General features: G+C 56.5%; 48 protein-coding genes and 1 tRNA gene (1 of these 49 only partly in view). 34 read left to right on the top strand and 15 right to left on the bottom strand.

Annotated elements, in window-relative coordinates:
- Nucleotides 1-227: 227 nt before the first annotated feature.
- From Q1K76_RS07115 to Q1K76_RS07100, 4 genes are all read right to left on the bottom strand, one after another.
- Nucleotides 228-1,769 (bottom strand): hypothetical protein, encoded by a 1,542-nt coding sequence (locus Q1K76_RS07115; protein WP_300132135.1) that lies wholly within the window; start codon nt 1,767-1,769, stop codon nt 228-230.
- A 251-nt stretch (nt 1,770-2,020) separates the two neighbouring features.
- Nucleotides 2,021-2,093, bottom strand: a tRNA-Lys gene (locus Q1K76_RS07110).
- A gap of 107 nt (nt 2,094-2,200) precedes the next feature.
- Complete coding sequence (locus Q1K76_RS07105; RefSeq protein WP_087409043.1) at nt 2,201-3,022, bottom strand: MBL fold metallo-hydrolase; 822 nt, start codon at nt 3,020-3,022, stop codon at nt 2,201-2,203.
- Nucleotides 3,023-3,143: 121 nt separating this feature from the next.
- Entirely contained in the window at nt 3,144-3,851 is a 708-nt protein-coding gene (locus tag Q1K76_RS07100) for an SAM-dependent methyltransferase (RefSeq protein ID WP_300132133.1), read from the bottom strand.
- Between the two features lie 81 nt (nt 3,852-3,932).
- Between Q1K76_RS07100 and Q1K76_RS07095 the strand changes: the two genes are divergently transcribed.
- A complete protein-coding gene (locus tag Q1K76_RS07095; RefSeq protein WP_300132130.1) occupies nt 3,933-5,354 on the top strand; it encodes an rRNA cytosine-C5-methyltransferase in 1,422 nt (473 codons plus the stop codon).
- Between the two features lie 99 nt (nt 5,355-5,453).
- On the opposite strand, the gene Q1K76_RS07090 is transcribed toward Q1K76_RS07095, so the two are convergent.
- Both Q1K76_RS07090 and Q1K76_RS07085 read right to left on the bottom strand, forming a co-directional pair.
- A complete protein-coding gene (locus tag Q1K76_RS07090) occupies nt 5,454-6,020 on the bottom strand; it encodes a hypothetical protein (RefSeq protein WP_298662866.1) in 567 nt (188 codons plus the stop codon).
- Between the two features lie 7 nt (nt 6,021-6,027).
- Nucleotides 6,028-8,532: a C10 family peptidase gene (locus tag Q1K76_RS07085; protein WP_300132128.1), complete on the bottom strand. Its 2,505-nt coding sequence runs from the start codon at nt 8,530-8,532 to the stop codon at nt 6,028-6,030.
- 582 nt (nt 8,533-9,114) lie between these two features.
- Between Q1K76_RS07085 and Q1K76_RS07080 the strand changes: the two genes are divergently transcribed.
- Both Q1K76_RS07080 and Q1K76_RS07075 read left to right on the top strand, forming a co-directional pair.
- Nucleotides 9,115-11,256, top strand: coding sequence for an alpha amylase C-terminal domain-containing protein (locus Q1K76_RS07080; protein ID WP_300132125.1), 2,142 nt, complete (start codon nt 9,115-9,117; stop codon nt 11,254-11,256).
- A gap of 294 nt (nt 11,257-11,550) precedes the next feature.
- Nucleotides 11,551-13,800 carry an inorganic phosphate transporter gene (locus Q1K76_RS07075; protein ID WP_300132123.1) on the top strand — a complete coding sequence of 750 codons (2,250 nt, stop codon included), beginning with the start codon at nt 11,551-11,553 and terminating at the stop codon, nt 13,798-13,800.
- A gap of 208 nt (nt 13,801-14,008) precedes the next feature.
- On the opposite strand, the gene Q1K76_RS07070 is transcribed toward Q1K76_RS07075, so the two are convergent.
- The 4 genes from Q1K76_RS07070 to Q1K76_RS07055 form a co-directional block, all read right to left on the bottom strand.
- Nucleotides 14,009-14,479 (bottom strand): gliding motility lipoprotein GldH, encoded by a 471-nt coding sequence (locus Q1K76_RS07070; protein ID WP_087409048.1) that lies wholly within the window; start codon nt 14,477-14,479, stop codon nt 14,009-14,011.
- Nucleotides 14,480-14,493: 14 nt separating this feature from the next.
- Nucleotides 14,494-15,918: a regulatory iron-sulfur-containing complex subunit RicT gene (ricT, locus tag Q1K76_RS07065; RefSeq protein ID WP_258326750.1), complete on the bottom strand. Its 1,425-nt coding sequence runs from the start codon at nt 15,916-15,918 to the stop codon at nt 14,494-14,496.
- Nucleotides 15,919-16,042: 124 nt separating this feature from the next.
- Nucleotides 16,043-17,584 carry a ribonuclease Y gene (rny, locus tag Q1K76_RS07060; protein ID WP_087409050.1) on the bottom strand — a complete coding sequence of 514 codons (1,542 nt, stop codon included), beginning with the start codon at nt 17,582-17,584 and terminating at the stop codon, nt 16,043-16,045.
- Between the two features lie 96 nt (nt 17,585-17,680).
- On the bottom strand, nt 17,681-17,989 hold the full coding sequence (locus Q1K76_RS07055) for a cell division protein ZapA (RefSeq protein WP_087409051.1): 309 nt from the start codon (nt 17,987-17,989) through the stop codon (nt 17,681-17,683).
- A gap of 583 nt (nt 17,990-18,572) precedes the next feature.
- Here Q1K76_RS07055 and dinB point away from each other — a divergent pair.
- The 16 genes from dinB to Q1K76_RS06975 all read left to right on the top strand — a co-directional run bounded on the left by dinB (nt 18,573) and on the right by Q1K76_RS06975 (nt 35,032).
- Nucleotides 18,573-19,634 (top strand): DNA polymerase IV, encoded by a 1,062-nt coding sequence (gene dinB, locus Q1K76_RS07050; RefSeq protein ID WP_300132120.1) that lies wholly within the window; start codon nt 18,573-18,575, stop codon nt 19,632-19,634.
- Nucleotides 19,635-19,854: 220 nt separating this feature from the next.
- Entirely contained in the window at nt 19,855-20,505 is a 651-nt protein-coding gene (locus tag Q1K76_RS07045; protein ID WP_087409053.1) for a 50S ribosomal protein L25, read from the top strand.
- A 21-nt stretch (nt 20,506-20,526) separates the two neighbouring features.
- Nucleotides 20,527-21,090: an aminoacyl-tRNA hydrolase gene (gene pth / locus Q1K76_RS07040; RefSeq protein ID WP_087409054.1), complete on the top strand. Its 564-nt coding sequence runs from the start codon at nt 20,527-20,529 to the stop codon at nt 21,088-21,090.
- A 5-nt stretch (nt 21,091-21,095) separates the two neighbouring features.
- Nucleotides 21,096-21,536, top strand: coding sequence for an RNA-binding S4 domain-containing protein (locus Q1K76_RS07035; protein ID WP_087409055.1), 441 nt, complete (start codon nt 21,096-21,098; stop codon nt 21,534-21,536).
- Between the two features lie 94 nt (nt 21,537-21,630).
- On the top strand, nt 21,631-22,035 hold the full coding sequence (locus Q1K76_RS07030) for a DUF6769 family protein (RefSeq protein ID WP_087409056.1): 405 nt from the start codon (nt 21,631-21,633) through the stop codon (nt 22,033-22,035).
- A gap of 125 nt (nt 22,036-22,160) precedes the next feature.
- Nucleotides 22,161-23,351, top strand: coding sequence for an efflux RND transporter periplasmic adaptor subunit (locus Q1K76_RS07025; protein ID WP_300132116.1), 1,191 nt, complete (start codon nt 22,161-22,163; stop codon nt 23,349-23,351).
- A 12-nt stretch (nt 23,352-23,363) separates the two neighbouring features.
- Nucleotides 23,364-26,450 (top strand): efflux RND transporter permease subunit, encoded by a 3,087-nt coding sequence (locus Q1K76_RS07020; RefSeq protein WP_300132113.1) that lies wholly within the window; start codon nt 23,364-23,366, stop codon nt 26,448-26,450.
- Entirely contained in the window at nt 26,447-27,628 is a 1,182-nt protein-coding gene (locus Q1K76_RS07015) for a TolC family protein (protein WP_300132110.1), read from the top strand. Before Q1K76_RS07020 ends, Q1K76_RS07015 begins: the two co-directional genes overlap by 4 nt.
- A 254-nt stretch (nt 27,629-27,882) precedes the next feature.
- Nucleotides 27,883-28,089, top strand: coding sequence for a DUF6132 family protein (locus Q1K76_RS07010; protein WP_162611679.1), 207 nt, complete (start codon nt 27,883-27,885; stop codon nt 28,087-28,089).
- Entirely contained in the window at nt 28,082-28,552 is a 471-nt protein-coding gene (gene trxA, locus Q1K76_RS07005) for a thioredoxin (protein ID WP_298662881.1), read from the top strand. Before Q1K76_RS07010 ends, trxA begins: the two co-directional genes overlap by 8 nt.
- Nucleotides 28,553-28,722: 170 nt before the next feature.
- The gene (locus tag Q1K76_RS07000) at nt 28,723-29,853 is read left to right on the top strand and encodes a hypothetical protein (RefSeq protein ID WP_300132106.1); all 1,131 of its coding nucleotides are present in this window, start codon (nt 28,723-28,725) and stop codon (nt 29,851-29,853) included.
- 65 nt (nt 29,854-29,918) lie between these two features.
- Nucleotides 29,919-30,197, top strand: coding sequence for a T9SS type A sorting domain-containing protein (locus Q1K76_RS06995; RefSeq protein WP_300132102.1), 279 nt, complete (start codon nt 29,919-29,921; stop codon nt 30,195-30,197).
- Between the two features lie 203 nt (nt 30,198-30,400).
- A complete protein-coding gene (locus tag Q1K76_RS06990; protein WP_087409062.1) occupies nt 30,401-30,586 on the top strand; it encodes a 4Fe-4S binding protein in 186 nt (61 codons plus the stop codon).
- A gap of 4 nt (nt 30,587-30,590) precedes the next feature.
- Entirely contained in the window at nt 30,591-30,938 is a 348-nt protein-coding gene (locus tag Q1K76_RS06985) for a winged helix DNA-binding protein (protein ID WP_087409063.1), read from the top strand.
- Between the two features lie 252 nt (nt 30,939-31,190).
- Nucleotides 31,191-34,004 (top strand): TonB-dependent receptor, encoded by a 2,814-nt coding sequence (locus tag Q1K76_RS06980; RefSeq protein WP_300132099.1) that lies wholly within the window; start codon nt 31,191-31,193, stop codon nt 34,002-34,004.
- Nucleotides 34,005-34,042: 38 nt separating this feature from the next.
- On the top strand, nt 34,043-35,032 hold the full coding sequence (locus Q1K76_RS06975; protein ID WP_298662885.1) for a metallophosphoesterase: 990 nt from the start codon (nt 34,043-34,045) through the stop codon (nt 35,030-35,032).
- 125 nt (nt 35,033-35,157) lie between these two features.
- Here the strand turns inward: Q1K76_RS06975 and Q1K76_RS06970 are convergent, their stop codons facing one another.
- A complete protein-coding gene (locus Q1K76_RS06970) occupies nt 35,158-35,733 on the bottom strand; it encodes an RsmD family RNA methyltransferase (protein WP_300132097.1) in 576 nt (191 codons plus the stop codon).
- A 232-nt stretch (nt 35,734-35,965) separates the two neighbouring features.
- On the opposite strand from Q1K76_RS06970, the gene Q1K76_RS06965 reads away from it, so the two are divergent.
- Entirely contained in the window at nt 35,966-37,030 is a 1,065-nt protein-coding gene (locus Q1K76_RS06965) for an AraC family transcriptional regulator (RefSeq protein ID WP_087409066.1), read from the top strand.
- 9 nt (nt 37,031-37,039) lie between these two features.
- Here Q1K76_RS06965 and Q1K76_RS06960 read toward each other — a convergent pair whose 3' ends face one another.
- Nucleotides 37,040-37,852, bottom strand: a complete 813-nt coding sequence (locus Q1K76_RS06960; RefSeq protein WP_300132095.1) for a DUF3822 family protein — start codon at nt 37,850-37,852, stop codon at nt 37,040-37,042.
- A 164-nt stretch (nt 37,853-38,016) separates the two neighbouring features.
- On the opposite strand from Q1K76_RS06960, the gene Q1K76_RS06955 reads away from it, so the two are divergent.
- Complete coding sequence (locus Q1K76_RS06955; RefSeq protein WP_087409068.1) at nt 38,017-39,441, top strand: AAA family ATPase; 1,425 nt, start codon at nt 38,017-38,019, stop codon at nt 39,439-39,441.
- On the opposite strand, the gene cls is transcribed toward Q1K76_RS06955, so the two are convergent.
- Nucleotides 39,436-40,878: a cardiolipin synthase gene (gene cls / locus Q1K76_RS06950; RefSeq protein ID WP_087409069.1), complete on the bottom strand. Its 1,443-nt coding sequence runs from the start codon at nt 40,876-40,878 to the stop codon at nt 39,436-39,438. The genes Q1K76_RS06955 and cls overlap by 6 nt on opposite strands.
- A gap of 130 nt (nt 40,879-41,008) precedes the next feature.
- On the opposite strand from cls, the gene Q1K76_RS06945 reads away from it, so the two are divergent.
- The 5 genes from Q1K76_RS06945 to Q1K76_RS06925 all read left to right on the top strand — a co-directional run bounded on the left by Q1K76_RS06945 (nt 41,009) and on the right by Q1K76_RS06925 (nt 47,581).
- On the top strand, nt 41,009-42,496 hold the full coding sequence (locus Q1K76_RS06945) for a hypothetical protein (RefSeq protein ID WP_158096868.1): 1,488 nt from the start codon (nt 41,009-41,011) through the stop codon (nt 42,494-42,496).
- Nucleotides 42,493-43,758: a GDSL-type esterase/lipase family protein gene (locus Q1K76_RS06940; protein ID WP_158096869.1), complete on the top strand. Its 1,266-nt coding sequence runs from the start codon at nt 42,493-42,495 to the stop codon at nt 43,756-43,758. The genes Q1K76_RS06945 and Q1K76_RS06940 overlap by 4 nt, the downstream gene beginning before the upstream one ends.
- Nucleotides 43,733-45,265 (top strand): MBOAT family protein, encoded by a 1,533-nt coding sequence (locus Q1K76_RS06935; protein WP_300132089.1) that lies wholly within the window; start codon nt 43,733-43,735, stop codon nt 45,263-45,265. Before Q1K76_RS06940 ends, Q1K76_RS06935 begins: the two co-directional genes overlap by 26 nt.
- Nucleotides 45,266-45,477: 212 nt before the next feature.
- The gene (gene galE, locus Q1K76_RS06930) at nt 45,478-46,512 is read left to right on the top strand and encodes a UDP-glucose 4-epimerase GalE (RefSeq protein ID WP_087409070.1); all 1,035 of its coding nucleotides are present in this window, start codon (nt 45,478-45,480) and stop codon (nt 46,510-46,512) included.
- Between the two features lie 214 nt (nt 46,513-46,726).
- The gene (locus tag Q1K76_RS06925) at nt 46,727-47,581 is read left to right on the top strand and encodes an MBL fold metallo-hydrolase (protein WP_300132084.1); all 855 of its coding nucleotides are present in this window, start codon (nt 46,727-46,729) and stop codon (nt 47,579-47,581) included.
- Nucleotides 47,582-47,653: 72 nt separating this feature from the next.
- Here the strand turns inward: Q1K76_RS06925 and Q1K76_RS06920 are convergent, their stop codons facing one another.
- Both Q1K76_RS06920 and Q1K76_RS06915 read right to left on the bottom strand, forming a co-directional pair.
- The gene (locus tag Q1K76_RS06920; protein ID WP_258326767.1) at nt 47,654-48,166 is read right to left on the bottom strand and encodes a ParB/RepB/Spo0J family partition protein; all 513 of its coding nucleotides are present in this window, start codon (nt 48,164-48,166) and stop codon (nt 47,654-47,656) included.
- Nucleotides 48,167-48,169: 3 nt separating this feature from the next.
- Nucleotides 48,170-49,402 (bottom strand): DUF3440 domain-containing protein, encoded by a 1,233-nt coding sequence (locus tag Q1K76_RS06915; RefSeq protein ID WP_300132080.1) that lies wholly within the window; start codon nt 49,400-49,402, stop codon nt 48,170-48,172.
- A gap of 154 nt (nt 49,403-49,556) precedes the next feature.
- Between Q1K76_RS06915 and rbr the strand changes: the two genes are divergently transcribed.
- The 8 genes from rbr to Q1K76_RS06875 form a co-directional block, all read left to right on the top strand.
- Complete coding sequence (gene rbr / locus Q1K76_RS06910) at nt 49,557-50,132, top strand: rubrerythrin (protein ID WP_087409072.1); 576 nt, start codon at nt 49,557-49,559, stop codon at nt 50,130-50,132.
- 81 nt (nt 50,133-50,213) lie between these two features.
- Nucleotides 50,214-50,864, top strand: coding sequence for a flavin reductase (locus tag Q1K76_RS06905; protein ID WP_298662894.1), 651 nt, complete (start codon nt 50,214-50,216; stop codon nt 50,862-50,864).
- 147 nt (nt 50,865-51,011) lie between these two features.
- The gene (locus tag Q1K76_RS06900; protein WP_087409073.1) at nt 51,012-51,323 is read left to right on the top strand and encodes a DUF4491 family protein; all 312 of its coding nucleotides are present in this window, start codon (nt 51,012-51,014) and stop codon (nt 51,321-51,323) included.
- A gap of 82 nt (nt 51,324-51,405) precedes the next feature.
- Nucleotides 51,406-51,741, top strand: coding sequence for a T9SS type A sorting domain-containing protein (locus Q1K76_RS06895; RefSeq protein ID WP_087409074.1), 336 nt, complete (start codon nt 51,406-51,408; stop codon nt 51,739-51,741).
- Nucleotides 51,742-51,870: 129 nt separating this feature from the next.
- Nucleotides 51,871-52,950: a branched-chain amino acid aminotransferase gene (locus Q1K76_RS06890; protein ID WP_255376520.1), complete on the top strand. Its 1,080-nt coding sequence runs from the start codon at nt 51,871-51,873 to the stop codon at nt 52,948-52,950.
- Nucleotides 52,951-53,025: 75 nt separating this feature from the next.
- A complete protein-coding gene (locus Q1K76_RS06885; protein WP_087409076.1) occupies nt 53,026-53,562 on the top strand; it encodes an HD domain-containing protein in 537 nt (178 codons plus the stop codon).
- 115 nt (nt 53,563-53,677) lie between these two features.
- Nucleotides 53,678-56,488: a putative LPS assembly protein LptD gene (locus Q1K76_RS06880; protein ID WP_300132075.1), complete on the top strand. Its 2,811-nt coding sequence runs from the start codon at nt 53,678-53,680 to the stop codon at nt 56,486-56,488.
- A 66-nt stretch (nt 56,489-56,554) separates the two neighbouring features.
- On the top strand, nt 56,555-57,671 hold the 5' portion of the coding sequence (locus Q1K76_RS06875) for an HD domain-containing protein (RefSeq protein WP_087409077.1). Its footprint extends 329 nt past the window's final position; the window shows 1,117 of its 1,446 coding nt (coding positions 1-1,117); its start codon is at nt 56,555-56,557; its stop codon lies off the right edge, out of view.

The raw sequence follows: 57,671 nt of genomic DNA, 5'->3' as shown, positions 1-57,671 counted from the left end.
CCCTCATACTTAAAATACTATCGTATTCACTTCCATAAAAAACAGCTGGTTGCCTCTGATAACGACTGACTGTTTCACATAGAATTCATATCTTGCTAACATCGAATCAACAACAACCAATTGAATCAATTCATATCATTAGACTACTCAACAACCTCACAAACTCGAATTCCCAAAAACAACATATAAGTCCGCACTTGTAAGCAATCGGCTTGCAGGTGTTTTTTTTATTTCCGGCTATCCCGGTCGCGATAGGTCACCTCCTTCCCCACCAGCCGCTTGCCCTTGAACCGTACCGACCGGTTGCAGCACGTGCAACGGTAGTAGGAGTAGTAGTGCTCGACAACCGAGGTCTCGCGCGTCACAAACTCGTCGACCGTATCGGAGATGACCAGCTTGTCGCCCTGCCGCTCGACCTTGCGCGAGAGCAGCCGGCTGTCGTCGTACTCATCGACCGTAACGACCCGTTTCAAATCGCCCCGCCCCAGGAACTTCAACCCCTTGACCGTATGGCAGTAGGGACAACGGCCATTGACATCGGCACTCCAGAACATCGCCGAGAGAATCAAGGCTACGTAAACGAAAAACATGTTGACCGACACCATCGAGAAATAGAAGAGGTAGAGGTGATAGGCCACCAGAATGCACAACACGCCCACCACCTTGAGCCACCGGTTGGAGAGCGGGCGCAGATAGATGACCGTGTGACGCAGCCCCCACGACACCACGAAGGCCAACAGCAGCAACAACGCGGCATCGGCCAACCCCACGACACCACGCGCGGCCCACAGTGGCAGCAGCCGACTCCCCACTCCTTCGCCCAGCGGATAGGCGGCATAATAACCGGCCCGCACATAGTTGGGGTTGTAGCGAATGTGCGAATTGATCAGGTGCGAGAAGAAGGGCAACGACCGGGTCGACTGCCCCGAGATATGGTAATCGGCCAACGTATCATTTTCGAAGACGAGCATCAGTGTCCGATACAGCAGCGAGTCGTTCTGCAACACATCGACACTGGGCAGGAAGGCATACTTGCGGCTCCCCTTCACCACCACGCTCTGCGCCGGTTCGTACAACGCCTCGATAGCTGCCAGACTGTCACCCTTCAGCCGGTCCAGGTCCCGGTCGAAGACCGCCAGCCGGTCGACAATGAGATACTCCTTGTCGGGACTGCGCCAGGTATAGACGGGCATCTGCCCGCGAATGGGCCAGTAGAGAGGCTCGAAAGCCAGCTTCTCGCCGCTGTCGAGCACATAGAGGTAGGGATAGTCGCTCCGTTTCGTCTCCGACTTCATGGGATTCTCGGCCAACCGCTCCACCCGCACGACCCGGCGAGGCTCCAGCCGACCGTCGGCCTCGACCTTCACCTCCAGCCCGGTAGCCGTCTCGGGCACCACAGCCAGCCCCCGCGTTCCGTCGCGCAACTCTATCTGATACTCGGCCCACGGCTTGTAACTGAGCAGCACCCGCTCGTCGGGCAGGTCGTAGCAGATAGCCAACACCCGCACCGGCGTACCGGCCGGCAAACGCCGCACCTGCTCCTGGCCGTCAGCATCCACAACCCGCAAGTCGGTGCTCCAGCGCAAGGTCACCTCGTGCGACCGCTCCCGCACCTGCCCGACCTTCATCGACGAGTAGTCGATCAGGTTCCACAACCCGAAGTTGCACCACGGCAAAATGCAAATCAAAATCAAATAGATGACAAACGCACGCACCATGCGATAGACATCGGTGGCCTTATCTTGTGCCAGGTAATAGCTTCTGTCCATATATCCCCTTTTATCAACCGGTATTAAAAAGAGCCCTATCACCCCAAGCAGGGATGCTGTCGGGGAAGAGGTTCAGCCTCTTCGCTCTGAACAAAAATAGACATTTTTTCTATTTTTACAAATTCCGGCTTAGAGGCGTGGTCGACAAAACGCCCAAGATTTTCCACTGCCGCTCCCCTTTTCCGCGGAGAGCCCCGAGCGCAAAAGGCATAAAAAAAGCGCCTGCATCGTGATGCAAGCGCCGTTGTCTGTGACCCCGGAGGGGCTCGAACCCTCGACCCAATGATTAAGAGTCATTTGCTCTACCAACTGAGCTACGGAGTCATTCCATAAGGAACGGGTGCAAAGGTAAGGCTTTTCGAGAAACCTGCAAAGGATTCTTCAAAAAATTTTTCGGCAATGTGCAAAATTCGTAAAAAAAAGAGCAGCATCTACTCCTGCCCGTCGGGCTCCTCGAAGGTATAGAGCGCCGAGGGGTGGTTGCGGGTAAGCGCCACCAGCTCCACATCCTTGCCTACGCGGATACCCTCCTCGTACAGCCGGTTCTCGATGGTCTTGTAAGCCAGCTCGGGATGGTTGTTGTCGCCGCTGAGGTGGCACAGGAAAATGTTGCGCAACGCCGGGGTATAGATACGGGCCAGATAGTCGGCCGTGCGGGCATTGTCCATGTGGCCGTTGTCGGCCAGGATGCGCCGCTTGAGGTGAGGCGGATAGGTGCCGTGTTGCAGCATGGCCTCGTCGTAGTTCGACTCGATGACCAGGTAGTTGGCCTGACGCAGATACTTGTCGGCCGTCGGGGTGATGGTACCCAGGTCGGTAGCAAAGGCAAAATGCAGATTGCCGTACGTAACAAGGAAGCCCACGTTGTCGCTCCCGTCGTGGGGCACCTCGAAGGCGGTGATGGTGAAGTCTCTGATTTTGAAGGGGACCTCCTTGATAATGGCGCGGTGCGCGCTGTATACCTTGTCGACCATGCAGTAGTTGCGGTTCATGCCGTTCTTGATGGTCTCGGTGGTATAGATGGGGATTCCGAATTTCTCGCCCAAGGTTCCGGCCGCCTTGATGTGGTCGGCGTGGTCGTGGGTGATGCACAAGGCCACGATTTTTTCAAACGGTATGCCATACTCCCTCAAAACCTTCTTGATGGTGCGTACACCTTTGCCGGCATCGATCAGTATGCCATAATCTTCCGTTCCCAAATAATAACAGTTGCCACTGCTTCCGCTGGCCAAGCTCAGAAATTGCAAGCTCATATCCTTTTTTCTCCTTGGGGTACAAAGATAGTTTTTTAGCCGCACAATAGAAAATTATCGGCCACAAAGATATTGCCGCGATTCCGACAATTTTTTCCCGAAGCCCGGCAGGCACTCCGCCCTATTTGTAGAGCAGGAAGATGGCCGGGGTCTTCTGGTAGTTGTACGAGGTCTTGGCCCACTCGCTCAGCGAGAGGGTGCGGATGTTCTCGTCGGGGCAGGTGATGTTGGCCGCCACACACAGACGGGTGTGCGGGCGACAGGTGCGCACGAGGTCCTCGATCATCTTGTGGTTGCGGTAGGGAGTCTCGATGAATATCTGGGTCTGGTCTTCGGCATAGACCCGCTGCTCGAGCTGCTTGATGCGCTTGGTCCGCTCGCCGGCCTCGATGGGCAGATAGCCCTGGAAGGCAAAGCTCTGGCCGTTGAAGCCCGAGGCCATGAGCGACATCAGTATCGACGACGGGCCCACCAACGGCACCACCGGCAGATGCTCGCGCTGGGCAATCGCCGCCACATCGGCTCCCGGGTCGGCCACGGCCGGACACCCCGCTTCGGAAATAACCCCCACGGGCTGGCCCTGACGCAACGGATTGAGGTAGCTGCTCACCTCGGTGGCCGGGGTGTGGCGGTTCAACTCGTAGAAGGTGAGGGCATCGATGCAAATATCGGGGTTCGACTTCTTGAGAAAACGACGGGCCGAACGCACATTCTCCACGACGAAATGGCTGATTCCGGTTATCACTTCGCGGTTATAGGCGGGCAGTACCCGGTCGATGGGAGTATCGCCCAGCGGTACGGGTATGAGGTATAAAGCGGCTTTGAGCATAACGACTTTTTTGAGGGCTACAAAATCTATCGGCAAAAATACCTATCTTTGTCGAATCGTGAAAATTTCCTCGACCCGATTATGACAGAACTGCCCTCTTCGTTTATCGACCGCACCCGCCGCCTGCTGGGCGACGACTACCCCCGCTTTGAACAGGCGCTCGCTACCGAGTCGCCGGTGAGCATCCGGCTCAACCCGGCCAAATGCTGGCCGGGCAGACCGTTGGGCGAAGCGGTACCCTGGTCGCAAGAGGGCTACTATCTGCCCGAACGGCCGGCCTTCACCTTCGACCCCTGCTTCCATGCCGGGGCCTACTATGTGCAGGAGGCAGCCTCGATGTTCCTGCATCGGGTCATCGACCAGTACATACACACCCCGGTGCGCTACCTCGACCTTTGCGCCGCACCCGGCGGAAAATCGACCGATGCCATCGCCTCGCTCCCGGCCGGCAGTCTGGTGGTGAGCAACGAGGTGGTGCCCAACCGCACCTATATCCTGGCCGAGAACCTGACGAAATGGGGCTCTCCCTTCTCGGTGGTGACCCGCAACGAGGCGGCCGACTTTGCCCGTCTCGAGAGCTACTTCGACGTGGTGGCTACCGATGTGCCCTGCTCGGGCGAGGGGATGTTTCGCAAAGACCCCGACGCCATTGCCGAGTGGTCGCCTGCCGGGGTGGACCGCTGCGCCGAACGCCAACAGCAAATCCTCACCAACGTGTGGCCGGCCCTCAAGCCGGGCGGAGTGCTCATTTACAGCACCTGCACCTACAACCTCGAGGAGAACGAAGAGATGGTGCTCTACCTGATGAAAGAGCTGGGAGCCACCCCGCTCACGGTCGATACCGACCCGGCCTGGGGCATCGCTCCGGCTCTCGTACCGGGAGTGACGGCCTACCGCTTCATGCCGCATCTCACACGGGGCGAAGGGCTCTTCATGGCGGTGTTGCGGAAACCCGGCGAACCCGACGACTCGCACTCCCGGCTGCTCGACGAACCGGCCGGCAAACGCAACAAGAAGGGGAAGAAGACCACCCCGGCGACTCCCGTGCCCGACGAATGGTGCCAACGGCTGGCTCGTCCCGACGATTTCGACTTTGTGTCGCGCGGCGACAGTTTCCTGGCCATCCCCCGCGAATACCGGGCCGACTACCAGTTGCTCGACCGGCACCTCACCCTGCTGCAGGCCGGTGTCACTCTGGCTACCGTCAAGGGTCGCGACTACATTCCTCACCCCTCGCTGGCTCTCTCGACGGCTCTCGACCCCGAAAAGACACCCCGCTTCGAAGCCGACCTCGCTACGGCCCTGGCCTACCTGCGCCGCGAGAGCATCGTGCTGCCACCCGACCAGCCGCGCGGATACCTCATCGTCGCCTACCGTGGTTTCCCCCTCGGGTGGGTCAAGAATCTGGGCAACCGGGCCAACAACCTCTATCCGCAGGAGTGGCGCATCCGCAGCGGCTATACTCCCGACCTCCTGCCCGACCTGCCTGTCGAACACGTATAAGCGCGAGTATTCGTCACGACTACCCAATGCCCCCCGAAACGGAAACGAGGGTACGGCCTTCGCCATACCCTCGCCTTGTACCTGTTCACGATTCACCCGCTACAACTTGGGAGCCGACACCCGGCTCATATCCCGGGGCAACTCCACCTTGCGGCAGCCGGGGAAACCATCTTTTATCAAGGCATTGAGCTCTGCCACCTCATCGGCATAGCTACCCCGCTTGCCACACACGTAGAGTTCGGTGAGCGGGTAGCGCTCCAGAATACGAGCCTCGAGCTGCTGCACGGTAGGCGTCTGCTCCAGAGCACTGTACTCCTCATAGGTATAGTCGAGGAAAGCCACGTGCTCGTTGATACCGCGGTTGTCGAGCCAATAGCCGTCGGCCAGTGCGGTGGGCTTGGCCAGGCGGCCCTGATAATAGAGATCGGAGGGAGCCGGATAGGCCACGATATGCTCGTGCCGGGCATCGAGTGTCACCGGCACATGGTCGCTGAAGTCGCGTGTCGTCTTATACACGATAGCCGACGGGAGAGCCTGGGCAGGCTTCGCCCCCGTGAGCACCTGCCCCGAGGAGGTCTTTTCGGGAGCCTGGGCAACCGGTTTGGAACTTTTGCATCCTGCACTGAGAATCAACATGGCCGAACAAAGAAAAATAATCGGTTTCATAAGGTTTCTATTTCTTGATAAATTGGGTTGTCTTCACTTCTTGAGCCGTGCGTACCCGCAACAGATAGGTGCCGGCCTGCAAATCGGCCACGGGCACCTGCAGCTCTTCGCCCGGTGCGGGCGTCAGGCGCAGCAGTTCGCGACCCGAGAGGTCGTAGACCGCCAGGTCGATTACCTCGCCAGCCTGGCGTACATGGAGCGTCTCCTGTACCGGATTGGGATAGACCGCCAGGTCTCCGGCTGCCCCGTCGACCTCATCCAAGCCGGTAGGCGTACTCAGGGTAAAATAGACAAAACTGTTTTCATACGGTGTAAACTGTATCCAGTCACTGCCATTATAATAATAGAGCACAGCCACATAAGAACCATCGTCCAGCGTGAGAGCTGCGTCGATGTTCACGTCGACCTCCTCGTCGGCATCGATAATCAGCTGCTGGTAACCTATATACGATATATAGGTGTCTCCCGACTCGGAGAAAATAAAGGCGACTATATCGTTGGCGAAGTAGGCTCCCCGATTGGCGACGCGGGCACTCATGCGAACATCGGCCCGATTCACGGAGCCACCGTCACCTTCCAGCGTCAACGGCGAAACCAGTTGCAAATCGGGGGTTCCCTCGGCAGGAGTTTCGTAGACCGTAACCCGTCGGGGCTCACCCAAAACCGACACATACGAAAAGGCTCCGTTGGCACTGTTCCCTTCATCGTAACAGAGATAGAGATTATACTCCCCGGGTGCTGTGGTTATATACTCCGACACCTCAAAGGTCTGCGTCTCGCCGGGAGCCATGGAGACAGGATTGAAAGTACCCCACTGTGCTACACTACCGTCGGTCGCCGACTCCAATACCAAAACCAAACTCGACACATATTCGCAGCCTCGGTTGGTTACCGTGTAGGTGAACCGGCCATTTCGATTCTGATAGAGATTACCCGAGAGTTCCAAGGCATCCAACTGCAAGTCGACATCAAACCCGGCCGCATCGGCAAACGTCACCCGACCGCCGCTCACCGTCACTTGCAGATAGTTGGATGTGCCTGCAGGAGCGCGCATGACGTGATAGTCGGACGAACCCTCAGCCTGATAGACCAGATGAAGCCGATAGCTGCCATCGGGCACCGTGCCGGGTATCGTTTGTTCGCCAAACGAAAGTGAATACCAACCATAGGAACGCTCGAGACGCGTAGTCATCAACTCCAGCGGGCAAACCACGTGGCCCGAATCGTCGCACAGTGCGGGCCCGATATTCCCTTCGAAGGTATTGCAACCCAGATTCCAAAGGCCATTGACCCACACCTCGAACGATTCGTTGCGCCCGATTTCCGTGCGGGAGGCCATCAGAGTCGTATCCATGCAGAGCTGATACAAGCCGTCATCGGGCAGAGTTTCCGATTGTATGCCGGTAATGATTGCCTGTCCCCAGTTGAATCCGCCGTTGCTGCCACCGGTACCCTGAGCCGTCGGAGTCAGATTGGAAAGCGTGAAATAACCGTTCGACATACCGCTCCAACCCCAGTTGATATGGAACAGACCGTTGGTATCGTAGCCATCGCACACAAAAGCATGGCCACCCTGCGCACTGGAACCGCTGTAATAAACGGGGCGCTTTTCGTCCAACTCGTGGCGGATGATGGAATCCCATTCGGTCTTGGTATAGTAAATTCGGTTCAGTAGTTTCATATTCTTGTTGTAGCCGAAATAGGTAGCCAGCGCCTCGGGTACATCGTCCGAGAAGGCACCGCTCTCGTAACCGTAGTCCATACCCACCGAGATTCCGCAATGATACATCAGGGCGGCCACGGCATTTCGCTCCTCGTCGGTACTCTCGCTGGTATAGATGGGCGTCATATGGTCCCAATCGTAATAGGTATTCTCGATATTCTCTTCGTCAATCACCAAACCCTGGCTTCGCGTGGTATACCCCGGTATCGTTCCGGTTCCCTTCTCGGGCCACTGGTGGTACCCCATAATCTGAGCCATGGCCGTAGCCACACAGCCCACCACAGACCTGCCGCCATCGCTCATCACCGGGCATTGCAGATTGTAGGGATCGCCCTGGTCCCACAGGATACTGCCCAACAACGGAGCCACCGACTTGCCCGTGGCCTGTGTGGAGCGCTCTACCTTTTTCGCGGGGAGGGCGACGGCCTCGGGTGCAGCAGCAAGCACCTCGAGCTCGGTTGCATAGGAGTTCAACAAGTACCGGAAGTTGTCGGGCAGGCTGTCAATGTCGAACGGACCAGCATCGGAATACCCCAGAATCTCGGGAGCCCGGTCGTCGGCCGACACGATGACAAAACCCTCCCCCCGGTTAAAGACATAGAACAACGGCTGCGAATCCCCGCTGCGGGTATAGGCGAGCTGCGTCGAGGTCCCCATCGTCTTTTTAAGATTGCCGGCACTGCCTGCAAATTCGCTGGCTATCTGTTGTGCCTGCTGCACGGTGCGCGGTCGGGCATACAGCGATGCAGCCAACGACACACACAAAGCCACTATAAAAAATGGTTTCACTCGATTGTTTTTCATTTTAGACATCTCTACTACTGTTTCTGTAATATGGCTCGCCATATCCCTTTCTTATGGCGACTATAATATTATATGTGTGGTGCAAAAATAGTGAAAGGTGAGCGGAGAATAAAATATCGAAACTTGTTTCAGATATTTTTTATCCCGAACCGCATCCTATCTTATCCAAAGATAGTGAAAGGTGAGTGCAGAAGCAAACGGGAAAACTTGTTTTTCAAGTTTGACTATGCCGAACCGCATCCTATCTTATCTAAAGATTGTGAAAGGTGAGCGAAGAATAAAATATCGAAACTTGTTTCAGTATTTTTTATCCCGAACCGCATTCTATCTCCCAGGGAAAAATCGGGCAAAAACTTTTTCACATTCCCTTCACAATGTTTCCGCTCCAAAAGTTTCATATATCGGTTTTTTTATTACTTTTGCATGTAGGAATAGGACGAAAGTCGACTGGGATTCAGGTACGGAAATTCCTCTCTACCAAGCCCGGCAATCGGCCTGTTTCAACCGGCAGGGAGGCGCCATCAATGCGCTCCTGCAGTCATGTCGTTCTTCCTTAAAAACAGCCCTATGAAAACTCTGAAACTGATAAAAAACGATCCTTGGCTGGCCCCTTATAAACAGGCAATCGAAGGCCGTCATAACCGTGCCTTAGAAAAAATGGCCGAACTGACCAACGGCAGCGGCAACCTCTCGGAATTTGCCGACGGATACCTCTACTTCGGCCTTCACAAAGAAAAAGGTCATTGGGTATTCCGCGAATGGGCTCCCAACGCCAACGCCATCTACCTGATTGGTACCTTCTCGGACTGGAAAGAACAACCTCAATACAAACTGCTGGCTATCGGGAACGGCGTGTGGGAAATCAAGCTTCCCCTCAAGACACTGCATCACCTCGACCTCTACAAGCTGTCGGTCCACTGGAACGGCGGGCAGGGCGAACGCATACCCGCCTGGGCTACCCGCGTGGTGCAAGACCCCGAGACCTATATCTTCTCGGCTCAGATCTGGGACCCCAGACAGCCCTTTACCTTCACCAAGACCAACTTCAAACCCAAGACTTCGCCCCTGCTCATCTACGAATGCCACATCGGTATGGCCCAGCAGGAGGAGAAGGTGGGCACCTATAACGAATTTCGCGAGAAGATTCTGCCTCGCATCGATGCCGACGGCTACAACGCCATACAGATTATGGCCATACAGGAGCACCCCTATTACGGCTCGTTCGGCTACCACGTGTCGAGCTTCTTTGCCCCCTCGTCGCGATTCGGTACCCCCGACGACCTGAAGACCCTCATCGACGACGCTCACCGGCGCGGCATCGCCGTCATCATGGACATCGTGCACTCGCACGCCGTGAAGAACGAGGTCGAGGGTCTGGGCCGCTTCGACGGCTCCTACGACCAATATTTCTACGGCGACAACCGGCGGGAGCACCCGGCGTGGGACTCGCTCTGCTTCGACTACGGCAAGAACGAAGTGATTCACTTCCTGCTCTCCAACTGCAAATACTGGCTCGACGAGTTCCACTTCGACGGGTTCCGCTTCGACGGCGTCACCTCGATGCTCTACTACAACCACGGGCTGGGGCAGGCCTTCTGCTCGTACGACGACTACTACAACGGCGGGCAGGACGACAACGCCATCGTCTACCTCACTCTGGCCAACGAACTCATCCACCAGGTAAACCCGCGCGCCATCACCATTGCCGAAGAGATGAGCGGCATGCCGGGCCTGGCAGCCAAATTCAAGGACGGTGGCATCGGCTTCGACTACCGCATGGCCATGGGTATCCCCGACTTCTGGATAAAGACCATCAAGGAGAAGAAGGACGAGGACTGGAAACCTACCGCCATATTCTGGGAACTGACCAACCGGCGGGCCGACGAAAAGACCATCAACTATGCCGAGAGCCACGACCAGGCTCTCGTGGGCGACAAGACCATCATATTCCGCCTCATCGACGACGTGATGTACTGGCACATGAGCAAGGGCGACACCAACTTTGTCGTAGACCGGGGCATGGCCCTGCACAAGATGATACGGCTCGTTACCCTCTCGACCATCAACGGCGGGTACCTCAACTTCATGGGCAACGAGTTCGGTCACCCCGAGTGGATCGATTTCCCCCGCCAGGGCAACGGCTGGTCCTACAAATATGCCCGCCGCCAGTGGGACCTCGTTGACCGCGAAGACCTCAAGTACCAGTACCTCGGAGCCTTCGACCAGGCCATGATTCATCTGGTAAGCCAGAAGAAGAAGTTCGAGCAGACCCCCATCGTCAAACTGTGCGAAAACGATGGCGACCAGGTGCTCGCCTTCATGCGCGACGACCTGCTCTTCGTCTTCAACTTCCACCCCTGCAAGTCGTTCAACGGCTACGGCATTCTGGCCCCCGCCGGCGAATACAACACCCTGCTCAGCAGCGACGATACCGAATTCGGTGGATATGGACTCGTAGACAAGAGCGTTCCCCACTTTACACGGCGCGACCCGCTCTTCGAAAAAGAGAAGAAGGAGTGGCTGCTGCTCTACCTGCCGGCCCGTTCGGCTCAAATTCTTCGCTGGAAGAGACCCGAAGAGATAGGCAACACCCCCGAAGCGACCGAAAAAAGCTCGACCCGGAAAACCGCCCAAACTGTCCAAAAACCGAAGACGGAAAGAAAAGCGACTGCCCGCTCGACCAAAACCACAAAAGCGAAAAAGCAATAATCGGTAGAACAACCGAACACCATCCAATCGAGGGCTTCCCACACGGGGATGCCCTCGACTTGCATATACCTCACCCGGAAGAACGCTCCACCGCCCCCTCGCTCCCCACAACTCATCACCCCACCCGACCGACCAAGGCTTCTTGCCTCTCTAAGAAAACGGGAAAAGGCTACACCTCACCCCGTTGCACCTTACATTTCGCCGAAACGAAATAAGATAGATATACGTTTGTAACGATTCTGTAACATGAAAATCGTTCCTTTGCGATGCCAAAAAACATGCAAATTGGAGATTATGGAAACATTCTATCTGATTATCGTCATCTTTATTTTCTTCATCGCCGTCTTTGACCTGTCGGTCGGCGTGAGCAACGATGCCGTCAACTTCCTCAACTCGGCCATCGGGTCGAAAGCCGCTTCGTTCAAAATGATTATGGCCATAGCTGCCGTAGGTATTTTTGTGGGAGCCTCCATGTCGAACGGCATGATGGATATTGCCCGACACGGCATATACCAGCCACAGTACTTCTACCTGAACGAAATCATGTGTATATCGCTGGCGGTCATGCTCACCGATGTGGTGCTGCTCGATGTCTTCAACACCATGGGTCTACCCACCTCGACCACGGTTTCGATGGTATTCGAGTTGCTGGGCGGTACCTTTGCGCTGGCCATCATCAAAACGATAAACAGCAACGGACTGCTGCAGATGGGCGACCTCATCAACACCGACAAGGCGCTGCAAGTGATTGTCGCCATATTCGTGTCGGTGGCCATCGCCTTCTTCTTCGGTGTTATCGTACAGTATATTGCCCGACTGATTTTCAAGTTCAACTATCGGCGGCAACTTAAATATTTCGGTGCGCTGTTCGGCGGTTTTGCAGCCACGACGATTATCTATTTCATCCTTTTCAAAGGGTTGAAAGAGTCGACCCTGATGACCGCCGATACCCGGCAATGGATTCACGAAAACACCACGATGCTGCTGGGCTGCTGCTTCGTGGCCACTACGGTGCTGATGCAGATACTCACATGGTGCCGCGTGAATGTGCTGAAAGTGGTTGTGCTGCTGGGTACCTTTGCCCTGGCTCTGGCCTTCGCCGGCAACGACCTGGTGAACTTCATCGGTGTGCCTCTGGCCGGCTTCTCGGCCTACACCGACTATGTGGCCAATGGCGGCGGCGCAGCCCCCGACCAATACCTGATGACCACGCTGCTCGACTCGGCCAAGACACCGCCGGTATTCCTCATCGGTTCGGGTATCATCATGGTTATCGCCCTGTTCACCTCGAAAAAGGCACAGAACGTCATCAAGACTTCGGTCGACCTCTCGCGTCAGGAGACCGGCGAAGAGAACTTCGGTACCTCGCCTATCGCCCGTAAACTGGTGCGCATGACCACCAACACCTCGTCGTACATCATCAACAGCATACCGCCCAAAGCCCGGGCCTGGCTCAACAGCCGGTTCGACAAGGACGAAGTGATACTCGAGCACGGCGCCGCCTTCGACCTGGTGCGGGCCTCGGTCAACCTGGTGCTGGCCAGTCTGCTCATCGCCCTGGGTACTTCGCTGAAATTGCCCCTCTCGACCACCTACGTTACCTTCATGGTGGCCATGGGTACCTCGCTCGCCGACCGGGCCTGGGGACGCGACAGCGCCGTATACCGCATTACGGGTGTCATCTCGGTAGTGGGCGGATGGTTCATCACGGCTGGTGCAGCCTTCCTCATCTGCTTCATCGTTACGATGATTGTCTACTACGGTGGTACCATCGCCATCATCCTGCTGAGCGCCCTCGCCGCCTACATGCTTATCCACAGCCAAATCACCTATAACAAGAAACTGAAACAAGAGAAAAAGAGCTCGCTAGCCCAACAGCTGGTGGCCAACAAAGACAAGGAAGAGGCGCTGGTGCTGCTGCGCCAGTTCAGCCGCGAAGAGTACACCAAAGTGCTGGAGTGGAGCGCCGACCTCTACAACCGGGTAACTACGGGATTTCTGCACGAGAGCTACCGCACCTTGCGTAAGGCCATGGGCGACATCGAGACCGAGCGCAGCTACTTCAAACAGGTGAAACGGTTGGGGACCATAGGCGTATCGCACCTGAACGATCAGGTTGGTCTGGAAAAGGGTCTCTACTACTTCCAGGGCAACGACTTCTCCTACGACATTATCCACGCCATCAAGCGCATGTGTGAGCCGTGTCTGGAGCACACCGACAACAACTTCAACCCGCTCGACAAGAGCCAGAAGGAGAACTTCGGTGCCATTGCTCCCGAGATTGTCGGCTTCCTGGAGAAGAGTCGGGAGCTTGTCGAAGAGAACAACTCAAGCCAGTACTCCACACTCTACAACCGGGGCAACCAGCTCATCAACCAGCTGGGTGTGCTCAAGCGGGAGGAGATTCGCAACATGCGTGAACAGGTGTCTTACATCAAGGTGGGCATCGTCTACCTCACCGTCATCCAAGAGTCGCAGAACGTGGTGGCCTACACCATCAACCTGCTGAAGATGAACCAAAAATTCCAGGAAGAGAATCAATAATATACAAGTCTCAATTTGCATCTTTTAATTTTTGAGAACTCGGGCCGCCTCTTGCGAGAGCAAAGGGCGGCCTATCCCTTTTTGAATCCGGTTCAAAAAGAGTATGCCACTACATGCGAGAGAGGTGTGCCTGCCGGAGAACCGGTCGACACACCTCTCTGGTGGTATTTGTACAACCTCGTGGTGACGAGGCTGTTCGAGTTTACAATCAGGGTTTATGCGGGGCAATGCGGATACCTATGTCGGAGATGCCGCGGATGCGGTCGTCGCGCATGGCCTGCTGGATAGTCACTACCTGGTCGCGACCGAAACGGAAACGATTGTCGAGCAACAGCTCCTGCTGGTAGTACGAGCCCCAGCCACCACCCGACCAGCGACCGAACTCATCGGCCAGTTCGCAGTTGACGGTATCGGTCTTCTGCCGGCCGTCGGCCCCGGTATAGGAAACGAAGAGCCACAGGTTGCGGTAGGCATAGTCGCCATTATGGCGCAGCGTGAGGAAGAGGTCGTAACGCCCCGTCGAGTCGGGCGACTCGGGGGTGAACCGCTGTACGTCGCGTTTGAACCAACCGTTCTTGGGCAGCGTATTGAACTCGTTGTAGACATCGTTCTGTCCACACGAAAGCAAGCTCGCCAGCCACAGCGCGGCACATCCTATATACAACCCGTTTCGTTTCATCGTTTGCCTCGGTCTTACTCTTTTTTCTCTTCGCGCTTTTCGGGAGCGGCCGGTTTGGGTGCCGGCCGCTTGGGCGCCCCTTGCTGTTTGGGTGCTCCCTGTTGCTTGGGTGCGGCATTCTCGCCCCCCTCTTTACGGGGTTGCTGGCCGTTGGGCTGCTGAGCGTTGGACTCTTTGCCTCCGCCCCCCTTCTTGCCGTTGCGCGGAGGCTTGTTCTGCCCGCGGTTGCCGCCGTTGTTATTACCGTTGCCCGACTTGTTGCGCGGCTCACCGCCACCCTGCTGACGACGTCCGTTGTTGTTGCCGCCGCCATTGTTGCCGTTGTTTCCGCCGCCGTTGCCTTTTTTCTTCTTCTTGGCCTTGTCGAAGCGGGTAAGGCTGTCCTGTCCTACCACATCTTCGAAGTCGCGGCGTTCGGGAGCACGAGCTCCGGCCTCGGCCTCGAGGGTATCGGGTTTGATGCCCCGCTTGTTGAGGGCGATGATTTCGAACACCCGCTCGGCACTCACGGTCACCAGATTGGCCGCCATCGACTTGTCGGTCGAGTAGGACATCTCGCGTTTGAAAATATCGGTCTTGAAATGGTAGTAGGTGTTGAGTTTCGTCTCGAGCGGAATCTCGCGCGAGGGGAGCCGCTTCTGCGCCTCTACGTAGGCATCGGCCTCGTAATTGAGGCAGCACTTCAGTTTGGCACACTGCCCGGCCAGTTTCTGCGGATTGAGGGCAATGTCCTGATAGCGGGCGGCACTGGTGGCTACCGACACGAAATTGGTCATCCAGCCCGAGCAGCACAACTGACGGCCGCAGGGACCCAGACCGCCAATGCGTCCGGCCTCCTGACGGGCACCGATCTGCTTCATCTCGATACGCACCCTGAAGACCTCGGCCAGCACCTTGATGAGCTGGCGGAAGTCGACCCGTTCGTCGGCGATGTAGTAGAAGATGGCCTTGTTGCCATCGCCCTGATACTCGACGTCGCCGATTTTCATGTCGAGGTGCAGGTCCTCGGCAATCTTGCGGGCCCTGATCATGGTGTCGTGCTCCTTGGCCTTGGCCTCTTCGAACTTCTCGAGGTCGTTGGGCTTGGCCTTGCGGTAGACCCGCTTGAGCTCGGGATTGTCGATCTTGACGTTGTTCTTCTTCATCTGCAGCAACACCAGCCGGCCGGTAAGGGTCACCTCGCCGATGTCGTGCCCCGGCGAAGCCTCGACGGCTACCAGATCGCCCGGCACGAGCCGGATGTGAGTCGTGTTGCGGTAGTACCCTTTGCGGGTATTCTTGAACCGCACCTCGACCAGGTCGGTGTCGTCGTGCGACTCGGGAATGTCGGCCAGCCAGTCGTAGACCTCGAGCTTCGCCCCCTTGCGGCGGCAGTTGGCCGAGGTAAGCTGCGGCTTCTCCGACGGGTTTGTAGTATGATTGTCGTTTGTATGGTCCATGTTGGGTAAATCGTTAACACCGACAAGGCCCCAGACCGTACTCGAAACAGCGGTTCGGGTAACGCCCTACGGCCTCGTCGTTGGTTGATAAATGGGGGAATGGAGCGGTATGGCGTCGCCCGGCTTATTTGGCGAAGCTTACGGCCCGCGTCTCGCGGATGACGGTAATCTTCACCTGTCCGGGATAGGTCATCTCGTCCTGAATACGTTTGGCGATTTCGGTCGACAGATTTTCGGTTTCGGCATCGTCGATCTTGTCGGCACCCACAATCACGCGCAACTCGCGGCCGGCCTGTATGGCGTAGGTCTTCAATACGCCGGGATACGAGAGGGCCAGTTGCTCAAGGTCGTTCAACCGCTTGATGTAGGCCTCGACGATTTCGCGACGGGCGCCGGGACGTGCACCCGAAATGGCATCGCACACCTGTACGATGGGAGCCAGCAGGCTGGTCATTTCGGTCTCGTCGTGGTGAGCGCCGATGGCGTTGCAGATATCGGGTTTCTCCTTGTACTTCTCGGCCAGTTTCATACCCAGCAGGGCGTGCGGCAATTCGGGCTCCTCGTCGGGCACCTTGCCTATATCGTGCAGCAGACCGGCGCGACGGGCTTTCTTGGGATTGAGACCCAGCTCCGAAGCCATGACGGCACAGAGGTTGGCCGTCTCGCGCGAGTGTTGCAGCAGGTTCTGACCGTAAGACGAGCGGTATTTCATCTTGCCCACCAGGCGGATAAGCTCGGGGTGCAGACCGTGTATACCCAGGTCGATGGCGGTACGTTTACCGGTCTCGATTATCTCCTCTTCAATCTGTTTGCGCACCTTGGCTACCACCTCTTCGATACGGGCAGGGTGGATGCGGCCGTCGGTTACCAGCTGGTGCAGGGCCAGACGGGCAATCTCGCGACGCACGGGGTCGAAGGCCGAGAGCACGATGGCCTCGGGGGTATCGTCGACGATAATCTCGACCCCGGTAGCAGCCTCGAGGGCACGGATGTTGCGGCCTTCGCGACCGATGATGCGGCCTTTGATTTCGTCCGATTCGATATGGAATACCGTTACCGAGTTTTCGATAGCGGTTTCGGTGGCTACCCGTTGGATACTTTGTATCACGATGCGCTTGGCCTCTTTGTTGGCGGTCATCTTGGCATCGTCCATGATGTCGTTGATATACGAGGCAGCCTGCGTTTTGGCCTCCTCCTTGAGCGACTCGACGAGACGCTCCTTAGCCTCTTCGGCCGAGATACCCGAGAGGTGCTCCAGACGCTCTACTTCCGACTTGTGGAGTTTCTCGAGCTCCTGTTTCCTCTTCTCTACCAGTTCGAGCTGGCTGTCGAGGTTGGCACGCACGGCCTCGGTCTCGCTTTTCTTGCGTTGCAACTCCTGTTGTTGCTGCGAGAGCTGCATTTCGCGTTGCTTGAGTTTCGACTCGGCCGACTGTATCTTGGCATTGCGGGCATTGGCCTGCTTCTCCATTTCGGCCTTCATGTGGATAAACTTCTCTTTCACCTCGAGCAGTTTGTTTTTCTTGATGACCTCGGCCTCTTTCTCGGCCTCTTCGAGGATGGTCTTGGAGCGAGCCGCCAACAGGTAGCGGTTCACCAGAAATACAACGAGACCGCCTATCACGAGACCGCCTACGCTTGCGGAGATTAGTAGTATGTAATTCATCGTTTCTAAATTATAATTATAAAAAAAGCACTACCAGCCGCCCACCTCCGGAGCTGCTGCAGTGCAGGAATTATCTCTCTTTTCGATACCGCTATTCTATACGGTATGCTCGTTTAATATCTGTTCCGCCTCGACTTCGAGTCTCTTCAAATCGGCCAGCAGGTTCTTGCGATCTTGTACCATCTCGCAGTAGAGTCGAGCTATCTCGACGGCGACCATCGCCATTACCGATTCCGAATCCATCAGTCCGTCTTTGTACTTGTCCCGGTAAAAAGCCCATCGCTTGTTGAACAAGTCGGCGGCATCTCTCCAATATTTTTCGTCCGCACCGTAATCGACCCGCAAGGCTAACGGGTTTTTCAGGTCGGCAATTCTCAGAGTTATCTTTAATTTATCATCGTTCATAGCATCCTATTCGTTCAAGAGTGAGATGCACTTATCGATTTCCCGCACCAACCTGGCAAATCTGGCCTTTGTTTCGGCGACACTCGACCCCTCTTGTGCCGTAATCGATCGCGAGAGTTTCAGATTGTTATACCTCTTCTCCAGCTCGTCGTATCGTTGCTGCAATGCCTGCATATCTTGCCCGCATTGCGCCAAGCGGTCTTTGAGTGACCCGTTCTCCTCTTCGAGAGACTTACATAAATCGCTAATAGCGTGAAACTTAGCGATAAGCGATTCTATTATATCTTTCGAATTTCCGGCCATTATCTCACCAAATTCTATACAAATATAGATAATTCCCGACAAAAGCGGCAAAAACAGGGGGAATATTTCTTATTTTCTCAAAATTATCACAATTTTTAAGTTTATTTGACAAGCCATCTCTTCTGATATTTCTTGCGAAAAATTTTCGGACCCGCGTATCGACTTGCCTCTGCTCTCGCCTTTTGCCATCTTTTCAGAAGACAGGAGGCGGCTCGGCATGGTCAAATTTGAAAACAAGTTTTCATTTGCCTCTGCTCTCGCCTTTCACTATCTTTGCATTATGCGGAAAATCATACACATCGACATGGATGCCTTCTATGCCTCGGTCGAGCAGCGCGACAACCCGGTCTATCGGGGCAAGCCTATCGCCGTGGGGCATAGCGGCCCGCGGGGCGTAGTGGCTACGGCCAGCTACGAGGCTCGTCCTTATGGCGTGCACTCGGCTCTCTCGTCGGCTCAGGCCCGGAGGCTCTGCCCTCAGCTTATCTTCGTGGAACCGCGGCACGAGGTCTACAAGGCGGTGTCGATGCAGATACGCAGCATCTTTGCCGACTATACCGACCTGATTGAGCCGCTGTCGCTCGACGAAGCTTTTCTCGACGTGTCGCACGAGCGGTCGGCTACGCTGGTAGCCCGCGAAATCAAACGCCGCATTCTGGCCGAGACGCAGCTCACGGCATCGGCCGGGGTGTCGGTCAACAAGATGCTGGCCAAAATCGCCTCGGACTACCGCAAGCCCAACGGGCTCTTTACCATCGCTCCTGCTCAAATCGAGGCGTTTGTCGCCACCCTGCCCATCGAACGGTTCTTCGGTATCGGTGAAGTGACGGCCCAGAAGATGCACGCGCTGGGTATCCTCACCGGGGCCGACCTGCGGCAGTGGGACCGCGCCTCGCTCATGCGCCAGTTTGGCAAGGCGGGACTTCTCTACTACGGCTATGCCCGCGGCATCGACGACCGCGAGGTGGTGCCCAACCGCATACGCAAATCGATCAGCGCCGAGACCACCTTTATCGAAGATACCGACGACCGCGCCCGGCTGGCGGCCGACCTGGGCGAGGTGTGCGACGAGGTATGGGGACGGCTTCAACGCCACCGTTTCAAGGGGAAGACGGTGGTGCTGAAACTCAAATTCGACAATTTCAAACAGATCACCCGCTCGAAGACGCTACCGACCCCGGTCGACTCGTTGGCCACACTCTACCGCGTGGCGCAGGAGCTGCTCACGGCCTGCGACTTCGGGGGACACAAAATCAGACTTATCGGCGCAGGCGTAGGCAACTCGCTCGAGGCAGGTCTTGACGGCGTACAACTGCGGCTCCCTTTCGACGACCTGCCTTAACCGCCACCCCGAGACCGTCACCACACCACCGACTGCCCCCGCGCAATGGCCACGATGGCCCACGACAACCGCCACATAAGCACAGTGAATTATCAACTAAGCTATTGTACATTAGAAAATAATATCGTATCTTTGCCCCGCTTTTTGAAAATTCCGTGTGATGGGAAATTAAGGAGCAAGAGAAATCACTTAATTTTGAGTAACACAAAACAACAAAACAATGAAAACATTTCAACTGAATGGTACGGCCCGTACCGATCTGGGCAAGAAAGCTGTAAAAGGCCTGCGTAAACAAAACCTGATTCCTGCCGTTCTCAACGGTGGCGAACTGGTAGACCTGCCTTACACCGGCACCCTGAAACCCTGCGAAAAACTGGTAGAACTCACGGGTGGTAAAAAAGGTATTATCGTTACCGATTTCACTGTAACCAAAGACGCTGTTCGCAAACTGGTTTACACTCCCGATATCTTTGCCGTAGAACTGAACATCGACGGTGAGAAGAAAATGGCCATCTTGAAAGACCTGCAATTCCACCCCGTAACCGACGCTATTCTGCACATGGACTTCCTCGAAGTTACCGACAAGAAACCGGTGGTTATGGAAGTTCCCGTTCAACTCGAAGGTCACTCCGAAGGTGTACGTGCCGGTGGTAAACTGAGCCTCTCGATGAGAAAACTCAAAGTGAAAGCCATCTACACCAACATCCCCGAACGTCTGGTTATCAACATCGACAACCTGGGTCTGGGCAAGACGCTGCAAGTAGGCGAGCTCCACTTCGAGGGTCTGGAACTGATGAACGCCAAGAATGCTGTGGTTTGCGCCGTTAACCTGACGCGTGCCGCTCGTGGTGCTCAAGCTAAACAAGACTAATCAAACACCATCTTTTTGTAGATGAAATATCTGATTGTAGGGCTGGGGAATATCGGTTACGAATACGAGAATACCCGGCATAACATAGGATTCAGAGTATTGGACGCCTTGGCTAAGGCGTCCAATCTCGTTTTTACCGACGGCCGTTACGGAGCTACCTGCGAGCTGCGCATCAAGGGACGTACCCTCGTGCTGCTCAAGCCCTCGACCTATATGAACCTGAGCGGGAACGCCGTGCGCTACTGGTTGCAGAAGGAGAATATCCCCGTAGAAAATCTGCTCGTCGTGGTCGACGATTTGGCTCTCCCCTTCGGCACCTTGCGGCTGAAACCCAAAGGCAGCGATGCCGGTCACAACGGACTGAAGCACATTTGCGAGACATTGGGCACGCAGGTCTATTCGAGGTTGCGGTTCGGCATCGGCAACGACTTTCCGCGTGGCGGGCAGATCGATTTCGTGCTGGGGGCCTTCCCCCCGGAACAAGAGGCACAACTGCCCGAGAAGCTGGAACGGGCCGGCGAAATTATCAAGAGTTTCTGTCTGGCCGGTGTACAGCAGACCATGAACCAGTATAACAACAAGTAGCAACTATGGCAAAAGAAGAGGTACGAATCGACAAGTTCATGTGGGCCACCCGCATCTTCAAAACCCGCACCATCGCTACCGAGGCCTGCAAAAAGGGCCGGGTGATGGTCGACGGCGTAGGGGTGAAGCCCTCGCGCACGGTCAAGGTGGGCGACACGATACAGGTGCGCAAGCCGCCCGTGACCTACTCGTTCAAGATTCTGGCTCTGGCCGAGAACCGCATGGGGGCCAAACTGGTGCCGGGCTACCTCGAGAATGTCACCCCACCCGAGCAATACGAACTGCTCGACATGGTGCGCATCAGCGGCTTTGTCAACCGGCAGAAGGGGCTGGGACGCCCCACGAAACGCGACGGCCGACAGATGGCACAGTTCCTCGAGTCGCAGTATGCCGACGACGGATTCGATTTTGACTTCGATTTCGACGACGACCTGGACGAGGAATAATATTAAATAAATTTAAAACTCGATTGAAACTGCAGGGGTAATATCCCGTTCCCGGGGATTGTGCCTTACCTTTGCCGTTGCAAATCTATCTTTTATGTGGGCTAAGAAGCTGAAAATAGTATGTCTGTTGCTGGCCGGTTGCCTGGGAGTGCTCTCTACGACACTTCCGCATCATCACCACGCCAACGGCATGATATGCCTCGAGTTCAACCTGCTCGGCAGCGACGACTCCCACGCCAAAAGCGCCGAAGAAGAGACCGACGATTGCACCGGCTGCAACTGGTTTGCCTACAAGATACCGGTCGATCTGGCATCGTTGCATCAGCACCTAACCCTTCGGTTTGCCCCGGTCAAGATATTGCTGGGTACCTGGGCCGTATTGGCCGACTGGGTCGTCGACATCCCCGACGAGTCGCCCACGTATGGCATCTATGTCGAACGGCTGCATACGGCCGTCTTTCTCCAGACCCTCGCTCTGAGGGCCCCTCCCGTAGCATAGGTATATAGTTTTGAAATCGTGTTGTCTCGCAAAGCATCATGCACTGCCGAGCCATGCGTACGTGCGGCCACCGACATGGCCGTAACGATTGAAACATCTGTTTATTCAATATTAAAGCAATACCTATGAAACGAAACATATTATTGACAATCACAATCTTATCGTATATTCTGTGGAGCTGCTCGGGCTCGTCGCACACCGATGGCGAAGCCCACGAACACAGCGACCACATCGAAGAGCACGACCATGAGCACAGCGAGCACGAAGGTCACGACCACGAAGCCGAAGGCCATGGCGACGAAATCATCCTGAAAAAAGCCGAGGCCGAAGCCATCGGCCTGACCACCAAAACCATAAAGCCCGAGAAGTTTCACAGCGTGATTCCCTGCTCGGGTACTCTCTCGGCCGCCCAGGGCGACGAGATGACGGTCGTAGCCCCCGTGTCGGGCGTGGTCTCGCTGGCCGGACGGCATATCACCGACGGCAGTCAAGTATCGAAAGGGAGCGTGCTGCTGCGCCTCTCGGCCCAAAAGCTGGCCGCAGGCGACCCGGCACAACGCGCCCATATCGACTACGAGACGGCTCGCAAGGCCTACGACCGGGCCAGCGAACTGGTGAAAGACCAGATTATCTCGCGCCAGGAGTACGAACGGATAGCCAAGGATTACGAGACCGCCCGGCTGGCCTACGAGGCTATCGGCGGAAACGGGACGGGCAGTGCCGTGCAGGCTCCCATGAGCGGCTACCTGAAAAACATTCTGGTGAACGACGGCGACTTCGTGGAGATGGGACAACCGCTGATGACCCTCTCGCAAAACCGCCGGTTGCAGTTGCGGGCCGAGGTGCCGCAACGCTACTACAAGGCACTGCCTACCATCGCATCGGCCCACTTCAAGACCTCGTATGACGACCAGGTATACAGCCTCGACCAACTGAACGGCAAGCTGCTGAGCTACGGCCGCGGCTCCCTGGCCGGCGGTGCCTACGTGCCGGTGGTCTTCGAACTCGACAACCGGGGCGATGTAGTGCCCGGTGCCTGTGTCGAGGTCTATCTGCTCTCTACGCCGGTCGACAATGCCCTGGTGGTACCCGTCTCGGCCCTCACCGAGGAGCAGGGACTCTACTTCGTCTACCTGCGTCTCGACGAAGAGGGATATAAGAAGCAAGAGGTCACGCTGGGCGATACCGACGGGGCCAACGTGCGCATCCTCTCGGGTCTGCACGAGGGCGACCGGGTGGTTACCCGCGGTGTCTATCAGGTGAAACTGGCCGCACACAGCGGTGTCATTCCCGAAGGTCATTCCCACAACCACTAATCCGCCGCAGCCATGTTGAACAAGATTATCCGATATTCGCTGAACAATCGGCTGCTCGTGCTGGTTGCTTCGATACTGTTGATGTTTGCAGGCATCTATACGTCGCTCAAGATGGATGTCGACGTATTCCCCGACCTGAACGCCCCCACCGTCGTGGTGATGACCGAGGCTCCGGGCATGGCCCCCGAAGAGGTGGAGCGCCTGGTTACCTTCCCGGTAGAGACGGCCCTCAACGGTGCCACCGACGTGCGTCGGGTGCGCTCGTCGTCGACCACCGGCTTCTCGGTCGTGTGGGTCGAGTTTGACTGGAGTACCGATATTTATCGGGCCCGCCAGATAACCTCCGAAAAACTGGCCGTCGTGGGCGAGAGCCTGCCCCAGGGGGTAGGTACCCCTACGCTGGGCCCGCAGTCGTCCATTCTGGGCGAGATGATGATTATCGGCCTCACGGCCGACTCGACCTCGATGCGCGACTTGCGCACGCTGGCCGACTGGACCATTCGTCCCCGCCTCCTCTCCATCGGTGGGGTGGCACAGGTTACCGTCATCGGCGGCGAGATGAAGGAGTACCAGATTCTGCTCGACCTGCCCCGCATGAAACAATACGGGGTTTCGCTCGACGAGGTGCTGACCGCTGCCCGCCAGATGAACCGCAATGCCAACGGCGGCATCCTCTATGAATATGGCAACGAATACATCATACGCGGTGCCGTGGCTACGACCGATGTCGACGCCATTGCCAAGGGTGTGGTGAAACGCGTCGACGGTGTCCCCATCCTGATGGGCGACATCGCCGAGGTGAAGATTGGCGACAAGGCGCCCAAGCTGGGGTGCGCTTCGGTCGAGGCTCATCCGGCCGTGCTGCTCACCGTCACCAAGCAGCCCAACACCAGCACGCTCGACTTGACCGACAAGCTGCTGGAGTCGGTCGACGAGCTGAAAAAGAACATGCCGGCCGACGTGACCGTATCGACCGACATCTTCCGCCAGTCGCACTTCATCGAGAGCTCTATCGACAACGTGAAGAAGTCGCTCTACGAAGGGGCCTTCTTCGTGGTCATCGTGCTCTTCTTCTTCCTGATGAACGTGCGCACCACCATCATCTCGCTGGTTGCCCTGCCGTTCTCGCTGCTCTTCTCGATATTGGCCCTGCACTTCATGGGCTTCACCATCAACACCATGAGTCTGGGCGGTATGGCCATCTCCATCGGGTCGCTGGTCGACGATGCCATTGTCGACGTGGAAAATGTCTACAAGCACCTGCGCGAAAACCGCAAGCTGCCGCCCGGCGAGCGCAAGCGGGTTATCGACGTGGTATTCGAGGCTTCGCGCGAGGTGCGTATGCCTATCCTCAACTCGACGCTCATCATTATCGTCACCTTCATCCCCCTCTTCTTCCTCACCGGTATGGAGGGGCGCATGCTGGTACCGCTGGGTATCGCCTTCATCGTGGCGCTGTTTGCCTCGACCATCGTGGCCCTCACCCTCACGCCGGTACTCTGCAGCTACCTGTTGGGTAAGGGTGGCGACGACAAGATGAGCCGCGAACCCATCGTGGCCCGCACCCTCAAGAAGTATTACCAGCGGGCCCTCGAGTGGTCGCTGCGCCACCGCCGCGAGGTACTGGGCGGCACCATCGTGCTCTTTGTAGCGGCACTGATTACCTTCTTTACCCTGGGCCGCAGCTTCCTGCCGTCGTTCAACGAAGGGTCGTTCACCATCAACGTGAGCACCCTGCCGGGCATCTCGCTCGAGGAGTCGGACAACATCGGCCGCCGGGCCGAGCAACTGCTGCTCGAGGTGCCCGAAATCAAGACCGTGGCCCGCAAGACGGGACGTGCCGAGCTCGACGAGCACGCGCTGGGTGTGAACACCTCGGAAATCGAAGCCCCCTTCGAACTGAAAGACCGCTCGCATGCCGAGGTGGTAGCCGATGTGCGCAAGAAACTCTCGATTCTGCCCGGTGTCAACATCGAAATCGGGCAGCCCATCTCGCACCGCATCGACGCCATGCTCTCGGGTACACAAGCCCGCATCGCCATCAAGCTCTTCGGCGACGACCTCAACCGCATGTTCATGTTGGGCAACCAGATCAAGAAAAACATCTCGACCATTGATGGCGTGGTAGACCTGAATGTCGAGCAGCAAATCGAACGGCCGCAACTGAAGATTACGCCGCGGCGCGAGATGCTGGCCCGCTACGGGGTAACGCTGTCCGAGTTCTCGGAGTTTATCGACGTGGCCCTGGCCGGCGAGGTAGTCTCGCAGGTCTACGAGGGTAGCCGTACCTTCGACCTCACGGTCAAGGTGAAAGACGACGAACGGGCCACCGCCTCCCGCATCGGCGACCTGATGATCGACACGCAGATGGGCAAAGTGCCGTTGAGCACGCTGGCCGAGATTGAGTCGGCTACCGGTCCCAACACCATCAACCGCGAGAATGTGAAACGTAAAATCGTCATCTCGGCCAACGTGAGCGACCGCGACCTGCGCAGCGTAGTCGACGACATCCGGGAACGCATCGACGAGACCATCACCCTGCCCGAGGGTTACTTCATCGAGTATGGCGGACAGTTCGAGAGCGAAGCCGCCGCCTCGCGCACCCTCTCGATTGTGTCGCTCTTCTCGCTGCTGGTGGTATTCCTGCTGTTGTACAACCAGTTCCGCAGCGCGTCGCAGTCGGCCGTCATCCTGCTCAACCTGCCGCTGGCCCTCATCGGCGGCGTCTTTATCCTGCGCTTCACCACGGGCGAAATCAGTATCCCCGCCATCATCGGCTTCATCTCGCTCTTCGGTATCGCCACCCGCAACGGCATGCTGCTCGTGTCGCACTACAACACCATGCTGGCCGAGGGGCATACGCTGCACGATACCGTATTGCACGGCTCGCTCGACCGGTTGAACCCTATCCTGATGACGGCGCTCACCTCGGCCCTGGCCCTTATCCCGCTGGCTCTGGGCGGCGACCTGCCGGGCAACGAGATACAGAGCCCGATGGCCAAAGTGATTCTGGGCGGATTGATTACTTCGACCTTCCTCAACGCCTTTGTGGTGCCGGTCGTTTATTGGATTATGAACCGTAAAAAAGAAAACCGATGAGAAAAACGCTTTTCCTGCTCTGCGCACTCGCCGTTGCGGGTGCGGGAGCTCAAAATAAGATGGCCGATATTCTGTCGAGTATCGAGACCAACAATCCCCAGCTGAAGGCCGGGGCCCAGATGGTGCTGAGCCAGAAGGCCGAGGTGTCGTCGCAAAACTCGCTCGCCGACCCCACCTTCGAACTGGAGCACCTGTGGGGTGCCCAGAATGCCGGCGACCGCAAATACGACATCACCGTGTCGCAGGCATTCGATTTCCCCTCGCTCTACGTGCAGCGCAACCAGATGGGCAACCTCAAGCGCAGCCTCTACGACGGGCAGCAGGCACTGTTGCGGCAGCAGGTGCTGTTGCAGGCCAAGGAGTTGTGCCTGCGCATCGTCTATCTGAACCGCTGCATTCAGTTGGGCGAGGAGCGGCAGGCGGCTGCCGACCGGCTGGCCGCCCTCTATCGCGAACGACTCGCGACGGGCGATGCCGCCATACTCGACGTGAACAAAATCGAAATCGAACAGCTCAACGTCACCACCGCCAACACGCGGCTGCGCAACGACCGTTCGGCCTGTCTGGCCCAACTGCGGGCGCTGAACGGCGGCGAACCCTTCGAAGAGGGCCTCGAGACGTTGGCCGACTACCCGCAGGCAGCGATGCCCGCCTCGTTCGACGACCTGAAAGCCCAGGCCCTGCAGGCCGACCCCGAGCTGCAGCTGCTGCGCCAGGAGAGCCTCATCGCCGACAAGTCGGTGGCCCTCAACCGGGCCGGGTGGCTGCCCAAGTTTGAGTTGGGCTACCGCCATGCCTATGAGTTGGGCGAGCGGTTCAACGGTCTTTCGGTAGGTATCTCCATCCCCCTCTTTGCCAATCGCAAGAAGGTGAAGATGGCCAAGGCCCAGGCTCTGGCCGGGAGCTTTGCCGTGAACAATCGCGAGCAACAGGCATTGGCCGAGCTGCAGACCGCCTACGACGAAGCCGTATCGTTGCAACGCGACCACGCCCGCTACGACCTGCTGATGCGCCAGAACAACCTGGGGCTGCTGCAAAAGGCCCTCACGGCCGGACAAATATCGATGGTCGAATATCTGGTAGATGCGACCCAGCTCTACGAGGCGTTTGACAACCGGCTCTCGCTCGAGTATGAATACCAGTTGCGGTTGGCCCGCATGTACAAATTCGAATTGTAAGATTACCGCTAAAACCTTGTAACAGAATCCTTCGCGCCTCACCCGGTGCGGAGGATTTTTTTATTCGACAGTCTCCCAGATACCCTCCCTGCAGATGTCCCGGAATAGCCGAGAGTGTTAAAAGATATTATATCCATAAATATTTTCCATAGGAATATTGTTTATATGGAAAACAATATACATCTTTGCAAAGTAATTTCTAATGGAATATTTTTCTTATGAAAACAAATATAGAGATAAAGGACAAAAAGCAAGTGATGAAGAGCTGGATGAAGCGATACGGATTGTTGGCTCTGGGCTTGATATTGGGAGCCGTAGGCGGATACCTTTACTGGCGGTATGTAGGTTGCGCCAGCGGCACCTGCCCCATCACGGCATCGCCCTGGACCAGCACGGTGTGGGGAGCAGCCATAGGCGGATTATTGATGAGTTCATTTAAAAAAGAGAAAAGCTATGAATAAACGACTGATGATTTGGGCGGTGAGTCTGGTTGCGCTTCTGCTGGCCGCCTGTGAAACCCAAGCGACGAACAATGATAAAAATAATAAAAAGGAGAACAAGATGAAAACGATTGAATTGACCAAAGCCGATTTCTTGAAAAAAGTGATGGATTATGAAACCAATCCCAATGAGTGGAAATACCTGGGCGACAAGCCGGCCATCATCGACTTCTACGCCTCGTGGTGCGGCCCCTGCAAAATGGTAGCACCCATACTCGAGGAACTGGCCGAAGAGTACGACGGACAAATCTATATCTATAAGGTGAATACCGAAGAGGAACAGGAGCTGGCCGGTCTGTTCGGGATACGAAGCATCCCCTCGATACTCTTTATCCCCATGGGCGAGCAGCCGCAGATGACTACGGGAGCCATGCCCAAAAGTTCGTTCAAGGAGGCTATCGACAAGGTATTGCTGAAGAAATAACCCCATGAAGCCACGTTCTCCCGAACGGGGACTGCGAGAGAGGTGTCGCTTTTTCATCTCCACGGCTTCTACCGTTGCCGTGGAGATGAATATCGTTTGCTGCGACGGGACAGATACAAGAAAAAAATCGGCGGCCCTGGTATCGGATGGATTTACCCTATGATAACTAATTGAATCAGATCGACCAGCAACCGGCCGTAACCGAGACGATTGCCGAAACCATCGGTGCAGGTGAGTCGTATATCTATACCTTCGAGACCAAGGCCGACCTTTCGGAATCGGGTTCGTATACCATCAAGGCCTGGAGCAATCTGGAGAACGACGATATTGCCGACAACGATACCAGCACGGTGAGCGTGCGTCACTTCGGTCCGGCCAAAGTACCCTACTTCAACGGTTTTGAAGATGCATACAGCCGCGAAGCCATCAAATACTTCGACCTGAACTTCGACGAAGCCGACGGCGGTAACGGTTGCTGGGCAATCGAGGCCAACTCGTGGTTCTCTTCGTTCTCCCGTACCGGCGACTATGCCATGATATATTGGTACAGCAGCAACAACGTGGGCGACGACTGGTTCATCTTGGAGCCCATTCAACTGAAAGCCGGTTACTACAGTCTCAAGTTCTGGTACTCTTCCTTCTCTTACGACGAGAAATTTGCCGTATACTATGGTACCGAGGCTACGCCCGAAGCCATGACCACGAAGGTGGTAGAGTATGCCCCCTTCAATACCGACGAATATATGGAGTCGGCCAGTGTAGTCCACATCGAGGAGGACGGGGTTTACTACTTTGGCTTCCATGCCTTCAGCGATGCTAACAAGAATGTGATTTGCATCGACGACATTTCGCTCGAAGAGATCGACAGGCTCGGCAACGACCTGGCTGTGACCAACCTCACCTCGCCGGTCAACGAATATGTATCGTCGCAACAGTCGCAAGACATCTCCTTCTCGATAGTCAACAATTCGGTCAACACGATTACCAATGCCTCGGTCGAAGTTGCCGTCGACGGTACGGTTGTCGAGACCTTCGACATCGAGAGCATCGAACCTCAGGAGACTAAAAACTACGTATGCGAGCAAGCCCTGGCCAGCCTCTCGTCCGGCGGTCACACGCTGACGATTACCATCGAGAACGAGGGCGACGAGAATCTCGAAAACAATACTCTCGAAGTCGAGTTCACCGTAGTGAAGAACCCGGTCATGTACTACGACTTCGAAACGGGAACCGTTCCCGAAGAGCTGACGTTGAGAGCCGAAGACGGTGCCACGGTCACAATCCCAGCACCCGCGGTGTAGACCTGGGCGCCTATAAGGGACAGAACATCTACGTAGCCATCCGTCTGACGACGACCGACGGCTACATGCTCTCGATCGACAACATCGGGTTCTATGGCGATATAGTCAAAGGCGGTTCGTCCGTAGAGTCGGTTGCAGCCGACGGCCGCTTGTGGGTAAGTGCCGGTCAGGTAGTATGCTCGGCCGAGCAGGTAGACCGCATCGTGGTCTTCGATGCCAGCGGACGTCAGGTAGCCGGTTGTGAAAATCAATCGACCCTCGATGTCGACCACTTGTCGAGCGGCGTTTATCTGGTTCGGGCCATGGCCGACGGACAAGTGCTGCAAACCAAGTTTATCAAATAACGCAGAACCTATCGGCGAGGGGGAGTCTCCCGCACGGGGAGATTCCCCCTTCGTTTTGCCCGCAGGCAAAAGCGACTCCCGGTCTTGTTCTGCATTGGAAAAGAAAATGTAATTTTGTAAACCGATACAAAAGTCGTATCGACCGGGGCAGAGAGGCCCACAGCAGGTTCGACTTTTGTGTAAAGAAAGGAGGAAAAAAAGATATGCCAATCGTAGTAGACAAAGACCGTTGTCCGCAGAACCATCGCTGCCCGCTCATCGACCTTTGCCCCCGGCAGGCCATCAGCCAGGTGGGGTTCGGGTTGCCGCAAATCGATGCAGACAAGTGTATAGAGTGCGGCAAGTGTGTGCGTTCGTGTTTCAAACAGGCCATGTATGAAATCAAGTAAGCGTATGGAATCGTTTTGCAAGATACGCGATGTATACCGGGCCATCACCGAGTTTGAAGCCCGGTTTGAAAAGCGCTACGGCCTCGGGCTCAACGAGGGCTCCCTGCTGTGTGCCTTGAGCGATTGCCCCAAACTGTCGTCGGGCGATATTGCCAGACAGTTGAACCTCTCCCAGTCGAACGCCTCGAAGGTGATTCGCTCGGCCGAGAAAAAGGGGCTCATTCAGCGCAGCCTGGGCGATGACGACAAGCGGCAGATGTACTTCTCGCTTTCGCCCGAGGGAGCCGATTGCCTCGCCCGGTTGCAATGTTGCGACATCCAGGTGCCCGAGCTTCTGCAGAAATTGTTGTAACCGAAAAATGTATCCGGCGGGCAGGCCGCCCGTCGTGACCGATAGTATCCCCAGACCCGATTGTTTTCGGGCCTGGGGATTTTTTTGTCCCCCCGGCTCATACCCTTCTCTCGTTTAGCCAACCTCACTGATAATAAACGAGTTGTAGCATCAATGTATAACGAATGTTGCTTAGGCTTAAAACAGTTGTAACACAAATGTTGCACGGGCCCGATAATTTTGGCGCAGCATATAACCAACGGAAAAAACAGTATGAAAAGGACATTCACATTGATTTTTATTCTCGTGCAAATTACTGTTGCACAAGCAGCAGGACTTATTTCGGGTACGGTGAAAGAGGGGACCGAGCACCACACGTTGCCGGGCGCCGTACTGCGACTGGACAAATTTAACCGCTACACAGTCTCGGACAAAAACGGTTACTTCGAGTTCCTGAATGTTCCCGACGGGGAGTATCGGGTCGAAGTCACTTACTTAGGATATACGACGGCGTATCAGGACGTCACGGTAAAAGAGGGAGGAAACTCGGTCATCGAGTTTCAGTTGCAGGAAGATTCGAAAGTCTTGAACGAGGTGGTTGTCATGGGCGACCAGGCTCGCGGACAGGCCAAGGCATTCAACCAGCAGAAGACCAACCGCAATGTAACCAACGTGATTTCGGCCGACCAGGTGGGCCGTTTCCCCGACTCGAACATAGGCGATGCGCTGAAACGGGTACCGGGTATCACCATGCAGAACGACCAGGGCGAGGCCCGCAACATCATCGTGCGGGGTCTGGCTTCGGAGTTGAACTCGGTGACTCTGAACGGGAACCGCATCCCCTCGGCCGAGGGCGACAACCGCAAGGTGCAGATGGACCTGATTCCCTCGGACATGATACAGACCATACGGGTAAACAAAACCCTTACTCCCGACATGGATGGCGATGCCATAGGCGGCTCGGTCGACCTGGTGACTCGCGCCGCATCGGGCCGGCAGCGCATCTCGCTCACGGCACTGGGCGGTTTCAACCCCATCCGCAACGGGGCTACCGGGTCGGGCTCGTTTGTCTACTCCAACCGCTTTGCCGACGATAAGGTGGGCGTGGTACTCAGCGCCTCGTACATGAACAAGAGCTACGGTTCGGACAATATCGAAGGGGTGTGGGGCAAGGACGACGCCCAGAATATTTTCCTCGAAGAGATGGATATTCGCAAATACGACGTGCAACGCATCCGCCGCAGCATCTCGCTCAATACCGACTGGAAAATCGATGCCAACAACACGCTGGCTGCCGACCTGATGTACAACTGGCGCGACGACAGGGAGAACCGCTTCCGCACCCAGTTCAAGGATGTGGAACCCGTATACGACGAGGCTACGCAGGCGATTACCGGATACACGGGTAACATCACCCGCGAGACCAAAGGCGGTATAGACAACTGCCGCAACAAGAACGCCCGTCTCGAAGACCAGCGGGTGCAATCCTATTCGCTCACGGGTACGCACCTGCTCTCGCCCCGGTTCGACCTCGACTGGAACCTCAGCTATGCCAAGGCTCAGGAAGACCGTCCGCACGAACGCTACATCGAGTATACGCAAGAGGGACTTTCGCTCACACAAGATCTGACCAACCCGCGACTGCCCTTTATCTCGGCTCCCGGGCAAGACTTGAGTCTCTTTGCCTTCGACAAGCTCACCGAACAACACGACTATACCGACGAGGATGAATACTCGGCCAAAATCAACGCCCGGGTGCCTCTCTCGGCCATCGCATCGCAAAAGGGTCGTCTCCACTTCGGATTGAAAGCCCGCATCAAGAGCAAGGAGCGCAACAACAACTTTTATGAATATACCCCCATCGACGGTCTCCCCTCGCTGGGCGACATGGAACCGGTCACCTACAACTCGCCTCTGACGCAGGGCGACCGCTACATACCGGGCTCGTTCGTCTCCAAAAAATGGCTGGGCAATGTCGACCTCAACAACGCCGCACTCTTCGAGAAAGAGGCCGACCCGTCGGAGTATCTGGTCAACAACTACAAGGCCAAGGAGCAAATCTACGCCGGTTATCTGCGTTGGGACCAGGACATTACCCCCGACCTCACCTTTATCGTGGGGGCCCGCATCGAGCATACCCGGGTCGACTACGAGGGCAACTATGTGCTCGACGAAGACTATGCCAACGCCGACCTGCGCAACGTGAAAAACAGCTACACCAACGTGCTGCCCAACGTGACCATCTGTTACACACCCCGAAAGAATATGGTGCTCCGCGGTGTCTTCTCGACGGCACTCGCCCGCCCCAACTACTACGCCCTGATTCCCTTTGCCGATGTAAAATCGGAAGACCGCGAAATCTCGGCCGGTAACCCCGACCTGAAGGCCACCTACTCCTACAACGCCGACCTCATCGGCGAATACTACTTCCAGTCGGTGGGTATCGTTTCGGCCGGGCTCTTCTACAAAAATCTCGACAACTTCATCTACAACTACCTCGATGCCAACTATACGACCGAGAAGTTTGCCGCCGATTTCCCCAACCTGCCCAACCCCATCCCGGCCGGTGAGCAGTGGCAGTTCCTGCGCCCCCTGAACGGCGACCAGGTACACCTCTTCGGTGTGGAGCTGGCCTTCCAGCGCAAGCTCGACTTCTTTGCCTCGAGTTTCATGCGCAACTTCAGCGTGATGCTCAACTACACCTATACCCACTCGATTACCAAAGGTATCTACAACGAGGACGGCGAGGAGCGTACCGACGTGAGCTTCCCGGGCACGGCTCCGCACATGTTCAACGCCTCGCTGGCTTGGGAGAACAATCGCTTCTCGGCACGTGTTTCTTTGAACTACACCGCCGGGTATCTCGACGAGGTGGCCAGCACGGCTTTTGAAGACCGCTATTACGACGGGCAGCTCTTCCTCGACGCCAACGCCTCGTATCGCATTGCCGACGGCCTGCGCATCTTTGCCGAGGCCAACAACCTCACCAACCAGCCGCTGCGCTACTACCAGGGCTCCAAGCAGTACATGGCACAGCTCGAGTATTACAAGTCGACCTTCGACATCGGTGTAAAATGGGAGTTCTAAAAAACAAGTAAATGATAAAAACAAATAAACGAAGCGAAATGAAAAAATCCGTTAGATTCTTATTGAGACATGTCCGCACCTTTTCGGCCTTGCTGCTGGTGGGGATTATCCTGTGCGGCTGGTCGTGCCGCCAGACCAACGACACGCAAAACAGCACCTTCCCCGAGTCGATCGACGATAACTTCAACTTTATCGTAGCCAACGATATGGGACGTAACGGCTATTACGACCAGAAGCCCATTGCCGAGCAGATGGGCGAGACGGCCGGCGAGATAGGCATCGAGTTTGTAGCCGCCGCCGGCGACATTCACCACTTCGAGGGGGTGGCCAGCGTCGACGACCCTCTGTGGAATACCAACTACGAATACATCTATTCGCACCCCGAGCTGATGCTCGACTGGTATCCCGTGCTGGGTAACCACGAATACCGGGGCAACACCCAGGCCGTACTCGACTATTCGGGCGTAAGCCGCCGCTGGTGCATGCCGGCCCGCTACTACGACAAGACCTTCGAGGTGGGCGACAGCTCTACGCTCAAGGTGGTCTTTATCGACACGGCACCGCTTATCGACAAATACCACAAGGAGTCGGAAGAGTCGTATCGCGACGTGGCCGCCCAAGACATGCAGGCCCAGCTTCACTGGATCGACTCGGTGCTGAATGCCTCGCACGACACCTGGAAGGTGGTCATCGGCCATCACCCCGTCTATGCTCAGACTCCCAAGGACGAAATCGAGCGCGAGAACCTGCAGGAGCGTCTCGACCCGCTGTTGAGGAAATATGGTGTCGACATGTATATCGCCGGGCACATTCACAACTTCCAGCACATACAGATGCCCGACAGCCCGGTCGACTACGTGGTCAACTCGTCGGCCTCGCTGAGCCGCAAGGTGAGCCCCATCGAGGGAACGCAATATTGCAGCCCCGAACCGGGATTCTCAGTCGTATCGGTATCGGACCAGGAGTTGAGCCTCTACATGCTCGACAAGACCGGCCATGTGCTGCACACGGTTACGCGCACCAAATAACACGAGTTTCTTATTTTCTTTCTTTCAAAGGGGCTTTGCCTGTGGCCGTCGGGCCGGGCGAAGCCCTTCTGTTTTCGTGTAAAGGGCTGGAGATAACGATGCGGGCCGAGCCGCTTCGCTCCCGGTTAGAGGTCCGGGGAGTCGGTCGCCCCGGAGGCCTCGGCCTCGGGCTGACGGAAAATCGAGAAGTTCACGCTGCCGTAGCTGCGGTGCTGGTCGAAGAGCGGGTGCGACGAGAAGTCGTTGTTCTTGGAGTGTTCGAGTACGAAGAAGCCCCCCGGTTTCACGATATTCCTCGACAAGACCTCGTGCGGCAGTGTCTCGAGCGTGGGCAGGTCGTAGGGAGGGTCGGCAAACACCAGATCGAACTGCTGGCGGCAGCTTTGCAGGAACTTGAATACATCGCCCTTGATTGGAGTGAGGTTGCGGTCGCCGAGTTGCTGTTGCACTTTGCGGATAAAGTTGTACTGCGTCGGGTAAATCTCTACGCACACCACCCGGGCACATTCCCGCGAGAGCAGTTCGAAACTGATGGCCCCCGTACCGGCAAAGAGGTCGAGCGCCTCGATGCCCTCGAAGTCGATGAGGTTTTCCAACACGTTGAAAATATTCTCCCGGGCAAAGTCGGTTGTGGGCCGGGCCTTGATATTGGTGGGGACATCGAACCGCCGACGCCCGTATTTACCGCTGATGATTCGCATACAGTAACTCGCTTTTGGATTTCCTTTTGCAAAGATAGTGAAAGGTGAGGGCAGAGGCAAACGGGAAAACTTGTTTTTCAAATTTGGCTATGCCGAGCCGCATCCTCTCTTCTGAAAAGATAGCGAAAGGTGAGAGCATAAAGTCAAGTTCTCTTGATTTTTATAGCGTGGCACACTATATTTGCAATTCCATTGAGTCTATGAAAATATCATAATCAAACACCACGGGGGAATGGTTCTAAACACGCTGTTTATCGAAAGTCTGTCCAATTTTGCACACGGTTTGTCATCGGCCTTTTTCATCTACTTTGGAATCAATCTGGCCTTCTTTCGGGGCACCAACCGACCATTGCAGGTACTGGGATACCTGTTTTGCCTGTGGGGTGTACAGAATGTAAAAGACCTGTTGCTCTACGTCGACTCGGTGAGCGAGTCGTACTACTACTCTACCCTGTTGCTGTCGTTCGACATGTGGGCAGTACCGTTTTGCGCCCTCTTCCTGCTCGAGATTCTCTACCCCGGCTTCTTCAGCCTCAAGCGGGTGGTGCAGTTCGAATTGCCGTTGGTACTCCTCACCGCCGGATTTGCCACAACGGGTGCATCGGCTTTTTACGTAGGGAGTGTGATCTATATGGCCCTCTTCTGTCTGGTCGTGGTACTCTTCATCGTCTCCAAGGTGAGAAACTACAACCGGTTCATGCGCGAGAACTACTCCTACACCGAGCGGGTGAATGTGCGCTGGCTCATCAACAGCATGATTATTCTGGCCCTCTGTCTGTTGCTTTGGCTCTATACCTGTACCCACATCAGCCATCTGGGCGACCTCGTCTACTATACCACCTCGACCCTGCTGTGGTCGGTAGTGCTCTACTACAGTCTGCGACAAGAGTGGATACCCGATGTGCCGCAAAACGCCCCAGCACCCGAAGCCGAGGCCTTGGAACCGTTGCGTAACGGCTCGTCGCCAATGAGTCAGAAACTCGAGGAGTATATCCGCGAAAAGGAGTTGTTTCTCAACGCCAAGCTGTCGCTCAACGACCTGGCCACCGAGATGGGGACCAACCGCAGCTACCTCTCCAACTGCCTGAACAACGAGTTGGGGGTGACCTTCTACGACTTCATCAACTCGTTCCGGCTCGAACGGGCCAAGTCGCTTCTCGGCGATGCGGCTTTCGGGGGCAGTATCGAAGAGACAGCCCTCTTGAGCGGGTTCAATTCGGTCTCGACCTTCCGCCGCTCTTTCCAGAAAAAATATGGTTGTACCCCTTCGCAATACCGCAGGCAGAGAGGGGATTGAAGCCCCACTCTATCGAGTATAAGCGGTGATGAGCCGCAGCGGCAAGGGTAGACTCTCGTCGCCGGCCGGCAGGTGAGAGGGGAATTTCGTGAGGGTGATAAAAGCCAGATGCTTGCGAATGAGCGGAATGATGTGCTGTCGCAGCTCCTGGTGGTCGCCCGAGAGCGAGAGCTCGTCGTCGGTGGGGCTGAATCCCAATTGTTTCCAGGCATTCAGAATGTAGTAGATGCCGTCGTTCACGTGGTGTATGGCAAAGCTGTTGGCCAGCAGGAATCCCTGTTGGTTGAAGGCAAACAGGTCGATCGAGTCGTTGCCCCAGTGCACGTAGAGTTTGGCGTTGTAGCCCAGCCGGCTCTTGCGGTAGAAGTATTCGCACACGGGAGCCAGCCGGTGCAGCACGACGGGGCGGTCGAAGGTGCGCCGGATGAACGAAAGCCGCTCGGTATCTACCTCAAAGAGCATCTGCGCTCCGGTATGAGGCAGCTCGGCCGCTACGGCGGTGCCGTCGCTGTCGGGGAAACAGAAATTGAAGTAGAGCGGGTTGTCGTCGGCCGAGGCGAAAGCGTTGGGGATGAAGGTATAGCGGGGCGAGTCGACCAGAAAGAAGACCTTCTCGAAGGCCCGGGTGAGGACGGGTTGGGAAAAAACTGCCTCCTCGAGCGACTGTTGAGTGGACCCGATGGGCAGCCGTTCGGTCACAATCGAGTCGCGATTCTCGGTGTGCTGCAACAAGATGTGCAGGTACGAACCGTCGGCATACATCGTGAGGATGTACTTGTGACTCTCTTTCATCAACTGGTTCAATGCCGCTATCGGTTCCATCTTTGCTATTCTGTTTTTTTGAGGTCTGGGCCACGTTCCGGCACGGGGGTATCGCACACTCCCGGCGAAGAGGGGCACAGACATTTTCGCCATTTAAATCGTACAAATGTAAGAAAAGAAAACGGGAAACACTATTTTTGTGATACACTTTATCGCATTCGTCCATGATTACCGACCTGCTTGTTCAACAGATAGAGAGTTATCTGCCCTACGCCCCCAACCGGCAGCAGTGCGAATTGCTGCAGATGCTGGCCACTTTTGTGCTCGACGAGCACAACGACACGCTCTTTTTGCTGCGAGGCTATGCCGGCACGGGCAAGACTTCGCTGGTGGGAGCACTGGTCAAGGCCCTCGCCCAGTTGCAGAGCAAGGTGGTGCTGCTTGCCCCTACGGGACGGGCGGCCAAGGTCTTTGCCCGCTACGCCGGCCATCCCGCCTATACGATACACCGCCGCATCTACCGGCAGAAGAGCTATTCGCCCGACATGGAGGGGTTCCTCGTGGGCGAGAATCTGGCCAAACACACCCTCTTTATCGTCGATGAGGCCTCGATGATTGCCAACTCGTCGGGCGAGGGTGCGGTGTATGGTACCGGCCGGCTGCTCGACGACCTGGTGGAGTATGTCTATTCGGGCGAACATTGCCGCCTGATTCTGCTGGGCGATACGGCCCAGTTGCCGCCGGTAGGTCAGGAGCGCAGCCCGGCCCTCGACGCTGCGGTGCTGAAGGGGTATGGTCTCACCGTGTGGGAATATGAGCTGCGCGAGGTGGCGCGGCAGGCGGCCGAGTCGGGTATCCTCAGCAACGCCACCCGTCTGCGCGAGGAGATGGAGCAGGTACCACTGCCCATGCCCCGCCTCCGGGTCAAGGGATTCCCCGACGTCGAGGCCCTCAGCGGCGAGTATCTGGTGGAGCGCATCTCCGACTCGTACGACCGGGTGGGGCTCGACGAGACCATCGTCATCACCCGCTCCAACAAGCGGGCCAACATCTTCAACCAGGGTATCCGCAACCAGATTCTCTATCGCGAGGAGGAGCTCACCGCCGGCGACCTGCTGCTGGTGGCCAAGAACAACTACTTCTGGGGCAAGGAGTACAAGGAGCTCGATTTCATTGCCAACGGCGACGTGGCCCGGGTGGTGCGGGTGGCCCGACGCACCGAGCTGTACGGATTTCATTTTGCCGATGTACTGCTCTATTTCCCCGATCGCGAGGTCGAGATGGATGCCAGGATTCTGCTCGATACCCTCTCGAGCGACTCCCCCTCGCTCACCCGCGAACAGCAGGAGGCGCTGTTCACGCAGGTCATGGCCGACTACTACGACCTCACCACCCGGCGCGAGAAGTTCAAACGCCTCAAGACCGACCCGTGGTTCAACGCTCTGCAGGTGAAATATGCCTACGGAGTTACCTGCCACAAGGCGCAGGGCGGCCAGTGGAAACACGTCTATATCGACATGGGGTATATTCAGCAGGGGGCGGCTCTCTCGCTCGACTTCTACCGTTGGCTCTATACCGCCTTTACCCGGGCCACCGAGAAGGTGTGGCTCGTCAATGTGAGCGAACAGTTTCTGGAACAACCGCTATAATACCGGGCTCAACAGCCGCATGATCGACTCCAGTCCCTTTTGCCACAACGGGCGGTGACGCCAGTAGTGCAGGATGATGCGCCGGCAGTGCTGCTGGTCGTCGATGAAAATGCGCTTCATCTCGCTGTTGACCTCGCGGTCGTAGATGAAGGCGTTGGCCTCGAAGTTGTGTTCGAAGCTGCGGAAGTCGAAGTTGGTCGACCCCACCGTGCAGAGTTCGTCGTCGATAATGACGGTCTTGGCATGGAGCAGTCCCGGTTGGTAGAAGTAGACCTTCACTCCCGCCTTCAACATCTCGGCGATGTAGGAGAACGAGGCGAAGCGCAGTATCTGCGAGTCGGACCGCTCGGGTATCATCACCCGCACGTCGACCTTGGCCAGCGCTGCCGTCTGCAATGCCTTGGCCAGACTGTCGGTGGGCAGGAAGTAGGGAGTCTGTATGTAGACCGCCTTTTTAGCGTTGGTAATGGCTTTCAGGAAGAGCATGGCAATGTTGGACCACTCGCCTATGGGTCCACCCGGCGCAATCTGGATACCACTCTCTCCCCGATCTTCTATCGGCGGGAAGAAGTGCGGCGCCGACAACACCTCTTTGCACTCGAAACTCCAGTCGACGGCAAAGAGCAGTTGCAGTCCCTGCACGGCCGGCCCCTCGATGCGCAGATGCGTGTCGCGCCAGATGCCCCACTTGAGCCCCTCGATGTAGCGGTCGGCGATGTTCATGCCGCCGATGTAGCCGATGTGGCCGTCGATGATGGTTATCTTGCGATGGTTGCGGTAGTTGATGCGGCTGGCCAGTTGGGGGAAGGTTATCTCGAGGAAGGGACGCACGACGATGCCGGCCTCCTGCATCTCCTTGAAAAAACGCTTCTTGACCGACCAGCACCCCACGTCGTCGTAGAGCACCCGTATCTGTACCCCCCGGCGGGCACATCGCAGCAACACCTCTTTCACGCGGGAACCCAGCTTGTCGTCTTCGAAGATATAGTATTGTATGTGTATGTACTCGCGGGCTGCCTCCAGGTCTTGCAGATACTGGTCGAACTTGCTCTGCCCCGTGGTGAAGATTTTCACCCGGTTGCCCGAGTAGTAGGGCATGCTGCACAGGCTGTGACAGAGCTTGATCTCCTGCTTGCTCTCCTCGTTCAACGGCAGCTCGTCGATATTGACAATCGAGTGGTAGTCGCGCTTGCGCAATTTGCGCTTGATGCGTCGCGACACCATGCGCTTGGCCTTGAAATTCTGTCCGAAAAAGATATAAAAGACCAACCCCACCACGGGAAGGAAAGTGAGCACGATGACCCACGCCAGACTCTTTACCGGGTTACGATTTTCGGTGATGACAATCACAATCGTTCCCAGTATGGTGATGGCATATATCGTATAGACTACGAGATAGACCCAGTCGGTAAAGGGCATCAAGGCGAGTGTAAACATAAGTAAAAGCTAAATTATAAAAATATTCCGAAAAAAACAAATCCGGGACGGTGGCACCGTTATTTTTTCGGCTCGACCGCTCCTATCGTGAGATGCTTTGTTTATCTTTGTGCTCTCATTGAAAGCCAAAGTGAAAAAAAAGAAAGCGGGGAGCAACTCCCCCAAACATACAAGCGGGCATGTGGTGGCCCTGTTGGTGATAGCTGTAGTTTTTCTATTCCTCCTGACAAAACTGCCTGTGATGGAATGGGGCGGTTTCACGACAAAACCTATCGATCTCTTTTCTGATATTCGGGTAGACGAGTCCATGCTCGAGTTGCCGGGCGATGCCGTGTGGCACGATGCCGAGAGCGACTCGCTCTTTGCGGCTCAGGAACAGCCGGCCGACTCGGTGGTGGAGAAATCAGTGACACCGGGCGACAGCCTCACGCCCCCGCGGGCAGCCGTGGCGGCACCGGCCCGGCTCGACACCTCGATGGTCGACGCGCCGCCCCGCAAGGATGGCGAGGTGGTGCTGTTCGAGGACTTCTCGCCCGACGGGAACGGCCTGTCGCATCTGCTCACAGCCATGGAGCAACGCGCTACCTTGGGGCGCCCGGTCCGTATTGCCTTTCTGGGCGACTCGTTTATCGAGGCCGACATCTTCACGCAGGATGTCCGCAGCCAGTTGCAAAAGCAGTATGGCGGATGCGGGGTCGGCTACGTGTCGATGCACTCCGACTTCCCGGGCTTCCGCCGCTCGGTGGTCCAGTCGGGCAACGGCTGGGAGGTGCATAGCGTGCTCAAGCCCCGGGAGGCCGACTGGAGCCTGATGCCGCTGCAACAACAATATTTCGTGCCGCTGGAGGGGGCCCGGGCACAATACCGGGGAACCACACGCATCGAACGGGCCGACAGCTGGACCGTCTCGCGATTCCTCTTCGTGGCGCGCAACGACTGTTCGGTCGACCTTAAGACAGGCGATGGCAGTTGGCAGAGCTATGCCGTAACCGGCTCGCCCGACATCCAGGCGCTCGAGGTGGAGGGCAAGACCAACCGCTTCGACGTGCGCACCGGCGCCATTGCCGGCTTTACAGCCATAGGCGTATGGCTCGACGATACGCAGGGCATTGCCGTCGACAACATTTCGACGCGCGGCTATTCGGGTCTGTCGCTGGTATCTATCCCGGCCGCTCGCTGCACGCAGATGGAGGCTATCGTCCCCTACGATGCCATCGTGCTGCAATATGGCTTGAATGTAATGACCCCCGAGATACTACATTATGAATCGTATGCCCGCAAGATGGTGGCGGTTATCAACCACCTGAAGGCCTGCTACCCGAATACCGACATCATCTTGATGGGTGTGGGCGACCGCAGCCGCAAGCTCAACGGGTCGTTTACCACCATGCCGGCCGTACTGGCTCTCTCGCGGGCGCAACGGCTGGCGGCCAAAAATGCCGGCGTAGTCTTCTGGGATACCTTTGCCGCCATGGGCGGCCTCAACGGCATGGCCGACTATGTAGCCCAGAAACAGGCCAACAAGGATTATACGCACATCAACCACAAAGGGGGCCGACGGTTGGCGGGCGAGTTTGTCAAATCGCTGGAATACAGCTTGAACCGAAACGGGTTATGAAAATACGTCACCTCATAGCATCTCTTCTGCTGCTGATGTGTGCCGCACCGCTGCGCGCGCAATGGGTGGGCGACACCGTATCGGTGCCGGCTTTCCTGAACAAGGAGAAGAACCTCATCGACTTCAACGGGGCCGACTGGTCGCCGCTCTTTGCCGAGATGGATTCGTTGCAAAACGGCTCCGACTCGACGGCCCGCGTGGTCTCTATCGTACACATAGGCGACTCGCACATCCAGGCGGGTTACCTCACCGAGGCGGTGCGGTTGCCGCTGCAACGGCGTTTCGGCGATGCCGGACGCGGGCTGGTGGTGCCACTGAAACTGGCCAAGACCAACGAGCCGCACGACTACTCGGTGGTGGCCGACGGTGCCTGGAATTTCGCCCGCTGTGTGGGTCGCAAATACAGCGCCTATACCCCGGGCATCGGGGGGATAGCCATCGTGCCTCGTACCAACCGCATAGACCTCACGGTCTCGACCCTCAGCAAGACCGACGATTGCGAGGGGTTCCGACGGGTGCGCCTCTTCCACGAGCCTACCGACTCGTTCCCGGCAGTCATCTCCGAACCCTATCGGGTCACGGGCGAGGCTCGCAGCCCCTTCCTCACCTGCTATTCGTGGAACGACCCGGTGTGCAGCATCCACTTCTCGGGACAGATTGCTCCCGGCGAGGAACGGCTGGCCATCTACGGGGCGAGTCTCGAGACGGGCGAGAGCGGTATCCTCTACCATACCATCGGCAACAACGGCGCCTTTTACAGCAGCTACGCCGCCATACCTCACTTTGCCGAGCAGGTGGCCGCCCTGGCACCGCGGCTCATCGTCATTTCGCTCGGCACCAACGAATCGTTTTCGACCTCGCTGACCCGCGACGAACTCTATAAACAGATCGATGCCGTGGTGGCTCCGCTACAAGCGAGTTGCCCGCAGGCCCTGATTCTGCTTACGACCCCGGCCGAGTGTGCCCGCCGGCGTACCCGCTGGGTGAAGAAGCGCCGCCGGGTCTACTATTCGCCCAACTCGCGGGTCACGCTGGTGCGGGAGACCCTGAAGGCTTATGCCGCCGACCACCATCTGGCCTGCTGGGACTGGTACGAGGTATCGGGTGGCAAGGGCTCATCGACGGCGTGGCGCAAGGCGGGGCTCATGGCTTATGACCGCACGCACTGTACCGAGACCGGCTATCGCATACAGGGCGAAATGTTGTATCGCACACTTATGAATGCTTATCAAGATTATGTGGATAATGGAGTGGCTCAATAATCGGGTGGCCGACGTGGCCGCCTTTGCGGAGAGTATCGATTGGTCGAAGGTGGCTTCGCTGTTCGTCTACGACGGGCAGAATCCCCTCATGTTCAATACCGGGCTCTTCCTCTTTCTCTTCATCGGGTTCATGTGGATATACCGTCTGCTGGCCCATCGCGAGGCCCTGCGCATCGGGTTTGTCATCCTCTTCTCGCTCTATTTCTACTACAAGTCGAGCGGACTCTGCTTCCTGTTGCTGGTCGTGGTGGCCCTCTCGGACTACTCGCTGGGGCGGCTGTTGGGGCGGCTCTCGCGAAAGGGGCTGCGGCAGCTCTGCGTGTTGGCGAGCATGGTGGTGAACCTGGGCATGCTCTGCTACTTCAAGTATACCAATCTGCTGCTGGGGACTTTTGCCGACCTGACGCACCAGCCGTTCGAACCGCTCGACATCGTGCTGCCCATCGGCATCTCGTTCTTCACATTCCGTTCGCTGAGCTACATCATCGACCTCTATCGCCGGCAGATGGCCCCGGTCACCAGCTTCCGCGACTACCTCTTCTACCTCTCGTTCTTCCCGCCGTTGGCCGCCGGCCCCGTGGTGCGGGCCAAGGACTTCGTGCCGCAGATACACCGGCCGCTCGACATCACCCCGGCGCTGTTGGGCGAAGGGCTCTTCCTGGTCATGTGCGGATTGATTAAGAAGGTAGTCATCTCCGACTACATCAGCGTCAACTTCGTTGACCGCATCTTCGACAACCCCATGCTCTATACCGGGTTCGAGAACCTGATGGGCGTCTACGGCTACACGCTGCAGATCTATTGCGACTTCTCGGGCTACTCCGATATGGCCATCGGCATCGCCCTGCTCATGGGCTACCGGTTCAAAATCAACTTCGACTCGCCCTACAAGTCGGGCTCCATTACCGAGTTCTGGCGGCGATGGCACATCTCCCTGTCGAGCTGGCTGCGCGACTACCTCTACATCTCGCTGGGCGGCAACCGGCGGGGTACGGTGCGCACCTATCTCAACCTCTTCATCACCATGGTGCTGGGCGGTCTGTGGCACGGTGCCTCGTGGCTCTTTGTCATCTGGGGAGCCTGGCACGGCCTGATGCTCATCATCCACAAACTCTACCGGCGTATCTTCCCCGTGGCCAAGGACTATCGGGCCGGGCACTTCCGCCACTTCCTCAACGTGCTGCTCACCTTCCATGTGGTAGCCGCCGGGTGGATATTCTTCCGCGCCCCTTCGCTCGACATCGCCTGGCAGATACTGACCCAGATATTCACCAACTTCCGCCCCGAAGCCATCCCCGCCTTCGTCTCGGGATATGCCGTTATCTTCGTCGCCCTCGTAGCCGGATACCTGCTGCACTTTGCCCCGCACCGCTGGTCGCAATGGCTGCAACGCGAGCTCTCGTGGTCGCCGCTGGTGGTCAAGGCCGCCATCCTGGCCCTGGTGCTCTTCTTTGTGTTGCAGGTGCGTTCGAGCGAACTGGTGCCCTTCATCTATTCGCAGTTCTAAGGAGATGATACGCGTTCACTGAAAAAGAAGTTTTCTTCTCTCCCCGGGAAAAAATTCAAGCAAACTTGATTTTTTTTGCTCTCGCCTTTCACTTCTTTCCAGAAGAGAGGATGCGGCTTGGCAAAAAAAATTCAAGCAAACTTAATTTTTTTTGCTCTCGCCTTTCACTATCTTTGTAGCTCAGTAAGAAACTTAATAACAGACCAATCGTCATGAAGGGAAAAATTTTGGTTACCGGGGGGACGGGTTATATCGGCTCCCACTCGACCGTAGAGCTGCAGAATGCAGGCTACGAAGTTGTTATCATCGACAATCTGTCTAACTCGAATATCGAGGTTCTCGACGGTATCGAACGCATCACGGGTGTACGCCCCACCTTCGTACAGGCCGACTGTACCGACATCGCGGCGTTGCGTAAACTCTTCGAGGAGAATCCGGGTATCAAGGGTATCATCCACTTTGCCGCCAGCAAGGCCGTGGGCGAATCGGTACAGAAACCGCTGCTCTACTACCGCAACAACCTGTTGTCGCTCATCAACCTGCTCACACTCATGCCCGAGTATGGTGTAGAGGGTATCGTATTCTCGTCGTCGTGCACCGTCTACGGTCAGCCCGACGTGCTGCCGGTCGACGAAACGGCTCCTATCAAACCGGCTCTGTCGCCCTATGGCAATACCAAACAGATAAGCGAAGAGATTATCAAGGATACGATTCATGCCAACGCTCCGTTCAAATCGATTATCCTCCGCTACTTCAACCCCATCGGTGCTCACCCCAGTGCCGAAATCGGCGAACTGCCCAACGGCGTGCCTCAAAACCTCATCCCCTACCTCACCCAGACGGCTATGGGTATCCGCAAGGAGTTGAGTGTATTCGGCGACGACTACAACACGCCCGATGGTTCGTGCATCCGCGACTATATCAACGTAGTCGACCTGGCCAAGGCTCACGTCATCGCCATGAACCGCATGCTCGAAAAGAAATCGCCCGAGGCTATCGAAATCTTCAACCTGGGCACGGGCCGCGGCGTATCGGTGCTCGAACTCATCGCTGCCTTCGAAAAGGCTACGGGTGTGAAAGTTCCCCACAAGATCGTAGGCCGCCGCGAAGGCGACATCGAGCAGGTGTGGGCCAACCCCGAAAAGGCCAACAAGGTGCTGGGCTGGACGGCTCAAGAGAGCATCGAAGATACGCTGGCTTCGGCGTGGAAATGGCAACTGAAACTGCGCGAAAGAGGCATCATGTAATCGGCCTCCTTGCGACAATCCCATACAAAGCGAGACGGGCTCCGGCCGGTCTCGCTTTGCTTTTGTTTCGTAGCGACAGGCACGCCCCCCTGACCAACCGCTCCGTTGTGTCACGGCTCTTGCCCTCGACAAAAAACGAGAGAAATTTCTCTTAACAAACCGCACGGAATGTTTTATTTTTGCCTCATCGACAACCCACAAAACCAATCATACGATGATGAGAAAAAGTATATTCCTGCTTTCGAGCATGCTGGTGGCTTCGCTGTGCGGAGCCGGTTGCAGCTCGTCGCAAAAGCAGGCATCGGCTACCGACGAAACGGAGGCCGTATTTGCCTGTACCGACAGCGTCACCACCGAGTGTGACGGAGTGAAACTAACCCAAATCAGAGACAATGCCCAGGAGCGGCTGATGCAGTTGAGCCTCTTCGGCGAACTGCCGCAAACGCTCATCGACAGCCTGAACATCGGCCAGGGAGTGCCCGCCTCGGTGAGTGCCTTCCTGCTGGAGATCGACGGTAAACGCATCTTGTTCGACACCGGTATGGGAGCACCCGACAGCCGTCTGCTCACCAACCTGTCGGCCGCCGGAGTCACTCCCGCCGACATCGACTACCTCTACCTGACCCACTTCCACGGCGACCACATCGGCGGCATGATGAAGGGCGATACGGTCGTCTTCCCCAAGGCCGAGGTCTATGCCGCCCAACAGGAGTACGACGCCTGGATGCAGATGCCCGACGACAAAAAGACTCAAGTAGCCGCTACGATGGAGGCCTATAAAGACCGGCTTCACCTCGTGGCCTACGGCGACACGCTGCCCTGCGGCGTGGTAGCCCTCGGCTGCGTGGGGCACACCCCGGGACACACCGCCTACCGGGCCGGCAAGTTCCTCATCGTGGGCGACCTTGTGCATGGCGCCGCCCTGCAGTTGGCCCACCCCGAGATTTGCGCCGCCTACGACATGGACCCGCAATCGGCCATCAAGCAACGCCGCTATTACCTCGACTATGCCCGCCAGAACCACCTGCTGTTGGCCGGCATGCACCAGCCGGCAGGTCATGCGAAATGACACCTCAACCGGTTTACATACAACGAAGGGAGCCCCAGACGGAGCTCCCTTTGTTGTATGTTGCGCTCTGCTCTATATCTCTTTCGTAAGGCTGAACTCCTTGTCGGCAAAGAGCTCGGCCAGACCCGAAATCTGTTTATAGCGCAGCAGCTCGTCCTTGTCCATCCCGATATTCTTCATAATCCAGCCATCCGACATGCCCGCCTTGGTCAGTTCGGAGACAATCTTGCACATGAGTTCGACACAATGCGTACCCCGTGCCCGGTTGTGGCGTATGGTCGAGGCCATGCGGTTCGAAATATCCTTGTCGATGACCACCACCGGCAGCATCCCCTTCTCCCGCTCGTAGATGCGCGGCGAGGTGAGCATCACCTTGTAGCGGTGAAACCCGTCCACCAGTTCGTACTGGTCGGTCTCGGGCAAATAGTAGCAGACACAGGGCATCGTATAGCCATCTTCCCAAATCGAGAGCTCGAGCAGTTTCATCTCGGGCGGAGCCACCACATTGGGATTATAGGTATTGGCCACCACCTTTTCTACAGGTACCGCCCGGACCTGATACACCGGACTTTTATACTCTTTCATTTTCTACTTCAACGCTTTATATTTTTCCATCACTTGATCTTTCAGCTTCTTCTCGACCTTGTTGAGCGAGAAACCCATGTACTTGCAGGTATGATCGCTCTTGAGTATGCAGATGCACATGCGCTTGAAGGTAGGCAGCTCTTTGAACTCGGGCAGGTCTATGTCGTCGAGATACTCCATCCGCACCGGCCGCTTGTTGGTCTTGTAGTTGGAGTGGTCGCCCACGACAATAGGGATACCCAGCGCCTCCAACTTCTTGATGGTCTCATCGGAGAGACACCCCCCTTTCTCCCGCCAGAAGTTGACACTCACCGCCAGTTTTCGCTGGTAGTTGCGGCGAGTCGGCTCGGGCAACGTCTTCAGCAGGAAGTCGAGATACCCCTCCCACGTCATGCCGGGCGGCAGCTTGATGGAGTACCAGCCCATCATCGACGACCGGCCGTACAGCCCGGCGAAATTGACCCCGTTGACCCGGCTCACCATCTTGCCCCACATGTCGGGGTCGATAGCCCGGTAGAGATGCAGGCTCGAGAGCGCCTGCGAAATGAAGGGGCTGGCCACCCGCTGCTTCTCGAGAGGTACACCCGCCCGATAGTAGAGATCGTAAAGGCGGTTGTAATCCCACCCGAAACGTCCGTTGGCCACCCAAATATCGGTCGTGAGCCAGTCGTGTATGGGGTAGGCATTGAAAATGCCATGCTTCATCTCGCGAATCCACTGGAGCCCTTTATTCTTTTTGTAGTTGCGGTCGCTGTGCACGGTGCGCCATCGGTTCAGACTCTCCTGGGAACGTATGCCTATCAGGCAACAAGTGCGACCGGCCCGGTTGCGCCTGTGCAGCCACTCGGTAAACCTGATTTGAAACTCATAGTCCCACAGGGTATCGTCGAAGAAATCGAAATCGTCCTGAGTATAAGCCTCCGCGGGTAACGGGCGTACCCACAACTCCCGTTTCGACGGCTCCCAGGGCCGCCAGTAGTTCTGAAACATCGAAGTACAGGTAGAGACCTTGCAAGGCACACACACCCGATAGACATCCAATACATCGGCATTGGAGGCCAATACCCGGTCTACATAGTCGATTGTCTCGCGATACTGCATCTCGTAATCGATATGAAACACTCCCAGTCGACGCCCCGGCTGCCGGCGGCGGATATAGTCGAGGCACAAGTTGAGCAGCACACCGCTATCCTTACCGCCCGAGAACGATAGTAAGAATTTGTTAAATTGCTCCAACTATTTTTTTCTTTCCACAAAGCGACTATCTTTACCCCCGAATCTGAAATTATCTTAAATCTGGCCATTTTTATCTATAATAATTTTAGTTTTAGAATCATTCTAATTATATTTGCACCAGAAATAACAAACACATCAACAAAAACGAAACGTCATGAAAAGTATCAAAGGAACCCAAACCGAGCAGAACCTGCTGAAATCTTTTGCCGGCGAATCTCAAGCCCGCACTCGCTACACCTTCTTTGCCAGCGTGGCCAAGAAAGAGGGTTTTGAACAGATTAGTGCCATCTTCATGGAGACGGCCGAACAGGAGAAGGAGCACGCCAAGAAATTCTTCAAATACCTCGAAGGCGGTATGGTCGAGATTACCGCATCGTTCCCCGCCGGTGTCATCGGCACCACAGCCGAAAACCTGAAGGCTGCCGCCGAGGGTGAGAACGAAGAGTGGGTAGACCTCTATCCCCACTTTGCCGACGTGGCCGAACAGGAAGGCTTCCCCGCCGTTGCCCTCACCTTCCGCAACGTGGCCAAGGTAGAGGCCGAGCACGAGAAGCGTTACCGCAAACTGCTCGAGAATGTCGAGAACGGCACCGTATTCTCCGACAGCGAAGAGATCGAATGGCAATGCCGCAACTGCGGATATGTGTACCGCGGCAAAACGGCTCCCGAAGCCTGCCCCGCCTGTGCACACCCGCGCGCCTATTTCGAACGCAAAAAGAACAACTACTAATTCAGTATCAATCCCCCGTAAACTACCATCGGCCTGCTCTGTCGGGGCAGGCCGATGCTGTTTACCACCACGCTACCTCCTATGAACATAACACCCCTGCAAAAAATAACTTACGGCCTCTACGTAGTGGGGACCAGCGACAAGGGTCGGCCCACCGGCTGCATCATCAACACCTGCTTTCAGGTGACCAGCGAAAATCCCATCGTGGCCATCTCGATGAACAAAAACAACTATACCCACGATGCCATCGTAAGCCACCGCCGGTTCAGCCTGGCCATCCTGGCCGAAGAGAGCGACACGAGCCTCATCACCACCTTCGGGTTCCAGAGCGGACGCGACCGCAACAAATACGACGGACGCGACTACACGTGGCAACACGACGTGCCCATCCTCAAGGGTAAATTCTCGGGCCACATCGTATGCGAGCTGCTGCATGTGGCCGACAACGAGACACACGACGTCTTCTTTGCCCGCGTAATCGACACCCTGCCCGACGACGGCACCCCCATGACCTATACCTACTATCACCAGGTGATTAAAGGTCGGGCTCCCAAAAACGCCCCTACCTATGTCGAGGAGGAGAAAGCCCCCGCTACCGAAGCACCCCAAACCACAACCTCGACCAAACGGTATGTGTGCGAAGTGTGCGGATACATACACGAAGGAGAATTGCCCGACGACTACAAATGCCCGGTATGCCAGGCACCCCGGAGCTGTTTCAAAGAATTATAGATTTTAAGCGAACTAAGTTCCCGTTCGAGAGTTTTACTTTCAACGGGAATTTTTATTTTTGCACACCCCGCAAACAAATACCCCGGCACGACCGGCACAGCTTGCGAGGCTACAAAAACCGTAGACAACCTTTTTTACCGTTTCGTTATGGACTTCATCATCGACAACCACCTGCAAGGACTCGTTATCGGAGTCTGCACCTTTCTCATCATCGGGCTGTTTCACCCGATTGTAGTCAAAGCCGAGTACCACTGGGGCACCCGCTGCTGGTGGATATTCCTGCTGCTGGGACTGGCCGGTATCGCCGCCTCGCTGTACCTCGAAAACGTCATGTTCTCGTCGCTGTCGGGGGTGTTTGCCTTCTCGTCGTTCTGGACCATCAAAGAGCTCTTCGACCAGGAGAAGCGGGTGCAAAAGGGGTGGTTCCCCAAAAATCCCAAGCGTACCTACAAATTTTAGGGACAAAGGGGCCACATTTAACGACTTATCCTGCACCATTCCGCAAAAAAAGGTTATCTTTGCAAAAGATATTGTCGTCGTCATGAAACATCTATACGCTATTCTCATTGCATTGGCACTCGGTTGCTCGGCCGCCCCACAGGCATTCGCTCAAGATTGGACGAGCCAATCGGCATGGGCCCTCAGCGACGACGACCGCACCGACGGCTCCAGCCGAGCCCCCGAAATCGAAGTCTCGAGCAAAGAGGGGAATATCTACATACGCACACCTCGCCGGGTGAAAGTAACGGTATATACCATTCTGGGACAGATTGTTACCGAGCGCACCATCAACCCCGGCATATCGGAGCTGAAAATCGGTACCCGCGGCATCTATCTGGTCAAGATCGAAGGCAAGACCCAGAAAGTGGCCTTGTAATTGTCCCCCCGACTGCGCAGCCCCTGCCCCCCTGTAAACACCAACCAGCTCCACGCCCGGCATGAAGAGTCTGAGTTTCGTTGAAAAATAGCTGAAAAGTCAGACCAAACTAATCGGTCTCAAATTTTAATTTTCGGCTTTTATCGTTATCTTTGTCCCTATAAAGTCAAACACAAAAACAACGAAACTATGGAAAGTATCGATTGGTCAAACCTGTCATTCGGCTATATGCCCACTGACTACAACGTACGATGCACCTACAAGGACGGAAAATGGGGCGACATCACGGTTACCAGCTCTCAAACATTCGAAATACACATGGCAGCCACCTGTCTGCACTATGGACAAGAGGCTTTCGAGGGTATGAAGGCCTTCCGGGGGAAAGACGGCAAAATCCGCATCTTCCGCATGGACGAGAATGCCGCCCGCCTGCAAAGCTCGTGCCGCGGCATCATGATGCCCGAGTTGCCCACCGAAAAATTTAACGAGGCTATCCTGACGGTTGTCAAGAAAAACGAGCGCTTCGTGCCTCCCTACGAAAGCGGCGCTTCGCTCTACATCCGCCCGCTGCTCATCGGTACATCGGCCCAGGTAGGTGTGAAACCGGCCAAAGAGTACCTCTTCATCGTTTTCGTTTCGCCGGTAGGTCCCTACTTCAAAGAGGGATTCAAACCCACCCCGATGGTCATCTTGCGTCAATACGACCGTGCCGCACCGCTCGGTACCGGCCGCTACAAAGTGGGCGGTAACTATGCAGCCAGCCTGGTATCGGGCGAAAAGGCTCACGCCATGGGCTACTCGGCCGTGCTCTACCTCGACGCCAAAGAGAAGAAATATATCGACGAATGCGGTCCGGCCAACTTCTTCGGCATCCGGGGCAACAGCTACATCACGCCGAAATCGAGCTCGATTCTCCCCTCGATAACCAACAAGAGCCTCATGCAACTGGCCGAAGACCTGGGCATGACGGTCGAAGTACGTCAGGTACCCGAGGAAGAACTCGCCACGTTCGACGAAGCCGGTGCTTGCGGTACGGCCGCTGTCATCAGCCCCATCGCCCGCATCGACGACCTCGACGAGAACAAGTCGTATGTGTTTTCCAAAGACGGCAAACCCGGCCCCATCTGCGAAAAGCTCTATCACAAGCTGCGTGCCATCCAATATGGCGACGAGCCCGATACCCACAACTGGGTAACCATCGTCGAGTAATTACAAACCCGCTTCATATTCAGGCAGCTCGAAGGCATCCGCTTCGGGCTGCTGCTTTTATAACCACACATCACCATGGACGTTCAAGCCGTTTTCAACAAATACTACCAACCCGGCACCCCGCTATACAACAGCGTGTGGTCGCACAGCCGCCTGGTGGCCGACAAGGCCCTGCAGCTGGCCCAGGCTCATCCCGAGCTCGAGATAGACCTCGACTTCGTCTACGAGGCCGCCATGATTCACGACATCGGGGTATTCCTCACCAACGCCCCCTCCATCTACTGCACGGGCGACCAGCCCTACATCTGCCACGGCGTACTGGGAGCCGAACTGATGCGGGCCGACGGCTATCCCCGCCACGCCCTCGTGTGCGAACGCCACACCGGCACGGGCCTCACCGTGGCCGACATCATCGCCCAGAACCTGCCGCTGCCCCACCGCGACATGTGCCCCGTGAGCCTCGAGGAGAAGCTCGTCTGCTTTGCCGACAAGTTCTACTCCAAGTCGAACCCCGATCGCGAAAAACCACTCGACAAGGTACGCAAAAGCGTAGCCCGGTATGGCGAAGATTCACTGCGTCGGTTCGAAGAGATGGCCGCCCTGTTCCTCTGACCGACTGTCGTTCAAGCCCGCCGGCCGCTCTACCCAACAGAGAATAAAATATATTAAATAAAGTCCAAAAGCCGATAAGTCGTAGAAAATGTGTATTTTTGCACGTTGATTACAGATGGACACCCCGATGCCGAAAGTGAGCAAGAAATACGCCATACTTCTATCGCTGCTATTCTCTTCCCTGTTTGTGTCGCTCATAGCGCAAGACAGGCATCCCTCTTATAATCAACCGGCTGCATCCGACACTACACCCGGCGGCGACAGCACCGGGGCAGCCCGACTCACCTTGCCGGCACTGCCCGACAGCCTCGGCATCGACTCGCTCGGGGTCGACTCGCTGCTCACCGACTCATTGGCGGCCGATTCGCTGGCTACCGATTCGGTAGCTCCCAAAAAGAAGAAAGCCGGACTTACCTCGGTCGTCGACTACAAGGCCAACGACTCGATTGTATTCACCCACGGCAACGAGGTGTACATGTATGGCCAAGGCGTGGTACAGTTCGACGGCATGGAGTTGAACGCCGACCAGATAGAGATGAACATGGACAGCAGCCTGGTCTATGCCGTAGGCCGCCCCGACTCGGTAGGCGACATCGTGGGTCGACCCGTGTTCAAGGACAAGAGCGGCGAATACGAGTCGGAGACCATGCACTACAACTTCAAGACCAAGAAGGGATACATCACCAACATCGTCACCCAGCAGGGCGAAGGCTACCTCACCGGCGGCAAGACCAAGAAAATGGAGAACGACGAGTTCTACATGAAGGACGGTAAATACACCACCTGCGACAACCACGAACACCCCCACTTCTACCTGCAACTGACCCAGGCCAAGGTGCGCCCCAAAAAGAACATCGTCACCGGCCCCGCCTACATGGTGCTGGCCGACGTGCCCCTGCCGCTGGCTATCCCCTTCGGCTTCTTCCCCTTTACCGAGAAGTATTCGTCGGGTATCATCATGCCCACCTTCGGCGACGAGCTGGCGCGCGGTTACTACCTGCGCGACGGCGGTTACTACTTTGCCATCAACGACTACGTCGACCTGGCTCTCACGGGCGAAATCTACACCAAAGGCTCGTGGGGTGTCAATGCCAAGTCGGCCTATATCAAGCGATACAAATACTCGGGTAACGTAGACCTGAGCTTCATCACCACCATCACGGGCGACAAGGGATTGCCCGACTACACCAAGATGAAGAACTTCAAAGTGGCCTGGACCCACACCCAGGACACCAAGAACAACCCCAACATGTCGCTCTCGGCCAGTGTGAACTACACCACCAGCGGCTACACCCGCAACGACCTGAACAGCTACTACAACGCCAACAGCTTCACCGAGAACACCAAGAGTTCGACGGTAAACATGACCTACCGCATCCCCAACTCGGTGTGGAGTTTCTCGGCTACGGCCAACGTCACCCAGCGTACACAGGACTCTACGCTGAATGTCTCGTTCCCCAACCTCACCATCTCGATGGGCCAGATCTACCCCTTCAAGCGTAAAACCGTGGTAGGCAACGAGCGCTGGTACGAAAAGATACAGGTGTCGTACAGCGGCCGGTTCCAGAACTCGATTCTCACCAAGCAGGACCAGATACTCAAATCGAACCTCATCAAGGACTGGCGCAACGGCATGTATCACAACATACCTATCTCGGCCACGTTCAACGTATTCAAATACCTCAACCTCACCGCCAGCTTCAACTTCACCGACCGCATGTACTCCAACAAGGTGATGCAGTCGTGGGACACCCAGCAGGCCCGCGTCGTGCAGGACACGGTCTACGGCTTCTACAACGTCTACAACTACTACGGTTCGTTGAGCGCCGATACCAAACTCTACGGTTTCTACACCCCGTGGAAAATCTTCGGCGACAAGGTGCAGGCCATCCGCCACATCTTCACCCCCTCGGTATCGTTCAGCGCAGCGCCCGACTTCAGTTCGCCCCGCTACGGATTCTGGGACTCCTACTCCTACGTCAACTCGCTGGGCGAAACGGTAACCACCAAATACTCCCCCTTCTCGAACGGTATCTACGGCACCGTGTCGCAGGGCAAGCAGGGAACCGTTTCGTTTGCCGTATCGAACAACCTGGAGATGAAGGTCAAGTCGGACCGCGACTCGACCGGCGTGCGCAAAATCTCGCTCATCGAGAACCTCTCGGCCAACATGAGCTACAACATGGCTGCCGACTCGATGAAGTGGAGTAACCTGAATACCTCGATTCTCATCAAGCTCACCAAGAACTTCAACCTGCAGATGAGCGCCACCTGGGATACCTATACCTACCAGCTCGACAGCTACGGCAACCCCGTGCGGGTGAACAAGCCCCGCTGGACCGTAGGCAAGGGTCTGGGACGCCTCTCGAGTACCGGTACCTCGTTCTCCTACACCTTCAACAACGATACGTTCAAGAAGAAGGACAAGGGCTCCGACACCAAGAAGACGCAGCAAAACCTGCCACAGAACAACATGCCACCCGACCCCAACATGAGCAACGACGAGGAGGAGAGCTCGTCGGGCGACGACGATGTGCAGTTCGGCCCCGACGGATATGCCATCTGGGAAGTGCCGTGGAGCCTCTCGATCAACTACTCGGTCAACTACGGCTACGGCACCTTCAACAAAAAGAAGATGGAGTACAACGGCAAGTTCACCCAGAACCTCAGCCTCTCGGGCAACATAAGCCTCACGAAAAACTGGTCGTTCAACTTCTCGGCCAGCTACGATTTCGATGCCAAGAAGATTGCCTACATGAACTGCAACGTCACCCGCGACATGCACTGCTGGTCGATGAGTGCCAGCTTCGTGCCCGTGGGACCCTATAAGTCGTACAACTTCCACATCAGCGTGAAGTCGTCGCTGCTGCAAGACCTCAAGTACGACAAGCGGGGCAACTCCTACGACCGCCTCGACTGGTATTAACGGCGGGCGGCATTTGCCACAATGGCGAAAAAGTCGTATTTTTACCGTCAATTCAACCCCACGATTATGCAAGCCGACAATCAGCTTATTCTCGATCATCTCGATCAACCCATATTCCACCTCATCGGCGAGGTGGCCGACGCGATGAACCGCCCCTGCTTCGTCATCGGCGGCTATGTGCGCGACATCTTTCTGAACCGCCCCTCCAAGGACATCGACATCGTCACCCTGGGCAGCGGCATCGAACTGGCCGAGGCCCTCACCGCCCGGCTGGGCAAACGGGCTCACCTCTCGACCTTCCGCAACTTCGGCACGGCTCAGGTGAAATATAACCGCCGGGGCGAGAATTTCGAAATCGAGTTCGTCGGCGCCCGCAAGGAGTCGTACAGCCACGACTCGCGCAAGCCGGTAGTCGAGGACGGCACCCTGCAGGACGACCAGAACCGGCGCGACTTCACCATCAACGCCCTGGCCCTGTGTCTGAACCGTGACCGCTGGGGCGAACTGGTCGACCCCTTCGGCGGTATGGACGACCTCGAAAAAGGGATTATCCGCACCCCGCTCGACCCCGACATCACCTTCAGCGACGACCCCCTGCGCATGATGCGGGCCATACGGTTCGCCACGCAGCTCAACTTCCGCATCGAGACCGAGACCTTCGCCGCCATCGAGCGCAACCGCTCGCGTATCGAAATCATCTCGAAAGAGCGCATCATCGACGAACTGGGCAAAATCATCCGCTCCGACATCCCCTCCAAGGGATTCATCCTGCTCGACGACTGCAAGCTGCTGCCCCTCATCTTCCCCGAGGTGGCCGCCCTCAAAGGGGTAGAGACCGTCAAGGGTCGCGGACACAAAGACAACTTCTACCACTCGCTCGCCGTGCTCGACAACGTAGCGCTGCGCAGCCGCAACGAGTGGCTGCGGTGGGCCGCCCTGCTGCACGACATAGGCAAACCCCGCACCAAACGCTACGATGCCCGGCTGGGATGGACCTTCCACAACCACAACTACGTGGGCGAGAAGATGATACCCGGTATCTTCCGCCGTATGAAACTGCCCCTCAACGACAAGATGAAGTATGTACAGAAGCTCGTGGGGTTGCACATGCGGCCCATCGTCCTGGCCGAAGAGGTGGTTACCGACTCGGCCGTGCGCCGGCTGCTCTTCGACGCGGGCGACG

The sequence above is a fragment of the uncultured Barnesiella sp. genome, assembly GCF_946496565.1.
Classification (GTDB): domain Bacteria; phylum Bacteroidota; class Bacteroidia; order Bacteroidales; family Barnesiellaceae; genus Barnesiella; species Barnesiella merdigallinarum.
This window is presented reverse-complemented; position numbering and strand designations above follow the sequence as displayed.

Bases quoted from the DNA above. Each gene is read 5' to 3' on its own strand.
- Q1K76_RS06905 (WP_298662894.1), top strand. From the start codon at position 50,214: ATGAACATAACACCCCTGCAAAAAATAACTTACGGCCTCTACGTAGTG.
- Q1K76_RS06965 (WP_087409066.1), top strand. From the start codon at position 35,966: ATGGTTCTAAACACGCTGTTTATCGAAAGTCTGTCCAATTTTGCACAC.
- Q1K76_RS06880 (WP_300132075.1), top strand. From the start codon at position 53,678: ATGGACACCCCGATGCCGAAAGTGAGCAAGAAATACGCCATACTTCTA.
- ricT (WP_258326750.1), bottom strand. From the start codon at position 15,918: ATGGACCATACAAACGACAATCATACTACAAACCCGTCGGAGAAGCCG.
- Q1K76_RS06935 (WP_300132089.1), top strand. From the start codon at position 43,733: ATGTGGATAATGGAGTGGCTCAATAATCGGGTGGCCGACGTGGCCGCC.
- Q1K76_RS07105 (WP_087409043.1), bottom strand. From the start codon at position 3,022: ATGAGCTTGCAATTTCTGAGCTTGGCCAGCGGAAGCAGTGGCAACTGT.
- rbr (WP_087409072.1), top strand. From the start codon at position 49,557: ATGAAAAGTATCAAAGGAACCCAAACCGAGCAGAACCTGCTGAAATCT.
- Q1K76_RS06920 (WP_258326767.1), bottom strand. From the start codon at position 48,166: ATGAAAGAGTATAAAAGTCCGGTGTATCAGGTCCGGGCGGTACCTGTA.
- cls (WP_087409069.1), bottom strand. From the start codon at position 40,878: ATGTTTACACTCGCCTTGATGCCCTTTACCGACTGGGTCTATCTCGTA.
- Q1K76_RS07095 (WP_300132130.1), top strand. From the start codon at position 3,933: ATGACAGAACTGCCCTCTTCGTTTATCGACCGCACCCGCCGCCTGCTG.
- Q1K76_RS07025 (WP_300132116.1), top strand. From the start codon at position 22,161: ATGAAACGAAACATATTATTGACAATCACAATCTTATCGTATATTCTG.
- Q1K76_RS06970 (WP_300132097.1), bottom strand. From the start codon at position 35,733: ATGCGAATCATCAGCGGTAAATACGGGCGTCGGCGGTTCGATGTCCCC.
- Q1K76_RS06940 (WP_158096869.1), top strand. From the start codon at position 42,493: ATGAAAATACGTCACCTCATAGCATCTCTTCTGCTGCTGATGTGTGCC.
- Q1K76_RS06985 (WP_087409063.1), top strand. From the start codon at position 30,591: ATGGAATCGTTTTGCAAGATACGCGATGTATACCGGGCCATCACCGAG.
- pth (WP_087409054.1), top strand. From the start codon at position 20,527: ATGAAATATCTGATTGTAGGGCTGGGGAATATCGGTTACGAATACGAG.
- Q1K76_RS06980 (WP_300132099.1), top strand. From the start codon at position 31,191: ATGAAAAGGACATTCACATTGATTTTTATTCTCGTGCAAATTACTGTT.
- Q1K76_RS06975 (WP_298662885.1), top strand. From the start codon at position 34,043: ATGAAAAAATCCGTTAGATTCTTATTGAGACATGTCCGCACCTTTTCG.
- Q1K76_RS06885 (WP_087409076.1), top strand. From the start codon at position 53,026: ATGGACGTTCAAGCCGTTTTCAACAAATACTACCAACCCGGCACCCCG.
- Q1K76_RS07080 (WP_300132125.1), top strand. From the start codon at position 9,115: ATGAAAACTCTGAAACTGATAAAAAACGATCCTTGGCTGGCCCCTTAT.
- Q1K76_RS07100 (WP_300132133.1), bottom strand. From the start codon at position 3,851: ATGCTCAAAGCCGCTTTATACCTCATACCCGTACCGCTGGGCGATACT.
- Q1K76_RS07030 (WP_087409056.1), top strand. From the start codon at position 21,631: ATGTGGGCTAAGAAGCTGAAAATAGTATGTCTGTTGCTGGCCGGTTGC.
- Q1K76_RS06895 (WP_087409074.1), top strand. From the start codon at position 51,406: ATGAAACATCTATACGCTATTCTCATTGCATTGGCACTCGGTTGCTCG.
- Q1K76_RS07015 (WP_300132110.1), top strand. From the start codon at position 26,447: ATGAGAAAAACGCTTTTCCTGCTCTGCGCACTCGCCGTTGCGGGTGCG.
- Q1K76_RS06900 (WP_087409073.1), top strand. From the start codon at position 51,012: ATGGACTTCATCATCGACAACCACCTGCAAGGACTCGTTATCGGAGTC.
- trxA (WP_298662881.1), top strand. From the start codon at position 28,082: ATGAATAAACGACTGATGATTTGGGCGGTGAGTCTGGTTGCGCTTCTG.
- Q1K76_RS06990 (WP_087409062.1), top strand. From the start codon at position 30,401: ATGCCAATCGTAGTAGACAAAGACCGTTGTCCGCAGAACCATCGCTGC.
- Q1K76_RS06995 (WP_300132102.1), top strand. From the start codon at position 29,919: ATGCTCTCGATCGACAACATCGGGTTCTATGGCGATATAGTCAAAGGC.
- Q1K76_RS07090 (WP_298662866.1), bottom strand. From the start codon at position 6,020: ATGAAACCGATTATTTTTCTTTGTTCGGCCATGTTGATTCTCAGTGCA.
- Q1K76_RS06955 (WP_087409068.1), top strand. From the start codon at position 38,017: ATGATTACCGACCTGCTTGTTCAACAGATAGAGAGTTATCTGCCCTAC.
- Q1K76_RS07070 (WP_087409048.1), bottom strand. From the start codon at position 14,479: ATGAAACGAAACGGGTTGTATATAGGATGTGCCGCGCTGTGGCTGGCG.
- Q1K76_RS07020 (WP_300132113.1), top strand. From the start codon at position 23,364: ATGTTGAACAAGATTATCCGATATTCGCTGAACAATCGGCTGCTCGTG.
- galE (WP_087409070.1), top strand. From the start codon at position 45,478: ATGAAGGGAAAAATTTTGGTTACCGGGGGGACGGGTTATATCGGCTCC.
- Q1K76_RS06960 (WP_300132095.1), bottom strand. From the start codon at position 37,852: ATGGAACCGATAGCGGCATTGAACCAGTTGATGAAAGAGAGTCACAAG.
- Q1K76_RS07115 (WP_300132135.1), bottom strand. From the start codon at position 1,769: ATGGACAGAAGCTATTACCTGGCACAAGATAAGGCCACCGATGTCTAT.
- rny (WP_087409050.1), bottom strand. From the start codon at position 17,584: ATGAATTACATACTACTAATCTCCGCAAGCGTAGGCGGTCTCGTGATA.
- Q1K76_RS07075 (WP_300132123.1), top strand. From the start codon at position 11,551: ATGGAAACATTCTATCTGATTATCGTCATCTTTATTTTCTTCATCGCC.
- Q1K76_RS07035 (WP_087409055.1), top strand. From the start codon at position 21,096: ATGGCAAAAGAAGAGGTACGAATCGACAAGTTCATGTGGGCCACCCGC.
- Q1K76_RS06925 (WP_300132084.1), top strand. From the start codon at position 46,727: ATGATGAGAAAAAGTATATTCCTGCTTTCGAGCATGCTGGTGGCTTCG.
- dinB (WP_300132120.1), top strand. From the start codon at position 18,573: ATGCGGAAAATCATACACATCGACATGGATGCCTTCTATGCCTCGGTC.
- Q1K76_RS07045 (WP_087409053.1), top strand. From the start codon at position 19,855: ATGAAAACATTTCAACTGAATGGTACGGCCCGTACCGATCTGGGCAAG.
- Q1K76_RS07055 (WP_087409051.1), bottom strand. From the start codon at position 17,989: ATGAACGATGATAAATTAAAGATAACTCTGAGAATTGCCGACCTGAAA.